Source organism: Microbacterium esteraromaticum (assembly GCF_014084045.1).
GTDB lineage: Bacteria > Actinomycetota > Actinomycetes > Actinomycetales > Microbacteriaceae > Microbacterium > Microbacterium esteraromaticum_D.
This window is the reverse complement of record NZ_CP043732.1, coordinates 675,592-733,262: the sequence shown is the minus strand read 5'-3', so window position 1 is coordinate 733,262 and position 57,671 is coordinate 675,592. Positions and strand designations below refer to the sequence as shown.

General features: G+C 69.8%; 47 protein-coding genes and 2 pseudogenes (2 of these 49 only partly in view). 29 read left to right on the top strand and 20 right to left on the bottom strand.

Annotated elements, in window-relative coordinates:
• The 7 genes from FVO59_RS03585 to rocD all read left to right on the top strand — a co-directional run.
• Nucleotides 1-1,920, top strand: partial view of a proline dehydrogenase family protein gene (locus tag FVO59_RS03585; protein ID WP_182254724.1) — the 3' portion only. Its footprint begins 1,743 nt before the window's first position; 1,920 of the gene's 3,663 nt are visible here — the last part of the coding sequence; its start codon lies off the left edge, out of view; the stop codon is at nucleotides 1,918-1,920.
• 88 nt (nucleotides 1,921-2,008) lie between these two features.
• On the top strand, nucleotides 2,009-2,440 hold the full coding sequence (locus tag FVO59_RS03580) for a hypothetical protein (protein WP_182254722.1): 432 nt from the start codon (nucleotides 2,009-2,011) through the stop codon (nucleotides 2,438-2,440).
• On the top strand, nucleotides 2,440-2,655 hold the full coding sequence (locus FVO59_RS03575; protein WP_182254720.1) for a helix-turn-helix transcriptional regulator: 216 nt from the start codon (nucleotides 2,440-2,442) through the stop codon (nucleotides 2,653-2,655). The genes FVO59_RS03580 and FVO59_RS03575 overlap by 1 nt, the downstream gene beginning before the upstream one ends.
• Before the next feature lies 1 nt (nucleotide 2,656).
• A complete protein-coding gene (locus FVO59_RS03570) occupies nucleotides 2,657-3,640 on the top strand; it encodes an NAD(P)-dependent alcohol dehydrogenase (protein ID WP_182254719.1) in 984 nt (327 codons plus the stop codon).
• Nucleotides 3,641-3,800: 160 nt separating this feature from the next.
• Nucleotides 3,801-4,871, top strand: a complete 1,071-nt coding sequence (locus FVO59_RS03565) for a M14 family zinc carboxypeptidase (protein ID WP_182254717.1) — start codon at nucleotides 3,801-3,803, stop codon at nucleotides 4,869-4,871.
• Between the two features lie 244 nt (nucleotides 4,872-5,115).
• The gene (ddaH, locus tag FVO59_RS03560) at nucleotides 5,116-5,994 is read left to right on the top strand and encodes a dimethylargininase (RefSeq protein ID WP_182254715.1); all 879 of its coding nucleotides are present in this window, start codon (nucleotides 5,116-5,118) and stop codon (nucleotides 5,992-5,994) included.
• Nucleotides 5,991-7,193 carry an ornithine--oxo-acid transaminase gene (rocD, locus tag FVO59_RS03555; RefSeq protein ID WP_182254713.1) on the top strand — a complete coding sequence of 401 codons (1,203 nt, stop codon included), beginning with the start codon at nucleotides 5,991-5,993 and terminating at the stop codon, nucleotides 7,191-7,193. The genes ddaH and rocD overlap by 4 nt, the downstream gene beginning before the upstream one ends.
• 123 nt (nucleotides 7,194-7,316) lie before the next feature.
• Here the strand turns inward: rocD and FVO59_RS03550 are convergent, their stop codons facing one another.
• The 6 genes from FVO59_RS03550 to FVO59_RS03525 form a co-directional block, all read right to left on the bottom strand.
• Complete coding sequence (locus FVO59_RS03550) at nucleotides 7,317-9,059, bottom strand: molybdopterin-dependent oxidoreductase (protein WP_182254711.1); 1,743 nt, start codon at nucleotides 9,057-9,059, stop codon at nucleotides 7,317-7,319.
• Nucleotides 9,060-9,176: 117 nt separating this feature from the next.
• A complete protein-coding gene (locus FVO59_RS03545) occupies nucleotides 9,177-11,060 on the bottom strand; it encodes a BCCT family transporter (RefSeq protein ID WP_182254709.1) in 1,884 nt (627 codons plus the stop codon).
• Between the two features lie 29 nt (nucleotides 11,061-11,089).
• Nucleotides 11,090-11,368 (bottom strand): hypothetical protein, encoded by a 279-nt coding sequence (locus tag FVO59_RS03540; RefSeq protein ID WP_182256930.1) that lies wholly within the window; start codon nucleotides 11,366-11,368, stop codon nucleotides 11,090-11,092.
• A gap of 31 nt (nucleotides 11,369-11,399) precedes the next feature.
• Nucleotides 11,400-12,581 (bottom strand): multidrug effflux MFS transporter, encoded by a 1,182-nt coding sequence (locus FVO59_RS03535; protein ID WP_182254707.1) that lies wholly within the window; start codon nucleotides 12,579-12,581, stop codon nucleotides 11,400-11,402.
• Nucleotides 12,582-12,583: 2 nt separating this feature from the next.
• Nucleotides 12,584-13,942 (bottom strand): MFS transporter, encoded by a 1,359-nt coding sequence (locus FVO59_RS03530; protein ID WP_259363416.1) that lies wholly within the window; start codon nucleotides 13,940-13,942, stop codon nucleotides 12,584-12,586.
• Complete coding sequence (locus FVO59_RS03525) at nucleotides 13,939-14,379, bottom strand: MarR family winged helix-turn-helix transcriptional regulator (RefSeq protein WP_182254705.1); 441 nt, start codon at nucleotides 14,377-14,379, stop codon at nucleotides 13,939-13,941. Before FVO59_RS03525 ends, FVO59_RS03530 begins: the two co-directional genes overlap by 4 nt.
• A gap of 98 nt (nucleotides 14,380-14,477) precedes the next feature.
• On the opposite strand from FVO59_RS03525, the gene FVO59_RS03520 reads away from it, so the two are divergent.
• The 5 genes and pseudogenes from FVO59_RS03520 (at nucleotide 14,478) to FVO59_RS03500 (ending at nucleotide 18,895) form a co-directional block, all read left to right on the top strand.
• Complete coding sequence (locus tag FVO59_RS03520) at nucleotides 14,478-15,221, top strand: copper homeostasis protein CutC (protein WP_182254703.1); 744 nt, start codon at nucleotides 14,478-14,480, stop codon at nucleotides 15,219-15,221.
• Between the two features lie 54 nt (nucleotides 15,222-15,275).
• Nucleotides 15,276-16,139 carry an alpha/beta fold hydrolase gene (locus FVO59_RS03515; RefSeq protein ID WP_182254701.1) on the top strand — a complete coding sequence of 288 codons (864 nt, stop codon included), beginning with the start codon at nucleotides 15,276-15,278 and terminating at the stop codon, nucleotides 16,137-16,139.
• 1 nt (nucleotide 16,140) lies between these two features.
• Complete coding sequence (gene pnuC, locus FVO59_RS03510) at nucleotides 16,141-16,848, top strand: nicotinamide riboside transporter PnuC (protein WP_259363415.1); 708 nt, start codon at nucleotides 16,141-16,143, stop codon at nucleotides 16,846-16,848.
• Nucleotides 16,849-16,857: 9 nt separating this feature from the next.
• The gene (gene lplAB / locus FVO59_RS03505; protein WP_182254699.1) at nucleotides 16,858-17,907 is read left to right on the top strand and encodes a lipoate-protein ligase LplAB; all 1,050 of its coding nucleotides are present in this window, start codon (nucleotides 16,858-16,860) and stop codon (nucleotides 17,905-17,907) included.
• A gap of 128 nt (nucleotides 17,908-18,035) precedes the next feature.
• Nucleotides 18,036-18,895, top strand: a pseudogene (locus FVO59_RS03500) (DNA-methyltransferase).
• Between the two features lie 27 nt (nucleotides 18,896-18,922).
• Here FVO59_RS03500 and FVO59_RS03495 read toward each other — a convergent pair.
• Nucleotides 18,923-19,567 (bottom strand): DUF6226 family protein, encoded by a 645-nt coding sequence (locus FVO59_RS03495; RefSeq protein WP_182254697.1) that lies wholly within the window; start codon nucleotides 19,565-19,567, stop codon nucleotides 18,923-18,925.
• A gap of 107 nt (nucleotides 19,568-19,674) precedes the next feature.
• Nucleotides 19,675-20,724, bottom strand: coding sequence for a LacI family DNA-binding transcriptional regulator (locus FVO59_RS03490; RefSeq protein ID WP_182254695.1), 1,050 nt, complete (start codon nucleotides 20,722-20,724; stop codon nucleotides 19,675-19,677).
• 221 nt (nucleotides 20,725-20,945) lie between these two features.
• Between FVO59_RS03490 and FVO59_RS16720 the strand changes: the two are divergent.
• From FVO59_RS16720 to FVO59_RS03445, 10 genes and pseudogenes are all read left to right on the top strand, one after another.
• Nucleotides 20,946-21,311 (top strand): annotated as a pseudogene (locus FVO59_RS16720) (ABC transporter substrate-binding protein); the annotation flags it as partial.
• A complete protein-coding gene (locus FVO59_RS03485; protein WP_430736343.1) occupies nucleotides 21,269-22,231 on the top strand; it encodes an extracellular solute-binding protein in 963 nt (320 codons plus the stop codon). The pseudogene FVO59_RS16720 and the gene FVO59_RS03485, both read left to right, overlap by 43 nt.
• An 84-nt stretch (nucleotides 22,232-22,315) precedes the next feature.
• Nucleotides 22,316-23,254 carry a carbohydrate ABC transporter permease gene (locus FVO59_RS03480; protein ID WP_182254685.1) on the top strand — a complete coding sequence of 313 codons (939 nt, stop codon included), beginning with the start codon at nucleotides 22,316-22,318 and terminating at the stop codon, nucleotides 23,252-23,254.
• A 5-nt stretch (nucleotides 23,255-23,259) separates the two neighbouring features.
• On the top strand, nucleotides 23,260-24,132 hold the full coding sequence (locus tag FVO59_RS03475; RefSeq protein ID WP_182254683.1) for a carbohydrate ABC transporter permease: 873 nt from the start codon (nucleotides 23,260-23,262) through the stop codon (nucleotides 24,130-24,132).
• Between the two features lie 32 nt (nucleotides 24,133-24,164).
• Nucleotides 24,165-24,923, top strand: coding sequence for an alpha/beta fold hydrolase (locus FVO59_RS03470; RefSeq protein ID WP_182254681.1), 759 nt, complete (start codon nucleotides 24,165-24,167; stop codon nucleotides 24,921-24,923).
• Nucleotides 24,920-25,735 carry a sugar phosphate isomerase/epimerase family protein gene (locus FVO59_RS03465; protein WP_182254680.1) on the top strand — a complete coding sequence of 272 codons (816 nt, stop codon included), beginning with the start codon at nucleotides 24,920-24,922 and terminating at the stop codon, nucleotides 25,733-25,735. Before FVO59_RS03470 ends, FVO59_RS03465 begins: the two co-directional genes overlap by 4 nt.
• Before the next feature lie 58 nt (nucleotides 25,736-25,793).
• Nucleotides 25,794-26,906: a Gfo/Idh/MocA family protein gene (locus FVO59_RS03460; RefSeq protein ID WP_182254678.1), complete on the top strand. Its 1,113-nt coding sequence runs from the start codon at nucleotides 25,794-25,796 to the stop codon at nucleotides 26,904-26,906.
• 74 nt (nucleotides 26,907-26,980) lie between these two features.
• Nucleotides 26,981-27,973, top strand: coding sequence for a 1-phosphofructokinase family hexose kinase (locus FVO59_RS03455; RefSeq protein ID WP_182254676.1), 993 nt, complete (start codon nucleotides 26,981-26,983; stop codon nucleotides 27,971-27,973).
• Complete coding sequence (locus FVO59_RS03450; protein ID WP_182254674.1) at nucleotides 27,970-29,370, top strand: FGGY-family carbohydrate kinase; 1,401 nt, start codon at nucleotides 27,970-27,972, stop codon at nucleotides 29,368-29,370. Before FVO59_RS03455 ends, FVO59_RS03450 begins: the two co-directional genes overlap by 4 nt.
• Nucleotides 29,367-30,200 carry a class II fructose-bisphosphate aldolase gene (locus tag FVO59_RS03445; protein WP_182254672.1) on the top strand — a complete coding sequence of 278 codons (834 nt, stop codon included), beginning with the start codon at nucleotides 29,367-29,369 and terminating at the stop codon, nucleotides 30,198-30,200. The genes FVO59_RS03450 and FVO59_RS03445 overlap by 4 nt, the downstream gene beginning before the upstream one ends.
• On the opposite strand, the gene FVO59_RS03440 is transcribed toward FVO59_RS03445, so the two are convergent.
• Entirely contained in the window at nucleotides 30,197-30,886 is a 690-nt protein-coding gene (locus FVO59_RS03440) for a GntR family transcriptional regulator (RefSeq protein ID WP_220465694.1), read from the bottom strand. The two genes, FVO59_RS03445 and FVO59_RS03440, sit on opposite strands and share 4 nt — an antisense overlap.
• Nucleotides 30,887-31,024: 138 nt before the next feature.
• On the opposite strand from FVO59_RS03440, the gene FVO59_RS03435 reads away from it, so the two are divergent.
• Nucleotides 31,025-32,422 (top strand): FAD-binding oxidoreductase, encoded by a 1,398-nt coding sequence (locus FVO59_RS03435; RefSeq protein ID WP_182254668.1) that lies wholly within the window; start codon nucleotides 31,025-31,027, stop codon nucleotides 32,420-32,422.
• A 45-nt stretch (nucleotides 32,423-32,467) separates the two neighbouring features.
• Here the strand turns inward: FVO59_RS03435 and FVO59_RS03430 are convergent, their stop codons facing one another.
• Nucleotides 32,468-33,361 carry a LysR family transcriptional regulator gene (locus FVO59_RS03430; RefSeq protein ID WP_182254666.1) on the bottom strand — a complete coding sequence of 298 codons (894 nt, stop codon included), beginning with the start codon at nucleotides 33,359-33,361 and terminating at the stop codon, nucleotides 32,468-32,470.
• 125 nt (nucleotides 33,362-33,486) lie between these two features.
• On the opposite strand from FVO59_RS03430, the gene FVO59_RS03425 reads away from it, so the two are divergent.
• Nucleotides 33,487-36,939 (top strand): bifunctional proline dehydrogenase/L-glutamate gamma-semialdehyde dehydrogenase, encoded by a 3,453-nt coding sequence (locus FVO59_RS03425; RefSeq protein ID WP_182254664.1) that lies wholly within the window; start codon nucleotides 33,487-33,489, stop codon nucleotides 36,937-36,939.
• Nucleotides 36,940-37,052: 113 nt separating this feature from the next.
• On the opposite strand, the gene FVO59_RS03420 is transcribed toward FVO59_RS03425, so the two are convergent.
• A complete protein-coding gene (locus FVO59_RS03420; RefSeq protein ID WP_182254662.1) occupies nucleotides 37,053-39,467 on the bottom strand; it encodes a polysaccharide lyase 8 family protein in 2,415 nt (804 codons plus the stop codon).
• A gap of 129 nt (nucleotides 39,468-39,596) precedes the next feature.
• Here FVO59_RS03420 and FVO59_RS03415 point away from each other — a divergent pair, with 129 nt between their 5' ends.
• On the top strand, nucleotides 39,597-41,006 hold the full coding sequence (locus tag FVO59_RS03415; RefSeq protein ID WP_182254660.1) for a sulfatase family protein: 1,410 nt from the start codon (nucleotides 39,597-39,599) through the stop codon (nucleotides 41,004-41,006).
• A gap of 15 nt (nucleotides 41,007-41,021) precedes the next feature.
• Here the strand turns inward: FVO59_RS03415 and FVO59_RS03410 are convergent, their stop codons facing one another.
• Genes FVO59_RS03410 through FVO59_RS03395 form a run of 4 tightly spaced genes read right to left on the bottom strand, consistent with a single transcriptional unit; the run spans nucleotide 41,022 to nucleotide 45,996 of the window.
• Nucleotides 41,022-42,422: a sulfatase family protein gene (locus FVO59_RS03410; protein WP_182254658.1), complete on the bottom strand. Its 1,401-nt coding sequence runs from the start codon at nucleotides 42,420-42,422 to the stop codon at nucleotides 41,022-41,024.
• Nucleotides 42,419-43,843, bottom strand: a complete 1,425-nt coding sequence (locus FVO59_RS03405) for a sulfatase family protein (RefSeq protein WP_182254656.1) — start codon at nucleotides 43,841-43,843, stop codon at nucleotides 42,419-42,421. Before FVO59_RS03405 ends, FVO59_RS03410 begins: the two co-directional genes overlap by 4 nt.
• Nucleotides 43,840-44,832, bottom strand: coding sequence for a Gfo/Idh/MocA family protein (locus tag FVO59_RS03400; protein WP_182254654.1), 993 nt, complete (start codon nucleotides 44,830-44,832; stop codon nucleotides 43,840-43,842). The genes FVO59_RS03405 and FVO59_RS03400 overlap by 4 nt, the downstream gene beginning before the upstream one ends.
• A 33-nt stretch (nucleotides 44,833-44,865) precedes the next feature.
• On the bottom strand, nucleotides 44,866-45,996 hold the full coding sequence (locus tag FVO59_RS03395; protein ID WP_182254652.1) for a GntR family transcriptional regulator: 1,131 nt from the start codon (nucleotides 45,994-45,996) through the stop codon (nucleotides 44,866-44,868).
• A gap of 229 nt (nucleotides 45,997-46,225) precedes the next feature.
• Between FVO59_RS03395 and FVO59_RS03390 the strand changes: the two genes are divergently transcribed.
• From FVO59_RS03390 to FVO59_RS03380, 3 genes are read left to right on the top strand one after another with little or no spacing between them, the layout of a single operon-like run.
• Nucleotides 46,226-47,524 (top strand): ABC transporter substrate-binding protein, encoded by a 1,299-nt coding sequence (locus tag FVO59_RS03390; protein WP_182254650.1) that lies wholly within the window; start codon nucleotides 46,226-46,228, stop codon nucleotides 47,522-47,524.
• Nucleotides 47,521-48,480, top strand: a complete 960-nt coding sequence (locus FVO59_RS03385; RefSeq protein WP_182254641.1) for a carbohydrate ABC transporter permease — start codon at nucleotides 47,521-47,523, stop codon at nucleotides 48,478-48,480. The genes FVO59_RS03390 and FVO59_RS03385 overlap by 4 nt, the downstream gene beginning before the upstream one ends.
• 9 nt (nucleotides 48,481-48,489) lie before the next feature.
• On the top strand, nucleotides 48,490-49,419 hold the full coding sequence (locus FVO59_RS03380) for a carbohydrate ABC transporter permease (RefSeq protein WP_259363413.1): 930 nt from the start codon (nucleotides 48,490-48,492) through the stop codon (nucleotides 49,417-49,419).
• Nucleotides 49,420-49,428: 9 nt separating this feature from the next.
• On the opposite strand, the gene FVO59_RS03375 is transcribed toward FVO59_RS03380, so the two are convergent.
• The 3 genes from FVO59_RS03375 to FVO59_RS03365 form a co-directional block, all read right to left on the bottom strand.
• On the bottom strand, nucleotides 49,429-50,865 hold the full coding sequence (locus FVO59_RS03375; protein ID WP_259363412.1) for a carboxylesterase/lipase family protein: 1,437 nt from the start codon (nucleotides 50,863-50,865) through the stop codon (nucleotides 49,429-49,431).
• Nucleotides 50,866-51,103: 238 nt separating this feature from the next.
• Nucleotides 51,104-52,489 (bottom strand): aspartate aminotransferase family protein, encoded by a 1,386-nt coding sequence (locus tag FVO59_RS03370; protein ID WP_182254635.1) that lies wholly within the window; start codon nucleotides 52,487-52,489, stop codon nucleotides 51,104-51,106.
• Between the two features lie 12 nt (nucleotides 52,490-52,501).
• On the bottom strand, nucleotides 52,502-53,986 hold the full coding sequence (locus FVO59_RS03365; RefSeq protein ID WP_182254633.1) for a CoA-acylating methylmalonate-semialdehyde dehydrogenase: 1,485 nt from the start codon (nucleotides 53,984-53,986) through the stop codon (nucleotides 52,502-52,504).
• 98 nt (nucleotides 53,987-54,084) lie between these two features.
• Between FVO59_RS03365 and FVO59_RS03360 the strand changes: the two genes are divergently transcribed.
• The gene (locus tag FVO59_RS03360; protein ID WP_182254631.1) at nucleotides 54,085-55,647 is read left to right on the top strand and encodes a PucR family transcriptional regulator; all 1,563 of its coding nucleotides are present in this window, start codon (nucleotides 54,085-54,087) and stop codon (nucleotides 55,645-55,647) included.
• 330 nt (nucleotides 55,648-55,977) lie between these two features.
• Here the strand turns inward: FVO59_RS03360 and FVO59_RS03355 are convergent, their stop codons facing one another.
• Together FVO59_RS03355 and FVO59_RS03350 are read right to left on the bottom strand one after the other, a co-directional pair.
• Nucleotides 55,978-56,331 carry a cupin domain-containing protein gene (locus FVO59_RS03355; protein ID WP_259363411.1) on the bottom strand — a complete coding sequence of 118 codons (354 nt, stop codon included), beginning with the start codon at nucleotides 56,329-56,331 and terminating at the stop codon, nucleotides 55,978-55,980.
• Nucleotides 56,328-57,671, bottom strand: the 3' portion of a protein-coding gene (locus FVO59_RS03350; protein WP_182254629.1) for an NAD(P)/FAD-dependent oxidoreductase. 54 nt of this gene lie beyond the right edge of the window; the window shows 1,344 of its 1,398 coding nt (coding positions 55-1,398); its start codon lies off the right edge, out of view; its stop codon occupies nucleotides 56,328-56,330. Before FVO59_RS03350 ends, FVO59_RS03355 begins: the two co-directional genes overlap by 4 nt.

The following is a 57,671-nucleotide window of genomic DNA, read 5'->3' as shown; positions in this document are numbered from 1 at the left end:
CGCGCCTCGGCATCCGCCTGGGGATCGCGACCCGCGGCAGAGCGGGCGCAGGTTCTGCAGCGCGCCGCAGCAGCCCTCGCCGCACGGCGCGGCGAGCTCATCGAGGTCGCCGCGGTCGAGACCGGCAAGGTGTTCGCCGAGGCTGACGTCGAGGTGAGCGAGGCGGTCGACATGGCGAAGTACTACGCCGCGACCTGCCGCGAGCTCGACGGGATCAGCGGCGCCGTCTTCGAGCCGGCGAAGGTGACGGTGGTGACTCCGCCGTGGAACTTCCCGCTCGCGATCCCGGCAGGGGGAGTGCTTGCCGCGCTCGCCGCCGGCTCCGGTGTCGTCTTCAAGCCGGCGCATCAGGCTCGCCGCTGCGCGGCCGTGATCGCAGAGGCGCTGTGGGAGGCCGGTGTCCCGCGCGACGTTCTCGCGCTCGTCGAGCTCGGTGAGCAGGAACTCGGCCGCCGTCTCATCACGCATCCCGCCGTCGACCGGGTCATCCTCACCGGATCGTGGGACACGGCGGCCCTGTTCCGCTCGTGGCGCCCCGACCTGTCGCTGCTCGCCGAGACCAGCGGCAAGAACGCGATCATCGTCACCCCCACCGCCGACATCGATCTCGCCGTCGCGGACCTCGTCAAGAGCGCGTTCGGACACGCAGGGCAGAAGTGCTCGGCGGCGTCGCTGGCGATCCTCGTCGGCCCGGTGGGGCATTCGAAGCGGTTCGTGCGTCAGCTGGTCGACGCCGTGCGGTCGCTGCGGGTCGCTTGGCCTTCGGATCCGACCGCGGAGATCGGACCGGTGATCGAGCGGCCGCAGGGCAAGCTGGCGTGGGCGCTCACGCAGCTCGAAGCAGACGAGAAGTGGCTGATCGAGCCTCGCTCGCTCGACGACAGCGGACGCCTGTGGACCCCTGGCGTGCGGGTGGGCGTGCAGCCCGGCTCTCGTGCGCACCTCGAGGAGTTCTTCGGTCCGATGCTGGGCATCATGCACGCACCGACCCTGAGCGCCGCGATCGACCTGCAGAACGCCGTCTCGTACGGACTCACCGCCGGTCTGCACACGCAGGACCCCGCCGATCTGGCGCCGTGGCTCGACGATGTGCAGGCGGGCAATCTCTATGTGAACCGGGGGATCACGGGCGCGATCGTGCAGCGCCAGCCTTTCGGCGGGTGGAAGCGCTCATCGGTGGGGCCGGGGGCCAAGGCGGGAGGTCCGAACTACCTCATCGGCCTCGGCACCTGGCGCTCGCGGCCACGGGGCAAGTCATCGAGCACGCTGCACCTGCGTGGGCTGGACGTGCGCATCGCGGCCCTCATCGAGGCGGCGCAGCCGTCGCTCGACTTCGATGGCTTCGAGTGGCTGCGCCAGTCGGCACTCGCCGACGCCGTCGCGTGGGATCGCGAGTTCGGTCAGGTGCGCGACGTGTCGCAGCTCGGCGTCGAGCGCAACCTGTTCCGCTACCGGCCCGTGCCCGTCGCGGTGCGAGCCACGGGAGACGCGCCTCTGCACGAGGTTCTGCGGGTCGTACTCGCCGGGATCCGCTCCGGCGCCGAGTTCATGCTCTCCGTGCCGGCAGGGCTGCCGGCCGGCATCCGAGGCGAGCTGGGTGACCTCGGCGTCGCGGTCGCCGTCGAGAGCGACACCGAGTGGATCGAGCGGATGCTGCACCGCGGCGACATCGTCGCGGATGGCGTCTCGGCGCCCGCCGTCGAGGAGAGGGTGCGTCTCGTCGGCGGCCGCGAGTCGGCGACCGCGCTGCACCGAACCCTCGCGGAGGCGCTGGACGGCGACCCCGACCTCGCGGTGTACGACGGCGAGGTCACCTCTGCCGGGCGGTTGGAGCTTCTGCCCTTCGTGCACGAGCAGGCCATCTCGATCACCGCGCACCGCTTCGGGAATCCCGACGACTGGAGCTCTGACGTCATCTGAGGCCCGATGTCATTGTAAAAAATTCTTGACATCATGATTCGGGCGGCCGTACTCTCCGTGTAAAGAATTTTTTACACGGAGGTGTGTGATGGTCTATCAGGAGCGTGTCGCGTGGGCGGGGCTCATCGGCACCGTCGTCTCGGTCTCCCTCTACCTCTTCCTGCTCTGGGGCTTCCGGGCGACACCCGTCGAGCAGACCGACTGGCTCTGGCCCATGCTGTGGGCGATCGGCGTCGGAATCGGGCTGAGCATCGTCATCAGCATCGTGTGGGGGATCATCGCCGGTCGCAAGGACCTCGCTGCGGCAACCGCGACTGACATCCGCGACCGCGACATCACCCGCATGGGCGGGCGCGTCGAGCACAGCTTCCTCGTCATCGCCGGTGTAGCCGTCATCTCGCTGTGCGCCTTCCGCAGCGATCCGTTCTGGATCGCTCAGACGATGTACGCGGGATTCGCCGTCTCGGCGTTCATCGGCGGCATCGCCCGCGTGATCGCCTACCGACGCGGGCTCGTGTGATGGTCAAGCCGACCCTTGTCACCAACACGATCCGGGCGCAGCGGGAGGAGGCCGGGATGACACAGGCTGACCTCGCCGCGCGCATCGGCGTCACCAGGCAGACCCTCATCGCCATCGAGCAGGGGCGCTACTCGCCGACTCTCGAGCTCGCGTTCCAGATCGCCCGCGCCTTCGGCGTCGGCATCGACGATCTCTTCCAGTACCCGGAGGCATGACATGACCGAATCGATGCGCGCGTGGGAGCAGACCGAATACGGCCCGGCGTCTGGCGTCCGTCTCGCCGAGCGCCCCATCCCCGGGCCCGGCAGCGGTGAGGTGCTGCTGCGCGTGCGGGCCACCGCGCTCAACGCCGGCGACGTGCGGATCATGCTCGGCGACCCTCTGCTGGTGCGGCCCGTGTTCGGCATCCGCCGTCCGCGCGATCCCGTTCGCGGCATGGACGTCGCAGGAACGGTCATCGCGAAGGGAGCGGACGTGGACGGCGTGGACATCGGCGACGAGGTCGTCGTCGAGCTGCCGGGCGGGGGAGGGCTCGCCGAGTACGCCGTCGCTCCCGCCGCGCGGCTCGCGCAGCGGCCTCAGAACGTGTCTCCGACGGATGCGGCGACCCTCCCCATCGCGGCGGGCACGGCCTGGCAGGCTCTCGAGGCGGCGGGGACCGACGACGGGCATCGCGTGCTGATCCTCGGTGCCTCGGGCGGTGTCGGCACCTTCGCGGTGCAGCTCGCCGCGCTGCGAGGAGCGCAGGTGGACGCCACGTGCAGCACGCGCAACCGCGCCGTGATCGAAGGCCTCGGCGCGACCGCGATCGACCGCGGCATCCCACCGGCGTGGCTGCCCGCCGACACCTACGACGCCGTGATCGAGATCGCGAGCGGGGCGCCGCTGCGCGACCTGCGGCGCCTGGTGCACGAGGGCGGATCGGTCGTGCTCGTCGGAGGCGACGGCGGTCGAGTGCTCGGACCCGTGCCCCGGATGCTGAGGGCTGCGCTGCTCTCGATCGGATCGCGCCGTCGCATCCGGTCTCTCGCCGCCAAGGCCGAGCCGGAGATCCTCGCGCGACTGCTCGAGCTCGTCGCTGACGGGCGGGTGAACCCGCTGATCGAGCGTGAGTACGCATTCGAGGACGCCGGCGACGCCATCGCCCACGTCGCAGGTGGGCACACGGTGGGCAAGGTCGTCGTGCGCGTCTCGGAGTGACGTGCCGCGCCTCTCCGTGGCGGATCGAGTGCGTGCCGTCATGTGGAAAACGATTGCCCGACCGCTGCGCCCCGTGATTGGATCGAAGCTCCGGGTGCAGACCGGAGCACTGACATATGCGGCTTCCGGCGCACCACATCGGTTCGAAGGAGAACTCCCCATGAAAAGCACTCCATTCCGATCGACCGCCCGTCTGAGCACGAAGGTCGGCTGCGCGCTGGCCGGCTCGGTTCTGGTTCTGGCGATGAGCGCATCCCCTGCGCTCGCCGTCGGCGAGGGCCCGAACTACAACGGGAATGAGACGATCAACACGTCTATCCTGCACACCTACGACTCGATGGTCAGCGAGCTCAAGGCCCAGGACGCCAAGCAGTCCGCCCTCGAGCTCGAGGTCATCGGCCAGTCGGTGAAGGGCCGCGACCTGTACCTGGCGAAGTACCTGTCCGACCCGGCCAACCCCACGATCCTGTTCCTCACCCAGCAGCACGGCAACGAGCAGCTCACCACGGAGGGCGCGCTCGAGGTCATCAAGCACCTGGGCACCGGGCGCATGAAGGGCGTACTCGAGAACATCAACATCCTCGTGCTGCCGATGCTCAATCCCGACGGGGCCATGGGCGACGTCGACTTCCCGCTCGACGACTACCTCGCAGCCGGCGACCGCCACCTGACCAGGTACAACGCGAACAACGTCGACATCAACCGCGACCACGTGGCCAAGACGCAGCCTGAGATCCAGGCGCTGCACGGCAGCGTGCTGACGAAGTACGACATCGACTACATGATCGACCTGCACCACCAGGGCACGCAGTCGCGCATCGACGGCAAGCTCGTGTCGGGCTCGATCCTGTATCCGACGACTCCAGACGTCGCCCCGGATGTGCTCGAAGGATCGAAGCGCCTCGGCGCCATCGTCTACCAGAACGTCGACGCGACGGGCTGGGGCCACCTCGGCAAGTACGTCGGCGGCACCGCCAACACGATCGCCCGCAACGGCATCGCGGCCGAGTACGGCATCTCCACCCTGCTGTTCGAGATGCGCGGCATGAGCGACCATGAGAACGCCGGCGCGGTGCTCGGGCAGAAGTCGAACGGGTACCTGCGCCAGCAGACCGTCCTCACCCTCGAGAGCACGATCCGAGCCGTCGCCGACGGCTCGATCGACACCGCGGACATCTCGTTCTGGGACACGCTGTCCGAGCAGCGCTCGGGTCCCGCCGAGGACGAGTGATCGGATGACGAGGCGGGCCCCGGCGCACACACCCCGTGCGCGCCGGGGCCCGTCGGCATCCGGATGCCCTCGGCGCCGTCCGCCCGGATCATCGGGGCGCTCGGGTGGCGATCCGGGCATCCGGATGCGAAAATGTCAGAGGCGTGCCTGTGTCGCATCTTCCCCGCGGTCCGCATCGGAGCGGCGGGTCGAACTTCCGTCAGGCCCCTGGACAGCGTCCGCCGCACCTTCTCGAGGAGCACCCATGTCCACGCCTGAGACCGCATCGGCAGTCGCCGACGCGACCCGCACCGCCCACCATCGCCGCTACCTGATGTGCCGACCAGAGCACTTCACGGTCAGCTACAAGATCAACCCGTGGATGGAGCCGGCCAAGCCGACCGACACGGCCAAGGCCGTCGCTCAGTGGCAGAAGCTGCACGACCTCTACCTCGAGCTCGGTCACGAGGTCGAGCTCATCGAACCGCTCGCGGGCTACCCCGACATGGTCTACACCGCCAACGGCGGGTTCGTCATCGGCGGCCGCGCCTACGTGCCCGAGTTCTACTTCGAGCAGCGCCGGGGCGAGTCCCCCGCATTCGCGGAGTGGTTCCGGGCCAACGGCTTCGACACCGTCATGCCGCAGGAGGTCAACGAGGGCGAAGGCGACTTCCTGCTCGTCGGCGATGTGATCCTGGCCGGCACCGGTTTCCGATCCGCCGGCGACAGCCACCGCGAGGTGGGCGATGTCTTCGGCCGTGAGGTCGTCACCCTCAACCTCGTCGACCCGCGCTTCTACCACCTCGACACCGCCCTCACGGTGCTCGACCCTGTGCAGGGCGTCGAGAACGGCGGACCTGAGCGAGCCAACATCGCCTACCTTCCCGGCGCGTTCGACGACGCCAGCCGTGCCATCCTCGAAGAGCGCTTCCCCGACGCGATCCTCGTCAGCGACGAGGACGGCGCCGTGTTCGGGCTGAACTCGGCGAGCGACGGCTACAACGTGATCATCTCGCCGCGCGCGAAGGGCTTCGAGAAGCAGCTGCGCGAGCGCGGCTACAACCCGATCACCGTCGACCTCTCCGAGCTGCTGCTCGGCGGCGGCGGGATCAAGTGCTGCACGCTCGAGCTCCGCGGAGCATGATGTCGACCGCGGCGCAGGGATCCTCCGCCGAGCCTCACGTCGCCGAGAACTACCACCCGCTGCCCGTGGTCCTCGCCGAGGGCGAGGGCGTGTGGGTGACGGATGCCGACGGCAAGCGCTACCTCGACCTTCTGGCCGCGTACTCGGCGGTGAACTTCGGCCACCGGCATCCGGCGATCGTCGACGCGCTCGTCACGCAGCTCGGCCGGATCACGCTCACCAGCCGCGCGTTCATGAACGACCAGCTGGAGCCCTTCGCCGCAGCGCTCGCGACGCTGTGCGGCAAAGAGCTCGTGCTGCCGATGAACACCGGCGCCGAGGCCGTCGAGACGGGCATCAAGGTCGCCCGCGCCTGGGGCTACCGGGTCAAGGGAATCGCCGAGGGCAGGGCTCGCATCATCGTCGCGGCCGGCAACTTCCACGGTCGCACGACGACGATCGTCAGCTTCAGCGACGATCCCGAGGCGCGCGACGACTTCGGTCCGTACACCCCCGGCTTCGACACCGTGCCGTACGGAGACGCGGATGCGATCGCCGCGGCTATCACCGACGACACCGCCGCGGTGCTGATCGAGCCGATCCAGGGCGAGGGCGGGGTCATCATCCCGCCCGAGGGGTACCTGCGCCGCGTGCGCGAGATCTGCGACGAGAAGAACGTGCTGTTCGTCGCCGACGAGATCCAGTCGGGCCTGGGCAGGGTCGGCGAGACCTTCGCGTGCGATCGCGAGGGTGTCGTGCCCGACCTGTACCTGCTCGGCAAGGCGCTCGGCGGGGGCATCCTGCCTGTCTCGGCCGTCGTCGGCGACCGTGACGTGCTCGGTGTGATCCGCCCGGGTGAGCACGGCTCGACGTTCGGCGGCAACCCTCTCGCCGCCGCCGTCGGCACGAAGGTCGTCGAGATGCTCTCGACCGGCGAGTTCCAGGAGCGCGCGCGTCAGCTGGGCGCGCACCTGTCGTCGGCGCTAGAACCGCTCATCGGCTATGGGGTCACCGCGGTGCGCATCGCCGGCCTGTGGGCGGGTGTCGACATCGATCCCTCGTACGGCACAGGACGCGAGACGGCCGAGCGGCTCCGCGAGCGCGGCGTGCTCGTCAAGGACACGCACGGTCAGACGATCCGCATCGCCCCGCCGCTGGTGATCCGCGCGACCGAGCTCGACTGGGCCGTAGAGCAGCTGCGCCTCGTGCTCGAGTCCTAACCCCGCCCCGCCGCCCGCCGCCCGCTTGCCCGCTTCCCGCGAGACGTACCTTCCCGCACGAGACAGAGCCTCCGACGGCCCGTCTCGTGCTCGAATGTACGTCTCGCGGTGGTGGCGCACCCGTCAGGTGACGGTGACCGAGATCGTGTGCCAGCCGGTCGCCCCCTCGGGGGCGGGAGGGGCGATGGCGTCGGTCTGCGCTGCGCCGTCGGCGCCGAGCGCACGGCAGCGGATGCGGTGATCGCCTGATTGCGCCCGCCAGGGCAGGCGCCACTGCACCCAGGTGTCGTCGGAGAGGGCGGATGCCAGCTCGGCGCGCTCCCACGGGCCGTCGTCGACCTGCACCTCGACCCCCGAGATGCCGGTTCCCGGCTGCCAGGCCACGCCCGCGATCACCGAGTCGCCCGCATCGAGGCCGCTTCGTGCGCGTGGCACGTCGATCCGGGACTGCAGCTTGATCGGGCCCTTCGCCGACCAGCCGCGGTCGGTCCAGTACGCGCGAGCACGATCGAAGCGGGTCACCTCGAGCTCGGTCACCCACTTCGTCGCCGACACGTAGCCGTACAGCCCGGGCACGACCATGCGCACGGGGAAGCCGTGTGCGAGCGGCAGCGGCTCGCCGTTCATGCCGATCGTGAGCAGGGCGTCGCGGTCGTCGGTCAGCGCCTCCAGCGGGGTGCCCGCGGTGAAGCCGTCGGCCGAGGTCGAGAGCACCATGTCGGCGTCGGCGTGGGGGACCGCGCGCGCGAGCAGCTCGCGGATCGGGTAGCCGAGCCACACGGCGTTGCCGACCAGATCGCCGCCCACGGGATTCGAGACGCACGACAGCGTCACGGCACGCTCGGTGAGCGGCAGCGAGAGCAGCTCGTCCCACGTGAGCGTGACCTCCTTCTCGACCATCCCGTGGATGCGCAGCCGCCACTCGGCGGGATCGACGGTCGGCATGATGAGCGCCGTGTCGATGCGGTAGAAGTCGCGGTTCGGCGTGATCAGCGGCGGCAGCCCCGCGACGTCGAACTGGGCGCCGGGCGGCATGGCGGGTGCAGGAGAGGCCGCGCCGGGCAGCCGCAGTGCGTCTCGGGCGACGGTCACTGCCGCAGAGCCTGCCTTGGTGAGCGCGCCCGCCGCAGCCAGGGCGATGCCGACGAGGGTCGTGCCGCCGGCCCAGGCGAGGAAGGTGCGACGTGAGGGGGAAGAGGCGGATACGGGGGCAGATGCGGATGCCGTGGCAGATCCGGATGCCGTGGTCGGCGCGTTCGCCCTGTCATGCCCGGATGCCGTGGCAGATCCGGACGCCGTGGTCGGCGCGTTCTCAGCGGTCGGCCTCTCGGTGTTCGCCGGTCGGGTGCGCGCCGGTGGGGTCTGCGGGTCGGGTGCCTGCGCCGTGGCTGCGGCCGCGCCGTTCGCAGGCGCGGATGCCGCGCGTGCGAACGGAGCGCTGCGCACCAGCATCCGGAGCGCCGTCGCGGCGGTCGCCCCGGCGACGGCCGATGGCAGCCACGCCGGCGATCCGGCATCCGCTCTGGTGAGCGCGAGCACGCCGACGGCCACGCCGACCACGGCCAGCGCGATCACACCGGCGCGGGGCCGTCGCACCTCGACGATGCCGGCCACGGCGGCCAGCGCGAGCAGCACGATCGAGATGCCGACGAGCAGCGCTGCCTTGTCTGCGGTGCCGAACCAGGCGATCGCGGTGTCCTTCGCCCATGTCGGCGCGGCGTCGATCAGCGCCCCGCCGACCACGGCGAAGGGACTGGCCGAGGGGGCGAACAGTGCGGCGAGCAGCTCGCCGGCACCCGCGCCGAGCACCGCCGCGGCGATGCCTGCCGCTGCCGCGACGCCGCGCCGCCGGAGTGAGCCCTCCATGCCTCAAGGCTACGCGCGCTGGGCGACCCGGCCCCCGCGAGACGTACATTCCAGCACGAGACAGCGCTGGGGGACACAAGTCTCGTGCCAGAGCGTACGTCTCGCGGGCGGAGAGCGTCAGTCCTTCAGGAACGGGCCGGTGTCCTGCGGGCGCACATCCGGATCGTCGAGTCCCGCCAGTTCGTCTTCGGCGATCAGCTCGTCGACGTCGAGGGTCGACGGGGTGGAGTCGACATGGCTCTCGGCCGACAGCGCCCCCGGCGTCACCCGCGCGGGGTCGGCTGGGGCGACCTGCAGGCCGAACGTGCGCTGCAGCCGGCGCATCCAGCGCGGCTGTGCGCCGAACACGCCCGTCGCGTCGTGCGCCTCGACCTCCAGCCCGTAGTAGTCGCCGATCTTGTCGATGAACTGCGCGCGCTCGGCCTTCGCATACGCCCGGCGCTCGCGGCTGAAGGCGACGACCGTCGACCAGCACATCAGCAGCATGACCACGCTGAACGGCAGCGCGATCGTGATGGCAGCGGTCTGCAGAGCGTTGAGACCGCCCGAGAGCAGCAGGGCGATGGCGAGCAATGCGGTGACCGCGACGAAGAACGTGCGGATCCAGCGCTTCGGCTCCGGCTTGCCGCCCGTGGCGATCATGCCCATCACCAGCGCGCCCGAGTCGGCAGAGGTGATGAAGAAGATCGCGAGCAGCAGGATCGCGCCGACGCTGACGATCGTCGAGCCCGGCACGTGCTGCAGCAGTGCGAAGAGCGCGCCCTGCAGGTCGACCTCGCCCTCGGGGCCGGTCAGCGTGCCGGGTTCTGCCAGCTCGAGCGCCAGCGCCGAGCCGCCGAGCACAGCGAACCACAGGATGCCCAGCAGCGTCGGCACGAGGATCACTCCGACGACGAACTCGCGCACCGTGCGGCCCTTCGACACGCGCGCGATGAAGATCCCGACGAAGGGCGCCCACGAGATCCACCAGCCCCAGTAGAACGAGGTCCACGACGCCTGCCACTGCTCGCCCTCCGCGCCCTGGAAGGCGCTGACGTTGAACGAGAGCCCGACGAAGTTCTGGATGTAGTAGCCGATCGACTGCACGAAATCGCGCAGCAGGAACTCCGTCGGCCCCACGGCGAGCAGATAGACGACCAGCAGGCCGGCGAGCACGAGGTTGGCGTTCGACAGCCACTTCATGCCCTTGGTGACGCCCGAGAGCACCGACATCAGAACGAACACCGAGATGATGAGGATCAGCACGACCTGGGTGATCTCGTCGGGGTCTGCGATACCCGCCGCGTGCAGCCCAGAGCTCATCTGCAGCACGCCGAGGCCCAGCGAGGTCGCCACGCCGAACAGGGTGCCGACGAGCGCGATCACATCGATCGCGTGGCCCCAGCCGCCCTCGACCTTCTTCCCGAGCAGGGGCTCGAGGGTCCATCGGATCGAGATCGGGCGCCTGCGCCGGTGGATGGCATACGCGAGGGCCAGGCCGATGATCACGTAGATCGACCAGGCGTGCACGCCCCAGTGCAGGTACGTCTGGCCGAGAGCCGCCTGTGCCAGCTGCGCCGGGGTGCCGTCGACCCCTGGGCGCGGGTCGGTGAAGTGCGAGAGCGGCTCGCTGACGCCGTAGAACACCAGGCCGATGCCCATGCCCGCCGCGAACAGCAGCGAGAACCAGCTCATCAGCGAGAACTCCGGCTCCTCATCGTCTCGTCCGAGCTTGATGTCGCCGAAGCGGCTGAACCCGAGGAACAGGCAGAACGCGACGAAGAACGCGGCGATCAGCACGTAGTACCAGTTGAAGGCGTTGACGATGCTGGTCTGCACGGCCTGGAACGCCGTCTCGGCGACGCCGGGCAGCAGCAGCGCGAACAGCGCGAACACCACGACGATCACGGCCGCGGGCCAGAAGACCCACGTGAGCACCTGCGGCTCGCGCCGGGATGACCCTGAATCCCCCTCCTGCACCGCGGTGGCGTTCGGATCGGATCCGTCTCTGTTTCCGCTCATGTCCCCCACGGTACCCAGGTGCGGCGGTGTCACGCGGGACTGTCGTCGGGATCGAGCGACTTCAGCGCGTCGCGCTCGACGGCGGTGTCGGCCGTCAGCTGGTCCTCGGTGTTCTCGTCGCCGCCCAGGGGTGCGTCGCCCTTCCCGGGCGGGGGAGACATCGGGCGGGCTTCGTCGTCGGGCGCAGGGGGCGCCTGCCTGGACTCCTGCTGGCGCGGCATGCCGCTTCCGAGCGGGTCGTGACCGGGAACGTGCGGATGCTGGCCGTCGGGTGAGCCGTACTTCGGAGTGCGCTCTTGCTCGTTCATCCCGCGACGGTAGGCGTCGGGGGCGACCGGCTCACACCCCCTTGACAGTGCGCGGATGGCAGAGGAGCAGCACCAGGGCGACGGTGAAGGATGCCAGCATCGTCGCCGACATGATCGTCGCCGACACCCCGAGCATCGACACGAGTGGAGGCACGAAGGCACCGAGCAGCATCATGAGCGTGCCCAGCACCGCCGAGGCCGACCCCGCGCTGTGCCGGATCCGGCCCAGCGCGATGGCGGTGAGCGAGGGGTTGTTCACCCCGTGCATCGACATGGCGACGAAGAGGGGCACGAGCACCCACGCCACGGGCGAACCGAGCATCCCGGCCAGCGTCATCGCGATCGACGCCGCGATGGCCGCGCTCAGCGTCCAGCTCACCAGGCGCAGGCCCGCGACCCGGCCGGCGAGGCGCCGGTTCAGCTGCGCCACCGCCATGATGCCGACGGAGTTCACCGCGAAGACGAGTGCGAACTCCTGTGCGCTGAGACCGAACTGCTCCTGCAGCACGAACGGCGACAGCTGCAGGTAGGTGAACAGGGCGATCGATGCGAAGCCGAGGGTGATCGCCGTGAGCATGAACCCGCGGTTCGCGACGGCCGAGCCGATGCCGCGCAGGTCGCTGACGATGCCGCCAGTCGTGCGGGAGGTGCCGTCGAGCGTCTCGGGAACGGACGATGCGGCCACGATCAGCAGCAGCAGGCCGATCACGGCCAGGGCGATGAAGACGCCGCGCCAGTCCGACACCGTGGCCACCGCGCCGCCGACCAGCGGCGCGAGCACGGGAGCCACCCCCATCACGGCGGCGAGGGTCGAATACGCGGCGATGGCCTCCGCACCCGAGAACACGTCGTGCACGACCGCTCTCGAGATGACCATCCCGGCGGCGCCGCACAGGCCCTGCAGGATGCGGATCGCGATGAGCGACTCGATGGTCGGCGCGAGCGCGCAGAGCACCGACGTGACCGCGAAGCCCGAGATGGCCAGGATCAGGGGCATCCGGCGGCCGAAGCGATCGCTGATCGGTCCCCAGAGCAGCTGCCCGAGCGCGAGGCCGATCATGCATGCGCTCATGGTGAACTGCGTGAGCGACTCGGAGGCGCCCAGGTCTGCGCCGAGCTGGGGCAGCGACGGCAGGTAGACGTCGAGCGAGATGGGTCCGAAGGCCGTGAGCGCGCCGAGCGCGAGCATCAGCCGGCGCTGGTGCCGCGCCACCCTCAGTCCTTGTCGTCTCGGGGCTCGACGAGCCTGATCGGGGTGGTCGCCGTCGTCCGGTCGTCGAACGAGGCGGGGTCCATGGCCCGGATGACCGACAGCGGGCGGGTCTCGTCGAGCGTGAGCTGGAAGCGCCGGCCGTCGCGGCGGTGCAGCCGGCCCGACCAGAGCATCCATCCGATGCCGATACCGAACGCGAGGATGCCCGCGATGCCGCCGACGGCGATGGAGGTGCGCGCCGAGAAGGCGTCGACGATCCATCCGGCGATCGGAGCGCCGATCGGGGTCGATCCCATGATGACCGCCATGTACAGCGCCAGGACGCGCCCTCGCACCGCGGCGTCGGTCGTCGTCTGCACGTACCCGTTGGCGGTGGTGAGCATCGACACGATCGTGAAGCCGACGAACATGAGCGTCGCGCCGTACGACCAGTAGGTCGGCATGACGGCGGAGATGAGGGATGCCACGCCGAACCCTCCTGCCGCGATCACCAGCACCCGCACCCGGGCGCGCTCGCGCCGCGCTGCGAGCAGGGCTCCCGTCAGCGAGCCGATCGCGAGCACCGAGCTGAGCACGCCGTAGCCGTCGGCATCGCGTCCGAACTCGAGCGCCATGGTGGAGGCGAAGATGGGGAAGTTCATGCCGAACGCGCCGATGAGGAACACCATCACGAACACGACCAGCAGATCGGGGCGGCCCCAGACGTACCGGAAGCCCTCGCCCAGTCCGCCGCCGCGCCTGTTCTTCACCCGGGGTGTGAGCTCGTTCACCCTGATCAGCATGAGGGCGACGATCATCGCGAGGAAGGTGACCGCGTTGGCCACGAACACCCACCCCGACCCGAGCAGCACGATGAGGATGCCGCCGATGGCCGGTCCGACGAGACGGGCCATGTTGAAGGCGGCGGAGTTGAGGGCCACGGCGTTGGAGGTGTCCTCGAGGCTGACCATGTCTGAGACGAACGCCTGCCTCGCCGGGGCGTCGAAGGCGTTGGCGACGCCGAACGCGGCCGCGAAGACGAACATGAGCGGCAGGGTCATCACACCGGTCAGCAGCAGAGCCGCCACGCCGATCGCGAGCAGCATGAGCGCGGCCTGGGTGCACAGCAGCACGCGACGGCGATCGAAGCGGTCGGCCACCCAGCCGGTCAGGCTCACGAGCACGAGGGGAGGGGCGAACTGCAGCGCCATGGTGATGCCCATCGCCGTGGCGTCGTTGTCGGTGAGCTCGGTGAGCACCACCCAGTCCTGGGCGGTGGCCTGCATCCAGCCGCCGACGTTCGAGATCACGCCCCCGAGGAACCAGGTGCGGTAGTTGAAGCTGCGGAACGAGCGGAACATGCCCGACGAGTTCGTGCTCATGCGTCGGCCATCCTCTTCAGCAGCGCCGATGCGGCGTGCAGCACGGCGAGCTCGTCGTCGTCGAAGTGCTGGGCGTCGATGAGATCGGCCAGCAGGCGGTTGCGCCGGCGGATCGTCTCGATCACGACGCTCTCGCCCTGCGGGGTGATCTCGACGTAGACGCGGCGCCGGTCGTCGTCATCGGGAACCCGCACGACGAGGCCGAGGTCGGCGAGTCCGTTGACCGTCGCGCTCATCGTCGGGGCGGTCACGTGCTCGTGCTCGGCGAGTGCGGACAGCGTGCGACGTCCGTGGACGCGCAGAGCGCCGAGGGCGGCCAGCTGCGCGTCGCTCATCGCGTCGAGGGCGCGCGCGGATCGCAGACGCCTGGTGAGGCGGAAGAGGGCGTAACGCAGCTCGGCGGCGGAGTCGTCGTGTTCGTCGGAGTCGGCAGTCATTACTTAGATAGTCTAACTAATGTTCTGCCTTCGAGGGTGCGTGAAAATACTGCCCGCACATCTGTCGCCGAGCCGGAACGAATGCGAAAATAATTCTCATGCCCATCGATCTCGAGGTCGCCGTCCAGAACTGCGCCGGCGTGCGCATCGCCCGGGAGATCGGCGCCGCTCGCGTCGAGCTGACGCAGGCACTCGCGCTCGGAGGTCTCACCCCGTCGCGCGCGACGATCGAGCTCGCGCTCGAGACCGCGGGACACGACGGGCCCGAGGTGCATGTGCTGGTGCGCCCGCGCGCGGGCGATTTCCACTACGACCGAGACGAGTACGAGGCGATGGAGCGCGACGTGCGCCACGCCCTCGCCGCGGGGGCCCACGGGGTGGTGATCGGATGCCAGGACGCGACCGGCACGCTCGACCGCGACGGTCTCGCCCGGCTGCGCGACGCGGCCGCGGGCGCTGCCGTCACCCTGCACCGCGTGATCGACACCACCCCCGACCCCCTCGCAGCCCTGCACCTCGCCCGCGAGCTCGGTCTGAGCCGCGTGCTCAGCTCGGGAGGCGCCTCCCGGGCTCTCGACGGTCTCGACGTGCTGCGCGCTCTCGTGCGCGAGGCGGCGGGGGAGATCGAGGTGATGGCCGGCAGCGGCATCAGCGGCGCCGATGTGGTGACCGTCGCGGCCACCGGCGTCGACGCCGTGCACTTCTCGGCCAAGCGCACCGTCACCGCCGACGGCGGCGTGCGGCTGGGGTCGGCCGATGAGGGAGTGGGCGGGCACGAGGTCACCGACCTCGCCGCCGCCCGTTCGATCGTCGACGCGCTCGCCGGTGCTCAGGCGGCGTGAGGTCGATGGCGGTGCCCGAGCGGCTCGGGCGGCATGCTCCGTAGACTCTGACGCATGGCCGCCCCCCGCACTGCTGAGTTCGTCGATGCCCACGGCATCGCCGTCGTCTACGACGTGCACGAGGCCGCAGGCCCCGCCAGGGGAGTCGTGCAGCTGCTGCACGGCGTCGGCGAGCACGCCGGACGCTATGTCCGCACCATCGAGGCATTGACCGGTGCCGGGTTCCACGTCTACGCCGACGATCATCGAGGACACGGCAGAACGGGCATCCGCCAGCACGGCGGACCGGCGAAGCTCGGGCGTCTCGGCCCCGGTGGACTGCGTGCCGCGGTCGACGCGTGCTGGCAGCTCACCGAGATCATCCGGTCGGAGCATCCCGACCTGCCGCTGGTGCTGCTCGGTCACTCGTGGGGCTCATTCCTGTCGCAGAAGCTGCTGAACATGCATCCGGAGGCGTACGACGCCGTCGTGCTCACGGGATCCGCGCTGCTCACCCCTGCCGACCTGAACCCGCGTCCGCTGAACGCGCACTGGCGCGGCCCCGACGCCACCGGGCTCGAGTGGCTCTCGCGCGACGAGACGGTCTGGGCGGCGTTCCGCGACGACCCGCTGACGACCGAGGTGCCGCTGCTCAGACTCTTCGGCCCGATCGAGGCCGCACGGCTGTACGGCCTGCCGAAGAAGGACCTCGGCCACGAGATCCCGATACTGCTGATGGTCGGCCGCGACGACCCGGTCGGCGGTCCGCGCAGCGTGCACAAGCTCGCCGCTGCCTACCGCAGCCGCTCCGGCCTCTCCGACGTGACCACCCTCGTCTACCCCGACGCGCGTCACGAGCTGTTCAACGAGCTGCAGCAGGACGACGTGCGCGCCGACCTGCTCGCCTGGCTCGACGCCCGCATCCCGGCGCAGCGCTGAGGTGGCGGATCTTCTGCATTGGCTGATCGACGCGTTCGACGCGCAGATCGTCATCGGCTCGTCCGCGCTGCTCGTGCGCGAAGTCGTCGGCAACGTGTTCGGGCTCGCCAGCGCACTCGGCGCGATGCGCAGACGGCTGTGGGCATGGCCGGTCGGCATCGTCGGCAACCTGCTTCTGCTCACGGTCTTCCTCGGCAGTCTGCTCGGCACCGAGCACACAGCGAACCTGCTCGGCCAGGCCGGACGGCAGGTGATGTTCATCGCCGTCTCGATCTACGGCTGGGCGCGCTGGCGTCGGGCACGCGACGGCGAGGGGCACGCGGTCACCCCGCGCTGGGCGTCGGGACGCACCCGGGTGCTGCTGATCGGTGCGCTGCTGGTGGGCACGGCGGCGCTCACGCCGCTGTTCCGGATGCTCGGCTCGTACGAGCCGGTGTGGAGTGACGCGTGGACCTTCGTCGGATCGCTGCTCGCCACCTGGGCGATGGCGAAGGGCTGGGTCGAGTTCTGGCTGATCTGGGTGGCGGTGGATGCGGTGGGCGTGCCGCTGCTGTTCTCTGCCGGCTACTACGCCACCGCCTTCATGTACCTCTTCTACGGGGTGTTCACCATCGTCGGCTTCTTCGTGTGGATGCGCGCCTCGCGCGGCGCCAAGCCGCGCATCGACACCGACCTGCCCGACCCGACCGTGCGCGGCGGGCGCGGTTAAGCTGTACGGGTGCATGGTGAGTACAAGGTTCCAGGGGGAAAGCTCGTCGTCGTCGACCTCGAGGTCGAAGACGGTCTGATCCGCGACTTCCGTCTCGCGGGCGACTTCTTCCTCGAGCCCGACACGGCCCTGGAGGCGATCAACGCCGCGGTGGAGGGGATGCCGATCGAGGCGGACGTCGCCACGATCGCCGCCGCCGTGCGCGCAGCTCTTCCCGACGGCGCTCAGCTGCTCGGCTTCTCACCCGAGGCGGTGGGGACCGTGGTGCGCCGCGCACTGGTGACCGCGCCGGGGTGGCGCGACTTCGACTGGGAGATCGTGCACGAGAAGGCCGTCTCGCCGCGCATGAACCTCGCGCTCGACGAGGTGCTCACCTCGCGGGTGGGCGAGGGCCGCCGTCGCCCGACTCTGCGCATCTGGGAGTGGGACGAGTCGGCCGTCGTGATCGGGTCGTTCCAGTCGTACCGCAACGAGGTCGACCCAGAGGGGGCCGCGCGGCACGGCTTCGACGTGGTGCGCCGGATCTCGGGCGGCGGGGCCATGATGATGGCAGCCGGGCAGATCATCACCTACTCGCTGTACGTGCCCGCATCGCTCGTGCAGGGCATGACCTTCGCCGACTCGTACGCCTTCCTCGACGACTGGGTGCTGCACGCGCTGCGCTCGGTCGGGATCGAGGCCACGTACCAGCCGCTGAACGACATCGCCTCGCCCACGGGCAAGATCGGCGGCGCCGCGCAGAAGCGTCTCGCGAACGGAGGTGTGCTGCACCACGCGACCATCTCGTACGACATCGACGGTCAGACGATGACCGAGGTGCTGCGCATCGGCCGTGAGAAGCTCAGCGACAAGGGCACCGTCTCCGCGGCCAAGCGGGTCGACCCGCTGCGCACGCAGACCGGCATGGAGAGAGCCGAGATCATCGAGCGCTTCAAGGCCACGTTCCGCGCGCTGACGGGCGCCGAGGACGGCGCGATCACGCCAGACGAGTACGCCGACGCCGAGGCACTCGTCGAGTCGAAGTTCGCGACCGACGCGTGGCTGCACCGCGTTCCGTGACCGTGACGGCTCCGGAGGGCGAGCGCTCCGAGCGGAGAAGTGCGCCTGCCGCGGATCGATCCGCGGATTCGGTCCGCGCGAAGCGCACATCCCCGCGTGAAACGCCCGCGCCGGCGGGTGCGGTCGAGATCATCGAGGGGGACAATCTTGCGGCGGCGGCGTCGCTGGCATCCGGATCCTTCACCCTGGTCTACCTCGACCCGCCCTTCAACACCGGCCGCACCCGGGACGAGAGGTCGTCACCGCCAGGCGCAGCGCTCTCTCCGATGCGCAGACGCCGGAGGCGGAGCCGCTCGAGGTCGCGAAGGAGATCAGGTACGGCTTCCACGGGCACTCGTATGAGCGGGTGCGGGGGATGCTGCGCACGTTCGACGACCGCTTCGACGACTACGGCGAGTTCCTCATGCCGCGCCTCGAGGAGGCGTGGCGGCTGCTGGCAGACGACGGCACCCTCTACCTGCACCTCGACTACCGCGAGGCGCACTACGCGAAGGTGATGATGGATGCCGTGTTCGGGCGGGACTGCTTCTTGAACGAGCTCATCTGGGCGTACGACTACGGCGCGAAGTCGCGCAGCCGGTGGCCCACCAAGCACGACACGATCCTCGTGTACGCGAAGAATCCCGGCCGGCACGTCTTCAACGCCGACGAGATCGACCGGGAGCCGTACATGGCCCCGGGGCTCGTCACGGCGGAGAAGGCCGCGCGGGGCAAGCTGCCCACCGACGTCTGGTGGCACACGATCGTTCCGACGACCGGGCGCGAGAAGACCGGCTATCCGACGCAGAAGCCCGAGGGCATCCTGCGCCGCATCGTGCAGGCCTCGTCGAGGCCGGGCGACCGGGTGCTCGATCTGTTCGCGGGGTCCGGCACGACCGGGGCGGTCGCATCGGCGCTCGGCCGGGATGCCGTGCTGGTCGACGACAATCCCGAGGCGATCCGCGTCATGCGCGAGCGGATGCCGCACGCCGAGAGCCGGGCCGTCTGAAGCGGCCTTCCTGCCACGTGGCGCGATTCAGCACCGCGCGGCCGGAGGCCACGGCGCCCAGGGGCTCGTGCGGCCGGTGAGGATCGGCGACGCGGCGGCCAGCCGCTCGGCCGGCAGATCTTCGCCGCGCGATCGGCCCGACCGCGATCCGTTCGGGAATGTCGTCTCGGCCTCCACCCATGGCCTTCGTCCGGCGTCGACGCTCTCGCGGTAACGGCCCTCGGCGACCGCCAGCACCTGCTGCTCGAGGTCGTCGGCCTCTGTGGTCCATTCGGAGTCGCACGCCTCGCATCCGCAGACCGGGTAGGGGAAGTCGTGCAGCAGGCCGGCGTGCAGGAGAACGCCGGGATAACCCGTGTACACGAACGTCAGCGCTGCGCACGCCGGGTCGTTCGGCGCGACTCGCACCGCACGGACGACATCGTCGTGGAGGCGGAGCAGGTCGGACGCGAGGTCGATGCCCTCGTGCACCTGCACGTCGTATGCGGTGCGCAGATGGGCGATGAGTGCATCGGCCACCGCGTGCAGGGGAGCGAAGCGCTCGGGGTGCCGATCGACCGAGTAGGCCTCTTCGGGTGGGGAGCCGGGCCATCGTCGGCCGTACTCGATCACCTGGTCGTCGTCGTCGATGAAGACGGGCGACGCGATCGCAGGGCGCACATAGGCGGTCATCCCCTCATCCTCGCCCAGGGCGGCGGGACGGTCCAGGACGCGATGCGGCGCCGCACGCCGAGGTCCGGGCGCGCTGACCGGTATCGTGCGCGACGTGCCCGCCGACGTCAGCGATCGCGGCGGGATGCGGGAGCGGTGGATTCGCGCACGATCAGGGTCGACTCGAGCAGTCCGTGATCCGGGGACGGTCGCCCTTCGAGCGCTGCGAGCAGATCTGTCAGCATGAGCTCGCCGAGTTCGGTGAAGTCCTGCCGGACCGTGGTCAGCGGCGGGCTGAAGTGACGTGATTCCGGCACGTCGTCGAATCCGACGACGCTGATGTCCTCCGGCACTCGCAGACCTCGTTCGTGCAGACCGTGCAGCACGCCGAGCGCCATCTGGTCGTTCGCGACGAAGACGGCGGTCGCGTCGCCGAGGTCGGCATCGCGGGCGTATGCGTACCCCGAGTCGCTGGACCAGTCGCCCTCCGCCGGTGCGACGACAGGCAGCCCGTGTCGAGCGAGCGTCGACTCCCAGGCGGCGGCTCGCGCCTGCGCCACATGCCAGTCCAGCGGGCCTGCCAGATGACGGATGCTGCGGTGACCGAGGCCGATGAGATGCTCCACCGCGCGCTCCGTGCCCTGCGTCTGGTCGTATGCGGCGTTGAGCAGGCCCTCTTGGGGCTCGTCCATCTCGACGATCACGGGGAGGCCGACGGTGTACTTTCGGACCCGGGCGAGAGAGGTCGGGCGCATCGCGATGATGCCGACGGCGTCGACTCCCTGGGTCACGAGCTCCATCACACCGATGTCGAGGGGCCGCTGATCGTCATCATCGATCGACACCGAGGTCACGGCGTATCCGTAGCGGCGCGCCGCCCGCTCGAACGCACGCAGAGTCGTGTTCGGACCGTGGTTGACCTGGCCGTGCAGGAGCACGCCGATCCGCATCGAGCGCTTCGTCACGAGCGCCCGCGCGATGGGGCTTCTCGTGAAGTTGAGCTTCTCGACGGCGTCGAGCACGCGGCGCCGGGTCTCGTCACGCATGTTCGGGTAGCCGTTCAGGGCGCGCGAAACGGTCATGTGAGAAACGCCGGCCAGCGCGGCGACATCGTGCATGCTCGCTCGTGCCGGCGAGGTCGCGGGCACGAGCGGCGCATCGGTCTCGCTTGAATCCATTTTCACTCCCTGATGCATCGTAGGCGCGCGATCCGTCATGCGGCCAGAATGCTTGACTTTCCCCATCGCAATCATGATAGCGTTAACGAAGTCGCAATGATAGCGTTAACGAAGCGAGAATCCGGCGGTTTCCTGGGCCCGGCGCGCGCCTGCGCGAATCGCGACGACATGGCGACAGAGCAGTGCAGGAACGTGATGTCCGTCACGCATTCACCCGATCAATGACGAAGAAGGGAATCAGAATGAGGATCGCAAAGTGGGGAGCCCTCGTCGGCGTCGCGGCAGTGTCGTCGCTGGCGCTGGCCGGATGCTCCAACGCAGATGCCGAGGGAGGGAGCGGTGGCGGCGATGTCACGCTCTCGTTCGCGCAGTGGTGGCAGCCGGAGGCCAACGGCCAGATGGAGAAGCTCGTCGACGAGTTCGAGGAGGCGAACCCCGGCATCAAGATCGAGCTGCAGACCGGTCCGTACGGCGACACCAAGGATCAGCTGGTCGCCGGCGCAGCCAGCGGGACGCTGCCGGATCTGATCGGCCTGGATGGCAACTGGGTCTACGACCTCACCAAGCAGGGCGTGCTCGCAGATCTCGGCGAGGTGTCGGGGGATCCGACCTCATCGACTCGATCGAGGGCGTGGAGGTCGACGGCGGCACGCGCATGCTCAACGTCGTCTACGCGACCTATGTCCTGTTCGCCAACACCGACATCCTCGACGCCGCCGGCGTCGAGGTGCCGACGACGTGGGACGAGTTCGCCGAGGCTGCACGCGCCGTCAAGGCGAGCAACCCCGACGTGTCGCCGCTCGCGCTGCCGCTCTCGCTGGAGTCGCCGGTCGGCATCAAGAACGACGTCCTGTCGTGGTACTGGGCGTCTGAGGGCTCGTTCCGCGACGGTGACGGAGCGGACCTCGAAGACGACGACCTCGCAGAGCTGCTCGACTACTTCGCCGGGCTGAACGAGGAGGGGCTCATCGCCCCGGGGCTGGCGAACATGCTCGAGCAGGACAAGGTCGAATCGTTCGCCAGCGGTCAGACGGCCATGATCGTGTCGGCCACCCCGCACGTCAACGTCATCGGCGAGCGCGACCAGGTCAACTTCACCGTCGGCGCTATCCCGACGAAGGACGGCTTCTCGGGGACGCCTGGGGCCACCTATGCCTCGTGGGGCATCGGCATCGCCGACAGCTCCGATCACAAGGAAGAGGCGTGGAAGTTCGTCGAGTTCCTTCTCGGCGCCGAGCAGAACGGCGCTCTCGCCACCGCCGCCAACATGTTCCCGGCGAATGGGGACGCGTCACCGGACGAGTCGGCCATGGCCGAGAACTCTGTGAAGGCGTTCGAGATCTGGAAGCAGGGCGCTCCCGTCGATGAGTTCCTCGGGCTGCCGGCTGCCGAGCAGCTGCAGCGCACTCTCATCGAGCAGGTGCAGCAGGTCCTCGCCGGTGACGAGGACGCGACCACAGGTCTGAGCAACGCTCAGGTCGAGTGGGACGACATCATCGGGGGCTGACACCGCCCCCGGGGAGGGGAGCGGCGCACGCGGCGCCGCTCCCCTCCCGACCCTGCAAACGTGAATGGAATGTGAGGGCCTCGCATGACCGCGACCGCTGCTCTGATAACGAACGACCCCCGGCGCGCACGGCGCAAGGTCGCCTTCGCAGGCGCCGGCACGCCGTATCTCTTCGTGGCGCCGGCTGTGCTCATCCTCATGTGTCTCATGGGGATCCCGATTCTGCTCGTGATCGTCTACTCGTTCATCGAGCGGGCGGTGACGAATCCCGATTTCACTTTCGTGGGGCTCGCCAACTACACCGAGGTCCTCACCGACCCGAAGTTCCACGACGCGCTTGCCCACACCGTGCTCTTCACCGCCGGATCCGTTCTGGCGCACCTCGTGCTCGGCCTGTTCTTCGCCCTCGTCCTGAACTCGAAGTTCATGCCGGTGGGGCTGCGAACCTCGCTGCGGGCGCTGTTCATCGTGCCGTGGCTCTTCACCATCGCGGCGACCGCCGTGCTGTGGCGCCTGGTGCTGCACCCGAACGGCGTCCTCAACTCGGTGCTGGCCGCGGTCGGGTTCGACGCGCAGGGCATCGAATGGCTCAGCTCGCATGCGCTCGCGCTCCCGACGGTCATCGCCGTGAACATCTGGGCCGGATATCCGCTGTTCATGATCAGCCTCCTCGCAGGGCTGCAGAGCATCAGCCCTGAGCTCTACGAGGCCGCGTCGATCGACAGGGCCGGCAGGGTTCAGCAGTTCTTCCACGTCACGCTTCCGCAGCTGAAGACGACGATCGTCTCGCTGGCGCTGCTCGACGCGATCTGGACCTCCCAGCAGTTCCCCCTCATCTGGCTGCTGACCGGAGGCGGACCGGTGAACGCGACAGAGGTCGCACCCACCTACATCTACAAGCTGGCGTTCTCGCAGTACGAGTTCGCCGAGGCGTCGGCCGCGGCGGTCGTCGTGCTGCTGATCTCGCTGCTGCTCGCGGTGCTGTACGTGCGCTCCAACGCGAAGGCGGTGAGGGAAGGATGACCACGATGATCGAGACCGCCCCGGCAGGCGCCCGCGCTCAGCGTGCAGAGCGGACACGCCGTCGCAAGACGTGGACGATCAGCATCGTCGGCATCGTCCTGGCGATCTTCCCGCTGGCGCCGGTGGTGTGGATGCTGAGCACCGCCTTCAAGCCCAACAACGAGATCTTCGCCAACCCGCCGCGGCTCATCGCCGAGAACCCGACCATCGAGGCCTTCGTCGCCATCCTCACGGATGGCGAGAAGCTTCGGATCTTCGGCAACAGCTATCTGGTGGCCGCGTGCGTCGTGCTCATCACGCTGCTCATCGCCGTGCACGCCGCCTACGCGTTCAGCCGGTTCGAGTTCCGCGGAAAGACGATCATCAACGTCTGCATCATCGCCACGCAGGCCGTCCCGCCGATTACCCTGCTCATCCCGTTCATGGGGCTGATCGTCCTGCTCGGACTCTTCAACAACCTGATCGGCCTCATCCTCGTGTACATCGTGTTCACGCTGCCGTACTGCACGATCATGCTCACGTCGTACTTCAACGGCATCCCGCGCGAGCTCGACGAGTCGGTCAAGGTCGACGGCGGCAACGCGATGACGGCGCTGTGGCGGGTGATTCTGCCGGTGTCCGCGCCTGGACTGGTCTCGGTCGGCGTCTACGCGTTCATCATCGCGTGGAACGAGTACCTGTTCGCGCTGTCGCTGACCAACACCATGGACATGCGCACGGTGCCGATCGGCATCGATCTGCTGATGGGACAGCACTCGTACCAGTGGAACGAGATCATGGCGATGAGCGTGCTCGGCTGCCTGCCCGTGATCGTCGTGTTCACCATCTTCCAGCGCCACTTCGTCGCTGGCCTCGCCGCCGGTGCGGTGAAGGCATGACCCGCGGCCGTGCCGCATCGGAAGGAGCCGCGATGGGCGTCCTGCCCGCGTACGCGGAAGAAGGCGAAGGCGAGCCGCTCGTGCTCGTGATGGGGCTCGGCGCCGACGGCGAGACCTGGAGGCCCCACGTCGACGAGTGGTCGAAGCACTACCGCTGCATCATGATCGACAACAGGGGGATCGGGCGGACGCCCGACGAGGACGGCCCGCACAGCATCGCCCTGCTGGCCGAGGACGTCGCCAGGCTCATGGATCATCTCGGCCTGAGCCGAGCCCGGGTGATCGGCGTGTCCATGGGATCGGCCGTCACGCAGCAGCTCATGCTCAGCCGTCCCGATCTGGTCGGGCGGAGCGTGCTGATCGCGACGTGGTCGCAGGTCACCGCGAGTGTGCGCACGATCTTCGAGGCCCTCGATCGTGCCGCCCGGCACCGCGACCCCGGTCTGCTGCGTCGGATCCTGCACACCGTGACCTGGACTTTCGACTGGACGGACTCGCACCCCGATGAGGCGCGCGCGAAGATCGAGGACCCGGCGCCGATCCCGTTCGAGACGGTGTCCAAGCAGGCGCGCGCGTGCGCATCCTTCGATGTCGCGGACCAGCTCGGCCGGATCGCGATCCCGACGCTGATCACGATCGGCGTCCAGGACCTCATCATCCATCCCGGCCTGTCGCGTCAGACCGCGCAGCTGATACCGGGTGCAGAGGTGATCGAGTACGGGACGGGGCACGTGCATCACTTCGAAGAAGTGCAGAAGTTCAATCACGACGTATTGGAGTGGATCAGATGACCGGTGTCAACATCTCATGCCAGACCTTCAGCTGGCAGATGAGTCTCGAGACCTATCGCGGTCGCATCGGGCACATCGCGTCGATCGCGAAGAAGGCGGGGTTCGCATTCCTCGAGCCGGAGATCGTGCTGCTCGGCGAACTGTCATCGGCAGAGCTCATCCGACGTGAGATTGAGCCTCAGGGCATCCGCATCCCGTCGCTGGTGATCGCGGAGGAATGGGCCGCCTCCGAGGAGTCGGCGGGCGAGCGCGAGCGCACCGACCAGGCCCTGGACCTCGCCGAGGCGCTCGGTGCGACCCAGGTCGTCGTCGTGCAGAAGAGCGACGGGCGTCACGACCTCGCGGAGCGTCAGCGCGGTCTGATGACCTGCTTCGACGCCATCGCCATGCGCGCTGCCGACCGCGGCATCGGCGTGAGCTTCCACCCGAACTCGCTCGACACCTCGCTGTTCATCGATGGGGCCGACTACGACGTGCTCGAGCAGATCCTGCCCGAGAGAGTCGGCTTCGCGCCCGACCTGGGCCATGTGGCGCGCGGAGGAATGGACGTGGTCGAGACCGTCACGCGCTTTCGGGAGCGGATCGTGCACCTGCACGTCAAGGACATGTTCGCGAACGGCGAGTGGGCGCCCACGGGCGAAGGCGTCGTCGACATCGTCGGCGTCTTCCGCCAGCTCTCCGAAACGGGGTTCGCCGGCTGGGCTGCGTTCGAGGACGAATCGGCTCTTGCGGAGACCGACCCGGATGAAGCGACGCTGCGTGCCGGGCGCTGGGTGCGGGAGCACCTCGCCGAATACCTGGCGGATGCCTGATCCGCGGGCATCCGGACACGATCTTTCCCCCTAACGAGAACGAGGAGAAATGTCTGCAATGGCAGATTCAAAAGAACTGAAGGTCGCGATCATCGGCGGCGCCGGCTTCATGGGAAGCGCGCACAGCAAGTCATGGGCGCTTGCGGCGCTGCAGACCCCGACCGACGTCAAGCCCGTGAAGGCCGTCGTCGTGGAACGCGATCTGGATCTCGCCCTGGCGACCGCCGAGAAGTTCGGCTGGGCGGAGGCGGCCGACGACTGGAAGGCGATCGTCGATCGTGACGACATCGACATCATCGACGTCGTCACCCCACCGCACATGCATGCGGACATCGTCTGCTACGCGCTCGAGCGCGGCAAGCATGTCTTCTGCGAGAAGCCGATCGCCAACGCACGAGAGGACGTGGAGCGCATCGTGACCGCGGCGCGTGCAGCCAGTGGCGTCACCGCGATCGGCTTCAACTACCGCCACAACGCCTCGATCCAGTACGCCGCGCACCTCGTCGCGTCCGGGGCCATCGGCGATGTGATCCAGGCGCGCTTCGAGTACCACCAGGATGACGCCTTCAGCGACATGGGCTGGCGCCGGTACAAGGCCAAAGGCGGCTCGGGCGCCTCGAGCGACATCGGATCGCACATCCTCGACCTGGCGCACTACCTCGTCGGCGGCATCGCCGAGGTGAACGCCAGCCTGACGACCGTCACGCTCTCGGACGACGACGACAGCGATGTCGACGACGGCGGAGCCTTCCTCGCCCATTTCGACACGGGCGCGCTCGGCATCTTCTCGTTCAGCCAGAAGTCGCACGGCAACTTCGCGCACATCCGCTTCGAGATCGACGGCACGGAAGGCGGAATCGGCTTCGACTGGAACCAGCGCGACGTCGTGCGCGTGTTCCGCAAGGCCGCCGACGGTCGCAGCCAGGGAGGCTTCGTCGCCACGCCCGTCGCGGCGGGGGCTCCGGGGGTGTGGTTCGGCAGCTCGTCGCTGGGCAGCGGGTACCTCGAGCCCAGCACCAACCTCATGGTCGACTTCCTCGGCGCGATCGAGGGCGGTGACCGGCCGCAGGGCGACCTCGAGCACGGCGCGCGCATCCAGAGCGTCGTCGATGCGGTGTGGAAGTCGGCTGAGACCCGCACCTGGGTCGCGCCTGAGCCGTTCGGAGCCTGACAGGTCCACCAGCCGCCGCAGAGGGCGCTCCGCCGACGGCGGAACGCCCTCTGCGTGGCAGAGAGGCGCGAATCATGATCGAGCACGCACCGGCACGCCCGTCCTTCCACATCGTGGGGGCCAACCCGTCGATGGATCGCACGGTGTTCGTTCGCGACCTCGCCGTCGGCGAGGTCAACCGGGCGGAGCGCGCCGAGCCCATGGCGGGCGGCAAAGGGATCATCGTCGCCCGCGCGCTGCAGCGACTGGGAACGCCGTCGGCGGTGTACGGGTTCGTCGGCGGCGCCACGGGCCGGTACATCCGCGACGAGTGCCGCCTTCTGCGCCTGACCGATCATCACACCGAGGTCGGGGGAGACACCCGCATCAACGCGATCATCGTGGATTCGCGCACAGGTGACGCCACCGTCGTCAACGAGCCGGGGCCGGAGATCACGCCGGCCGAGGCGGAGGACTTCTTCGAGGCCCTGATGCCGCGGGTCGCTCGCGACGACATCGTCGCCCTGAGCGGGAGCCTGCCGCGGGGACTCGACGCGGCGTTCGCCGCCCAGCTCGTTCGCGACGCGAGGGAACTCGGAGCGCGCGTCGTCGTCGACACCTCCGGGCGCGCGCTGCAGGAGGCCGCGGCAGCGACCCCCTGGGCGATCAAGTGCAATCTCGAGGAGTTCGGCGCGCTCGGCACCGACGCGCCGCTCGTCGTGCGCGACGACGCCGATCGACGGCGCCTCGTCTCGCAGATGCACGGGCTGCGGCGACAGGGTGTCGAGATCGTCGTCGTGACCCTGGGCGCAGGCGGTGCGCTCGCCGTGTCCGGTGCCGGCGCGGTCTGGGTGCGCCCGCCGCGGATCGAGGTGGTCAACGCGACCGGCTCCGGCGACACCTTTCTCGCCGGACTGCTGCACGCGCTCGGGCACGGGCGGCCGCTGCCGGAGGCGGTGACCCTGGCGGTGGCGGCCTCGGCGCGCAATGCGCAGCTGCCGCTGCCCGACCTCGGTCCCGCTCCGGAGCTCGGTTCGCTTCTGGCAGGCACCGCCACCGAGATGCTCGACGGAGGGCCTGCAGCGTGAGCGTCATCGGTCTCGACATCGGCACCACCAGGATCAAGGCGCTGCTGCACGACGCGCAGCGTCCGGACCTGCCGGTCGCGGCGGCGCCGACGCCCGTGATCGGGAGTCCGGATGGAGACCTGCGCGACGCCGAAGAGGTCGTGCGTGTGGCGCGGGAATGCATCGCCCGGCTGGTCGCATCCCTGTCGGCGGCCGAGCGCAGCCGTGTCGACGGCATCGGGATCGCCTCGCTCAGCGAAGAGGTGGTGCTCACAGACGGGTCCGGCCGCTCGGTCGCGCCCATGCCGACCTGGTACGCCACCGTCATGCGCGAGGAGTCGGAGCGCGCCGGCCTGAACCCCTCGTTCTCATGGTCGAAACTGCGGTGGGCGCGAGATCACCTCCCGCCTGGGGCGGCGGGTGCCGTGAGCGGCGTGACCTCGCTCGCGGGCTACGTCGCTGCTCGCCTCGCGGCGGATGCCACGCCGAGCGTGGAGTACTCGCACGCGTCGCGCACCGGATTCTTCCTCGCCGACGAACGACGGTGGGATGCGCAGGCCTTCGAGACCTCAGGATGGTCTGCCGCGCTCCTGCCGGAGCTCGGGCCCAGCGGGAGTGTGCTCGGGGCGGTGGCTGCCGAATGCCGTTCGGCATGGGGCATCCCCGCGACCGCAGTGGTAGCGGTGTGCGGGCACGATCATCTCTGCGCCGCATTCGCTGCCGGAGTGCGCAGGCCAGGCCAGATCTTCCTCTCGTCGGGCACCTCCGAGGCGCACCTGCTGCTCGTCGACGACATCGCGGGCGTCGAGATGCCAGAGCACGTGCAGCTCGGTCGATTCGTAGACGACCGCAGCTTCTACCTGCACGCGCACCTGCCGTCCGGTCACCTTCACGCTCATCTGGCCCAGCTCGCAGGCGGCGCGGAGCGGCTCGCTGAACTCGAGCAGCAGGCACTCGACGAGCCCATCGGAGCGAATGGTCTGGTCTGCACCCCGCTCGTGGGCGCTGACCCCGGTTACAGCGTGCGCGGGCTGTCGGCGCATGCCGGCGCCGCATCGTTCGTGCGGGCGGCTCAGGAGGGAATGGCGCTGGCGGCATGGGACCTCGACGACACCCTCGCGGCCCATGCCGGCGAGACCGCATCCCTCGTCATCGCGACGGGTGCCGCCACGGCCAATCCGCTGTGGAGGCGGATCCGGGCCTCCGCCGGGATCGCCCCGCTGGAGGTGGTGGAGGAGCCGGAGCTCACCGCGCTGGGCGCCGCACTCGTGTTCCGGGCCGTGGTGCTTGCGGAGGACCCGCAGCCTGTGCGGCGCGTCTCGATCGCGAGGGAGCCGGACGAGACCGAACCCTATCGCCGGCTGCGTTCCGGGCGGACCGACACGGTCCGCGGCGCGCCGCAGGAAGCAGACCGATGACACTCGCTTCACCCATCGACCTGATCGCCCGACGTGAAGACCGGGACGATCTTCCGGCGGTTCCGGCCTTCAACGTGATCGGCCTGGAGCATGTCGAAGCATTCGTCGACGCGGCCGACTCCCTGAAGGTGCCTCTGATACTGCAGGTGTCTCAGAACGCGACGCGCTTCCGCGGGGGGATCCGGCCGTTCGCCGCCGCCATCGTGCAGCTGGCCGCGGCGGCATCCGTGCCGATCGCCGTGCAACTCGACCACGCCGATGACGTGGACCTCGTTCGCGAAGCCGCAGACGCCGGTGTCACCTCGGTGATGTTCGACGCGTCGACGCTGGAGTTCGAAGCGAACGTCGAGCAGACCAGACTGGTCGCCGCAGAGATGCAGGCGCAGGGCATCTGGGTCGAGGGCGAGCTGGGCGAGATCGGCGGCAAGGACGGCGCTCACGCCTTCGGCGTCCGCACCGACCCTGGTCAGGCCGCCGCATTCGTCGAGCGGACGGGCGTCGACGGCCTGGCCGTCGCGGTGGGCAGTTCGCACGCGATGAAGACTCAGGAGGCGGTGCTCGACCTGGAGCTGATCGCCGAGCTGCGCGATGCCGTACCTGTGCCGCTCGTGCTGCACGGCGCATCCGGTGTCTCGGATCGACGCGTGGCAGAGGCCTGTCGCGCGGGAGTGCGCAAGGTCAACTTCGGCACCCGTTTCAACGGCGCATTCACCGCAGCCCTCCGCGATGCGCTGACCGAGTACGACGGCGTCGACCCGCGGGTGTATCTGCGCCGAGGACGAGACGCGCTCGCCGCGGATGCGAGACACGTCCTGTCGCTGTTCGCCTAGCCCGGCGAGCCCGGCAGAACGCCGCCGGCCGGAAAGCGGAACACGCGCTGCGCCGGCGTGCTGTGCGCGGCGATCATGTGCTCGAGGAGCCGAGCGGAGTACCCGTCCGGATCCCGATCGGCGATGATGCGGGTGAGCTCGGTGTGGTCGGCGACGATCCGCTCCATGCGCGATTGGTCGTGCCAGACCGAGCGCGTGGTCATACGGCGCAGTCGCTCGCGGAGGCCGCGGTACACGTCCGACAGGATGTCGTTCTGGGCGGCGAGCACGATGGTGAGGTGGAACTCGGTGTCGAGCGAGGAGAAGGCCTCGACGTCATCGTCGGCCAGAGCCCGGGTCATCTGCTCGATGACGTCTGCCAGCGCGCGCGACAGCGCCTCCGTCAGGGCTTCATCCTGAGCGACCACGCGGACGGCATGCGTCTCGATGAGCTGCCTGGCTTCGAAGACCTGCTCCATCTCATTCGGCTGGATCGGGACGACGAGCGCGCCGCGCTTCGGGAAGAGCTTGAGCCAGCCCTCGGCCTCCAGTCGCAGGAACGCCTCGCGGATCGGCGTGCGGCTCACAGAGAGCTCCTCGGAGACCTGACCTTCGGTGATCATGTCTCCGGCGGGCAGGTCGCCCTCGAGGATCATCTCCTTCACTCGGAGATAGGCCTGCTCTGAGGCGGAAGGCGCTGGCGACACGGGTGATCCTTCGGTTCGGCGGGAGCAGATCCCATTCTCCACGACTGCCACCGCATGAATGCATCCATCTTCCATCTATGATGCATCTATCGATAGAATCTCGCTCAGACGAACGCCTCTTCCGAACTGGAGACGACAGTGGCCCAGACTTCTCAGTCAGTCATCGACGACCTGACATCAGCCCTCCCGCACGGGGCCGTGATCACCGATCCGGCCTCCACCGAGGCCTACCGGTGGGATCGTGCTCTCGATCCGAACGCCGGAGTGCCGCTCGCCGTCGTCCGCGCGACGTCAACCGAGGACGTTCAGGCGGTCGTCCGCATCGCCGCGGCGGCCAAGGTTCCCGTCATCCCCCGAGGCGCGGGCTCGGGACTGTCTGGTGGCAGCTCCGCCGTCGAGGGGGCGATCGTCATCTCGCTCGACCGCATGCGCGAGATCCGCGTCGATCCGTCCACCCGCACCGCCGTGGTCCAGCCCGGAGCGTTCAACGCCGAGGTCAAGAAGGCGGCGGCAGAGAATGGGCTCTGGTATCCGCCGGACCCCTCGTCATACGAGTTCTGCTCGATCGGCGGCAACGTCGCGACGAATGCCGGCGGCCTGTGCTGCGTCAAGTACGGCGTCACCACGGACTACGTGCTGGGTCTCACCGTCGTCCTCGCCGATGGCCGTGCGGTGAGGCTCGGCGGCCCGCGCCTGAAGGACGTCGCGGGGCTGTCGTTGACGAAGCTGTTCATCGGCAGCGAGGGCACGCTCGGAGTCATCACCGAGATCACGCTGCGCCTCATCCCCGCGCAGCTGCCGCCGACCACGCTCGTGGCGACGTTTCCCACGCTCGCCGGTGCCACGCAGACCGTGCTCGACATCTCGCGCGAGATGCGCCCGTCGATGCTCGAGTTCATGGACAAGGTCACGATCAACGCGGTCGAGGACGATATCCGGATGGGGCTCGACCGCGACGCCGAGGCGATGCTCGTCATCCAGTCCGATGAGCCCGGTGAGCACGCGCGAGCGCAGATCGCGCGGATCGAGGCGATCTGCGAGGCGAACGGCGCCACCGAGGTCTACGCCACCGACGATCCCGACGAGGGAGAGGCGTTCGTGCATGCACGGCGCGTCGCGATCCCGGCGGTCGAGAAACGGGGCTCCCTGCTGCTGGAGGACGTCGGGGTGCCGCTGCCGCGTCTGGGCGATCTCGTCGACGGCATCGCGGAGATCGCCGAGCGTCGCGATCTCACGATCGCCGTGCTCGCGCACGCCGGCGACGGGAACACCCATCCGCTGATCGTGCTCGACCCGACCGATCCCGATCAGCAGGCGCGCGCGGAGATCGCCTACGGCGAGGTGATGGACCTCGCCATCGCGCTCGGGGGCACGATCACGGGAGAGCACGGCGTCGGGCGCTTGAAGAAGCGCTGGCTGCCCGACTACCTCGGGGAGGACGTGATGGAGCTCAACCACCGCATCAAGGCCGCGCTCGACCCCGACGGCCTCCTCAACCCCGGCGCCGTCTACGCAGACGACCTCCGGCTGCCGTGACCGAGCCTCGGTCCGCCCAGGCGCGGTGGGGCGGTCCGGGGCGGTCTAGGGTGCGACGCGGCGGTGCGCGGCGAACGCCTCGCGCAGCGCCGTGCGCACGACGTCGACCGCCTCGTGGGCGCGCGACGCGGCGCGCACGGCGGTGAAGACCTCGCGTACCGGCGAGCCGGGCAGGTCGGCGACGGTCAGCGGGCTCGGCTCGTCGCCCCAGATGAGGTCGGGCAGCATGCCCACGGCGTGACCGGATGCCACCAGCCGCACGTGCGCAGTCAGGTCGGCGGCCTCGAAGCGCACGTCGGGCTCGAACCCGGCGGCTCGGCACTGCTGCACCGTCCACTGCCGCACGGCCGTGCCCTCCGGCTCCATGACCCAGGCCCGGTCGCGCAGCTCATGCAGCGGTGCCGGATGCTCGGCCGGCGGCAGCACGATGCGGATCGGGTCCTCGCCGAGCAGCTCGTGCACGACCCCGTCGCGCCGTTCACGGGTCTGACCGGGGTACTGCTCGGCGATCACCAGGTCGAAGCGCCGTGCCCACAGCTCGAACAGGCTCTCCTCGGGCGGCAGCTCGGCGAGCTCGACACGCAGCTCGGGGGAGCGCTCGGCGAGCAGCGTGAGCGCCGCAGGGGCGATCGTCTGCGCAGCGGTGGGCATCGCCGCGATGCGCACGGGCTCCCATCCGGCGTGCGCGGCGAGGGATGCGCGCGCCTCCTCGTCGAGCTCGAGGGCCCTCGCGGCGTGCTCGGCCAGCATCCGGCCGTGCGGCGTCAGCCGAACCCGGCGCCCGTCGGGTTCGAGCAGGGCGACGCCCGCCTCCTTCTCGAGCAGAGCGAGCTGCTGCGACACGGTCGAGGGGGAGTAGGAGAGGGATGCCGCGACCTCGGCGATGGTGCCGCGCAGGGCGAGCTCGTGCAGCAGCCGCAGTCGTCTCAGCTCGAACATGTCAGCTCCTCGGATGCATGGGTCGCGTCGCGCTTCGCTCGCTCGACGACCGATGGGAAATATCGAACAATACTATTCAGAAACGATCGCTTTTCTTGCACGATCGACCCGGGCATCCTGTAGGAATGAGCACCCCCGCGCCCACCCCCGAAGCATCCCTCTCCGAACTCGCCGAACTCGGCGACGAGGCCGTCGCCCTGGTCCGCCGGTGGCTGGTCGACAGCCGCGAGGTGCCGGTGGACGCCGCCGGCCAGCGTCTGGCCGGAGTGCTGCGCGACCCGAACGGACTCGACTTCACCGTCGGCTTCGTCGACGGGGTCGTGCGCCCCGAAGACCTAAAGGTCGCCGCCGCCAAGCTCAAGGAGCTCGTGCCGCTGACCCCCGGCTTCCTGCCCGCGCCGATGCGCGGCGCGATCGGCCTCGGCGGCTTCGCCGCAGGCATCGTGCCCGGCGTCGTCGTTCCGTCGGCGCGCGCGGTGCTGCGCCAGATGGTGCGTCACCTCATCGTCGACGCGCGCGACGAGAAGCTGGGTGCCGCGATCAAGCACATCCGCGAGTCGCAGGGCGTCAAGCTCAACATCAACCTGCTCGGCGAGGCCATCCTCGGCCGCGAGGAGGCCACGCGCCGCCTCGACGGCACCCGCCGTCTGCTCGAGCGCGACGACGTCGACTACGTCTCGATCAAGGTGTCGTCCACCGTCGCCCCGCACAGCCCGTGGGCGTTCGACGAGGCCGTCGCCGACGCCGCCGAGGCGCTGCTGCCGCTGTACCGGATCGCCGCCAAGGGCGGCCCCGCGGGCGCGAAGTTCATCAACCTCGACATGGAGGAGTACAAGGACCTCGACCTCACCATCGCGGTCTTCACCAGCATCCTCGACCGCGCCGAGTTCAAGGACCTCGAGGCCGGCATCGTGCTGCAGGCCTACCTGCCCGACGCGCTCTCCGCGATGATGCGCCTGCAGGAATGGGCCGCCGCCCGCGTCGCCGACGGTGGAGCGCCGATCAAGGTGCGCGTCGTCAAGGGCGCCAACCTCCCGATGGAGACCGTCGACGCCGAGACCCACGGCTGGCCGCTCGCCACGTGGTCGAGCAAGCAGCAGTCCGACTCGTCGTACAAGGCCGTGATCGAGTACTCGCTGCGCCCCGAGCACGTCGGCAATGTGCGCATCGGCGTCGCCGGGCACAACCTCTTCGACATCGCCCTCGCCTGGCTGCTCGCCGAGAAGCGCGGAGTCACCCAGGGCGTCGAGTTCGAGATGCTGCTCGGCATGGCCACCGCTCAGGCTGAGGTCGTCAAGCGCACCGTCGGCTCGCTGCTGCTCTACACGCCCGTGGTGCACCCCGACGAGTTCGATGTCGCGATCGCCTACCTGATCCGACGCCTCGAAGAGGGCGCATCGCACGAGAACTTCATGTCGGCCGTCTTCGACCTCGACACCGACCCCGCGCTGTTCGCGCGCGAGAAGCAGCGCTTCCTGGCATCCATCCAGACCATCCCCACCGAGGTGCCGGCGGCGAACCGCGTGCAGAACCGTCAGCTGCCCGCCGAGCCCGCCCCGCGCGACGGCTTCGTGAACACTCCCGACACCGACCCGTCGCTCGCCGGCAACCGCGCCTGGGCCGACGCGATCCGCTCGCGCATGGTCGGCTCGACCCTCGGCGACGAGACGGTCGCCGCCAACACCCTCAGCACCTCCGAGCAGGTCTCCGAGCGGATCGCCACGGCTGTGGCGTCCGGTGAGGCATGGCGCGCCCTGGGCGCCGCAGGCCGCGCCGAGATCCTGCACCGCGCGGGCGACATGCTCGAGGCCCGCCGCGCCGAGCTGCTCGAGGTCATGGGCTCCGAGGCGGGCAAGATCATCGAGCAGGGCGACCCAGAGGTCTCCGAGGCGATCGACTTCGCGCACTACTACGCCGAGAGCGCCAAGAAGCTCGCCGATGTCGACGGCGCCGTCATGCAGCCGGTTGGCCTCACGGTCGTCACCCCGCCGTGGAACTTCCCCGTCGCGATCCCCGCCGGTTCGGTGCTCTCGGCCCTCGCCACCGGCTCGCCGGTGATCATCAAGCCCGCCCGCCAGGCCCGCCGCTCCGGCGCCGTCATGGTCGAGGCTCTGTGGGAGGCCGGTGTGCCGCGCGAGGTGCTGCAGTACGTGCAGCTCGACGGCCGCGAGCTGGGCACCCAGCTGGTCAGCGACCCGGCCGTCGGCCGCGTCATCCTGACCGGTGGCTTCGAGACCGCCGAGCTGTTCCGGGGCTTCCGCCCCGACCTGCCCCTGCTCGCCGAGACCAGCGGCAAGAACGCGATCATCGTCACGCCGTCGGCCGACCTCGACCTCGCCGCGAAGGACGTCGCCTACTCGGCGTTCGGCCACGCCGGCCAGAAGTGCTCGGCCGCGTCGCTCGTGGTGCTCGTCGGCTCGGTGGCGAAGTCGGAGCGCTTCCGCCGCCAGCTCGTCGACGCCGTGCGCGCATACGAGGTCGGCATGCCCGAAGACGGCACGAACCGTATCGGACCGCTGATCTCCCCTGCCGAGGGCAAGCTGCTCGGCGCCCTCACCGAGCTGCACCCCGGTCAGTCGTGGATGCTCGAGCCTGAGAAGCTCGACGAGGCCGGTCAGCTCTGGAGCCCCGGCATCCGCGACGGCGTGAAGCGCGGCAGCGAGTTCCACAAGGTCGAGTACTTCGGGCCTGTGCTCGGCGTGATGACCGCCGACTCGCTGACCGAGGCGATCGACATCGTCAACGACATCGACTACGGCCTCACCAGCGGCATCCACTCCCTCGACACAGACGAGGTGCAGCAGTGGCTGGCGAACATCCAGGCCGGAAACGTCTACGTGAACCGCGGCACCACCGGCGCCATCGTGCAGCGTCAGCCGTTCGGCGGCTGGAAGAAGGCGGCCGTCGGCGCCGGCTCCAAGGCAGGCGGTCCGAACTACCTGGTCGGACTGTCGGAGTGGACGGATGCCCCGGTGCAGACGAGCACGTCGCTCGACGCACTCGCCTCGTCGGCCGTCGAGCTCGTCTCGGGCGAGGACGCCGAGTGGCTGCGAGGCGCGCTGGCCACCGACATCGACGCCCTGGCCGCGGAGTTCGGCGTCGTGCGGGATGCCACGGGCCTGGTCACCGAGCAGAACGCCCTGCGCTACCAGGCGCTGCCCGTCGCGATCCGCTTCGAGGGTGGCCGCGTCGCCGAGCTGGTGCGCGTCGCCGCCGCCGGTGCACGCCTGCGCGCTCGGGTCACCGTCAGCACGGCCTCGGCGCTGCCCGCCGCGGTCGTCACCTGGCTGGGAGCGCACGACGTCGTCGTGGTCACCGAGGACGCCGCTGCGTGGGCGTCCCACGCCCGCCGTCTCGCCGCCGCGGGTGGCCGCGTGCGCCTGATCGGCGCCGACGTCATCGAGACGGCGACCGCGGTCGACGGCTCGCCGAGCCTGGCGATCTACGCCAACCCGGTCGTGTCGGCAGGTCGTGTGGAGATGCTGACCTTCCTGCGCGAGCAGGCCGTGTCGATCACCGCGCACCGCTTCGGCACCCCGCACCGCTACGAGATCCCGCTGCTCGAGCCCGTGCGCTGACGCCGCCTCGCGCGCTGTCGGCGCTCCAGATCAGAAACGCACCTTCGGATGCTTCCGGAGGTGCGTTTCTGATCTCGCGAGCGGGTGCCGAGAGGTCGCCCGGCGCTGAGCTGTCAGCGGTGCAGGGAGAACTGTAGGGTCGTGCCTGCCGTGCCTGAGGTGTCGATCGTCAGACGCACCCCGGCGCCGCGGCGAGCGAGCCCGACCCGGGCGGCGTGAGCGCCCTTCACCCTGCTGACGTCGGCATCGGCGACATCGACGACCAGGGTCGCGGCGGCCTGGGTCGGATCGCTCACCGACATCCTGACCATCCCGGGAGTGATGCGGGCGATGACGCAGGCGGCGCGGTCGGCGGTGAGAGCGCCCGCTGTGCCCGCCGCCCAGAACGCGGCGGCGGTCACGTGGCCCGAGTGGTGGATCGCCTGCGCCACCTCGTCGTTGCGCAGCACGCGCGCGCGGGGGGAGCGCGCGGCGGCGGCTGTCGCGTCGGCATCTGCGCCGGGATGCACGGCATAGGCATACCCTCCGCCCGCCGCAGCACCGGCGCCGTGCGAGAGGCTCAGCGTGCCGTACCAGCGGCGCTGGAGCACATCGGTGCCTGCTGCCGCATTGGTGCTGTTGAGCCGCCAGGTGCCCGCCCGCTCATCGACGCCGGCGATCAGATCGGCGGGGCCGTCGAGCAGCACGTAGCCGCCGACGCCGTCGAGGTGCGCCCATCGCGCGCCGCTCACTGTCTGCTGCGCTGCGACAGGGGCGCCGTCGACGAGCAGACGGCGAGCGGACGTGCCGAGGTTGCGGTGCTCGATCGTGGTGCGCACCTCGCCCTCACTGGCCGTCGAGATGCCCGCACCGAGCGCCACATAGGCATCCGGAAGGGTGAACCACGCCTTGCGCGCGACCAGGCCTGTCCCACCGGGCGCCACCAGGTGCATCGCCGACAGCGCAGTGTCTTCGAAGACGACTCCGCCGGTCCATTCGTTGCTCGGTGTGCGCTCACCCCACTCGCCCTCGGGGTTGCGGGGCAGCGGCGTCAGGTCGACCGTCGTGCCGGGAGGGGCGGTGAGGTCGGAGGTCGACCAGAACTCGTCGTCGAAGTGATCCTCGTCGCCGCGCAGGTACAGGTACGTCATGCCCTGGCTGGTCTTGACACCCTCGAAGTTCTCGGCCTCGGTGCCCTCGTGCCAGGCGATCCGGTTCGAGCACATCGCCACGGCGAGGGCCCAGGAGCCATCGGCGCTGCGGTGCACGAGCCGGTCCATGGCGGGGAAGAGCCGGGGACCGGTCGGGTCCGGCACGGCGGCCGTATCGGAGTCGAGCAGCTCGGTGACGAGGGACAGACGAACGATGCTGTTCGTCGAGGTGATGTTCGCGGCCGAGTTGCCCTCGATCCACTGCCGGCAGAGCCCGCGCCAGCGCGCAGCGGTGACCGCGTCGGCGGACTGCGCGAGTCGGAGGGTGTGCTCGATCAGGTCGTTGCCGTTGGTGATGCTGCGTTCGGCGTATCGGGCGACGGCTCGTCCGCGCACAGCGTCCATCATCTGCCCGCGGAACATCAGCGGTGCGAAGGATGCCTCGACCACTCCCGTCACGTTCGCCCTGCTCGGGTCTGCGACGTCGAAAGCCGTGCCGGCGAGCAGCGCGAACAGCTTGGCGAGCCCGCCCAGCAGCACCAGCCCATAGGTGCCGGTGTAGCCGATCGTGGAGTGCTGGACGAACGAGCCGTCGCGGAAGAACCCGTTGCCCTCGGTGATGTACTGCCATGTGTCGCTCAGCGCCGCGACCGACGCATGGAGCAGTTCGGCGTCGGGCTGCGCGATCGCGCGCACGATGATGGCCTGGCAGATGTCGACGCGGTTCGCGCCGTCGGACTCCTTGGGGCCGGTCGGGTGCAGCTGCATGCGCGGGTCGCGCTGGGGCAGGAAGTGGTCGATCGCTGCACAGTACGCGTCGATCTCGGCCTGGTCGAGCTCGACGTGAAGGAGCGCCATCGTGTTCGCCAGCGGCTGCGCGGCGCCGATGTTCCACGACCACCAGTTGCCCCACCATGAGGTGCCGGGGTTGTAGATCCGCTCGTGCATGTGGGCGAGTCCGCGCAGTGCGGCGTCGAGCACGGCAGGGGAGCCCTCGTGCTTCGATCCGGGCGTCGACCAGGAGACGGCCAGAGTCTGGATGCCGGAGTAGTTCATGCGCATCGCGTTCGACTTCGCGATGTCGGTGGCGCCGATGGACCAGTCCTGATCCGAGAAGTACCGGGTGGCCGTCGGGCTCACCTTCGCGAGCAGGGCGTCCGTGCCCCTGTCCTGCCGGGCGATCGCCGACGCGAAGGTCGCCGGCGATCCCGTGATGATGCTGCGCCCGGTCAGGGTCTCCACCCAGCGCGTGCGCAGCGCCTCGACCTCGGCGGATCCGACCGCGAGAGGGCGGAGCGAGGCGGCAGCGGTCAGAGGGCGGCCGGCGTCGATGAGCAGAGCCGACGCCACGGCGAAGCCGCCGAGCTGCAGGACGGTACGGCGAGTGGGGGTGAACATGCGAACTCCTTCGGTCGTTGGCAGAGACGCTAGGAGCCCTGAAGATGAGGAATCAATGTTGATTCCTCATCTTCACGGCGCCTTGAATGAGGACGTCTCGCACGGTGCGAGCGCGAGAGGAGCAGCCCGATGCGACCGAACATCCTCGTGGTGATGTCCGATCAGTTCCGGGCAGCCGCCCTCGGCGTCCTCGGTGAGGACCCGGTGCGCACCCCGAATCTGGATCGCCTCGCTGCGGCCGGATGTCTGGCGCGCGAGGCGGTCAGCTGCTACCCGGTGTGCAGCCCGCACCGGGCGATGTTCCTCACGGGGATGCGGCCCGAGGTGAACGGCGTCACTCTCAATGTGCACTCGGAGTCCGCGCTCGACGGCGTGGGGCTGCGAGACGGCCTGCCCACCTGGGCGAGCGTCCTGCGCGATCACGGGTACCGAACCGGCTACATCGGAAAATGGCACCTCGAACCGCCGGTGGCCGAGGACGAGGGCTTCGGAGAAGGGCGGCGCGACGACGGGAAGGTCTGGGACGCGTGGTCGCCGCCCTCCCGCCGGTTCGGCTTCGACTTCTGGTACTCCTACGGTGCGGCCGATCGACACCTCGCACCGCATTACTGGACGGCGGACGCCGGGCGCCATGAGCGCATCGACGTCGACCGCTGGTCGGCCGAGCACGAGACCGACGTCGCCGTGGAGTACATCGCCGGCCTCGATGACGGCGCGCCGTTCGCGCTGATGGTGTCGCTCAACCCACCGCACCAGCCGTTCGACCAGGTGCCCGACCGCTATCGCCTGCCGTACGCCGGCCTCGACGAGCGCGCGCTGCTCACACGCCCCAACGTGCAGACCGGCACAGAGGTCACCACGGAGGCGGCGGCGATCGCGCGGGACTACTTCGCCGCCGTCACCGGCGTCGACGAGCAGATCGGCCGGCTCGTCGCAGCCGTGGAGCGACGAGCCGGCCCCCGCCCGACCGTGATTCTCTTCACCTCCGACCATGGCATGCAGCTGGGAAGCCACGGACTCGTGTACAAGAACGTGGCGTACGAGGAGTCGATGCGCCTTCCGCTCATCGTGCATTCCCCCGGTCTCGTCCCCGCGGGAACGACGGACGTGCTGATCGACTCACTCGACTTCGCGCCGACCATCCTGGGACTCGCCGGGGTGCCGACCCGTGACCCTCGGATGGCGGGGCGCGACCGCTCTCGCGCGCTTCTCGCGGCCTCCGCATCCGATCGCGAGGGCGACGCCCGAGACGCGGCGCTGTACCTGCGCTACCCCTCGCGCTCGGATCCGACCAGCGCGAGGGGCCTGCGCACCAGCCGCGAGAAGATCATCGCCACGTGGCATCCGTCCGACGGGCTGGAGGTCGAGTACTTCGACCTTCTGCACGACCCCTTCGAGCTCACGAGCAGGCCGGATGACAGCGCCGCGGCGCTGCTCGCCGCCGCGCTGCTGCGCACCCTCGACGAGACGGGAGACGCGTGGGCGGGCCGCGACGCTCTCGCCACGGCCTGCCCCTCGTCCGCGGTCAGGACCGGGTAGACGGGAACGGACAGGTCACGACCCGGCAGGCGGCTCCGGCGGCAGGCCGACCTCTTCGCGCCACCGCCGATGGGCCTGCTGCAGCTCGGCGACGAGGCGCGGCCGGCGGCCGGCGAGGTTGTCGCGCTCGCCCGGGTCGCCTCTGAGATCGGTGAGGATCAGACCGTCGCCCGTCTCGGTGTGCTCGACAGCGCGCACATGCGCGGCGATGGGGTCGTCTCCCGCGACCGACAGCAGCTTCCATCCGCCTCGCCTGACGGCCCACTGCCAGCCGCAGTCCCAGTGCAGCTCGCGCTCGGGCAGGCCAGGTGCGTCGGCGGCGGTCGACAGCAGCGTCCGCAGGTCGCATCCGTCGTCGTCGGGCGAGGCCGGCAGGCTCGCGGCCGAGACGAAGGTGGATGCCAGATCGAGGGCGCTGACGGGATCGCCGACGATGCTTCCCGGCTCGGCGACACCGGGCCACCTGACCAGGAACGGGACGCGGATCCCGCCCTCCCACAGCGTGTACTTCGAGCCCCGCAGCGGTCCGTTGTCGCCGTAGTTGCACTGCGAGCCGCCGTTGTCTGTCAGGTACACCACGATCGTGTCGGAGGAGGCATCCTGCTCCTCGAGCGCATCGAGGAGCCGGCCGATCGCGCGGTCCATGAGCTCGAGCTGAGCCAGGTAGTAGGCCCGTCCGTCAGGCAGATTCGGGCTGATGGCGCCGTCGTACCAGTCGAGGTAGCGCGATGCGCCGGGGTTCCAGTCCTCGTAGCCCGCGAGCCCACGGGCCCGCAGCTCCTCCTCGGGCAGCTGCCAGCAGAAGTTGTGCACGGCGTTGAACGCCACCGTGGCGAAGAACGGGCCATCGTCTGCGCGTCGTCGGATGAAGTCGATCGCCCGATCGGCGATCTCATCGGTCGTGAAGCCGTCGAACTCCGCCGGCTCATCGCCCGACCAGAAGGGCTGCACCGCCATCGGCGCCGCCGCCTCGCCGTACGCCGCGCTCGCCGCATCCGAATGGTGCAGGTAGTGCAGGCGGCCCATCGACTGCCCGGCCAGTCCGTAGAAGGACTCATCGAAGCCGTGGTTCGGCGGAGCGCCGCGATCGGCCACGGTCTCGTCGCCGTAGTGCACCTTGCCGAAGTAGCCGGTGGTGTAGCCCCCGTCGCGCAGGCGCTCGGCGACGGTCGGCGCGGTGCCGAGGTCGGCCGAGTCGAACCACAGCCCGCCCCATCGCTGCTGGTAGCGGCCCGTGATGATCGCCGCTCTCGACGGCGAGCAGATCGGCGCCGTGACGTAGGCGTCGGTGAACGTGGCGCCTTCCGCGGCGATGCGATCGAGGACGGGCGTCTGCACCCCTGGCGTTCCGAGCGCCGAGCGGTCGGCGTGACCGTGATCGTCCGAGACGATCAGCAGGATGTTCGGCCGGGTCATCGCGCGTCGTCCCAGCCGGGCAGGGCGAAAGCGCCGAGCGGATCATCGCCGAGTGGCCGGGTCTGCCCGGCACCGAACACCGGGAGCCCCTGGCCGTCCGCGTCAGCCGTCGAGTGCACGGCGAACCAGTCGCGCAGCATCCTGCGCAGCCGGGAGACCTCGTCCGAGTGCGACGGCAGGTCGGCGAGATTCTCGCGCTCGCGAGGGTCGGCGGCCAGGTCGTACAGCTCGTGGGGCCCGTGCGGATGCCGGTGCACGTACTTGCGATCGTGGGTGCGGATCATCCGCACAGGGCCGTACTCGCTGTGCACCACGACGGGACGCTGCTCGGAGCGGGGCGAGGGGGACTCTCCGCGCAGCGCCCCGGCGAAGCTGCGCCCAGGGCCGGACTCGAAGGGCGATTCGTCCAGGCCCGCCAGCTCCATCAGGGTGGCGGGCAGGTCGTACGCGCTGTGCAGCCGATCGTCGACCACCCCGCAGGGCAGCATCCACGGCGCCGAGATGATGAAAGGGACCATCACCGACTCGTCGTACATGTTCATGGGGAACGTGCCGTTCCCCTTGCCCCAGAACCCGTGCTGTCCGCAGCTGAAGCCGTTGTCGCTGAGGAAGACGACGATCGTGTCGTCCTCGCGGTCGTTCCTGCGCAGCGCGTCGAGGATGCGGCCGATCGCGGCATCCATCGCGGTCACCGCGGCGAAGTACCCGATCAGGGCTTCGCGTGCGTCGGGCTCTCCGCCGATCGGCGCTCCGTCGAGCGTCTGCAGCCACGGGTGCGGCTCCTCCTGCGGGCAGGTGTCGAACGCGCAGTCCCGGTACAGCGCGGTGTACTCGTCGGGATGCTGGCCGGCGAACGGCTTGTGCGGTGCGGTGAAGTTCACGGCCAGGAAGAAGGGCGCATCGTGCGCCTGCTCCGCATCGATGAACGCGACGGCATCGTCGGCGATGACGTCGGTGAGGTAGCCGGTCACATGCTCCGGTTGGGCATCGCGGTACATCACGGCGTCGTGGTACGGGCTTCCGCCGCCCTCCAGTGCGTACCAGTGCACGAAACCGCGGCGGGGAGCATCGCTCGCACCCAGGTGCCACTTGCCGGACAGCCCGAGGCGGTACCCGGCATCGGCCAGGGCGTCGGTCAGGGTCGTGACGCCCTCCAGATGATCGCGGCCGGCGGGACCGGCGTGGGCCCCGTCGAGGTAGTCGTGGACGCCGTGCGCCGAGGGGATCCGTCCCGTGAGCAGAGACGCGCGCGCCGGCGAGCACACCGGCGACGCGGAGAAGAAGCGCTCGAGACGAACGCCGCGCTCGGCGAGTTCGTCGAGCACGGGCGTGCGGATCTCGTGGTTGCCTGCGGCGCCGAGGGCCCACGGGCCCTGATCGTCGCTGACGATCACCACGAGGTTGGGCCGGGCAGCCGTCATGCGACGACCCCCTCGCGTGCGATCGCCACGGTCGTCGCCTCCTGCGCGGAGCGGTAGGCGGCCAGGACGACCTCGATCACGTGGCGTGCATGACCGAGGGGCACGGCGGGGTCGGCCCCGCCGATCACCGCGGCGAAGTCGGCGAGCTGCGCGGTGAAAGCCTGCTGGATGTCGTGCTCTCCCGCGACGTGCACGATCCGGGATCGTCCATCGACGTGCACGGTCGCCCCCTGGCGCGGGTCGAGCTCGATCACGCCCTCGTCGCAGACGACCGACATGGCGTCGCCGCGCGTGGCGGGGTCGCTGATCACGGCGATCGTCACGCCCACGCCGTTGTCGAGGCGCACGAGCATGCCGCCGTCTGTCTCGACGGGCGAGCCGAAGCGGTTCACCGCACTCGCGAGCACCTCGACCGCACGTCCGTCGCCCAGCCACAGCGACCGATCGAGGCAGTGACCGCCGATGTTCATCAGCGCCCCGCCACCGGCGATCGTCGGCGAGAAGAACCACTCAGGGCGGGTTCCAGGACGGTAGTCGGTGCTGCGGTTGTCGCGGATCATCCGCACCGCCCCCAGCTCACCCGAGTCGATCACCCGTCGCGCTGCGAGCTTGTCGGGCATGAAGTGCTGGATGTGGCCCACCGTGAGAGCCACCCCCGCCTGCGTGCAGGCGGATATCAGTCGATCGCAGTCGTCGACGGTCGTGGCCATGGGCTTCTCCACCATGACGTGCACGCCGGCGGTGGCGGCATCCTGAGCCATCGGCAGGTGCAGAGCGTGCGGCGTGTTCACGATCACCGCATCGATGACGCCCGCCTCCAGCATCGTGCGGTGGTCGGTGAAGACCGCCGCCGCGCTCCCGGACGCCGCCCGACGAGCGGTGGTCTCGTCGATGTCGCACACCGCGGTCAGCTCGATGCCGTCCAGCGTCGCCGCCGCTGCGATGTGGAACGGCGCGACCGCCCCTGCTCCGATCAATCCGATGCGCACGTGTTCTCCTCGTCGGCCGTCGTACGTTGTCCGTCAGTTGTCGTCATGCTGCGCGTCCCCGCCGCAGGAGCGCCTGATCACGATCCGCGGGCGCAGCCGGATCTGGTGCAGCGGGCATTCGTCGCCCTCGACGAGCCGGCGCAGCATGATGTCTCCGGCCATCCGGCCGATGCGGTACTTGGGCGGTGCGACCGCGGTCAGCGGCACTCCGGCCAGATCCGCGACCTCGTCGTCGTAGGAGACGACCGCCAGGTCATCCGGAATCGAGATGCCGGCACGGTGCGCAGCCCCTTCGAGCATGGTGGCCTCGCGATCGCCGAACACCAGTGCGGCGGTGGCCTCGAAGTCCCGGAGGGCGCGCATCGCGGATGCCGCCGCGTCGCTCTCCCATTCGGTCTTGCTCTGCGAGAACTCCAGCCCATGGGGGAGGCCGAGGTCGCCGACCGCCCGTCGGTAGCCCTGGATCACGCCGTACTCGGTCACGGTGCGCGAGCGCGTGAGAAGCGCGATGCGGCTGTGACCGAGCCGGGCGAGGTGGCAGACGGCGTCGAACGCGCCACCCGCGTGATCCGAGCACACGTGCTCGGTGGTGTCTGCGGGCCCCAGATCCTGCAGGCTTCGTTCGACGAGCACCACCGGAACAGGCAGTGCCATGAGCTCCTGGGCGCGCTGGAACGGCGCCTCGATCCCGGTCAGGGTGGGCGCGAGCAGCAGTCCGTCGACGCCGGCGTCGAGCAGCGAGGCGATGGCCTCGTCCTCTCGTTCCGGACGATAGCGGTAGGTGGCGAGCTGAAGGGATGCTCCGGCAGCCGACAGGGACTCGTCTATCCCCTGGAGCACACGCGGGTAGTACAGCTGCGTGTCGGGAAGCAGCACGCCGATACGCCGGCGGGAGCTCTGCTCGCGAGGACGCGCATGCGCAACGAAGCTGCCCGCCCCCTGCCGGCGCACGACGATGCGCTCGGCGACCAGCTCGTCGAACGCGCGACGCACGGTGGTCAGAGACAGGCCCGTCTCCTTCGAGAGCTCCTGCTCCGTGGGCAGCTTCTGCCCTGCCGTCCAGGTGCCGGCGAGTATCCCCCGGCGCAGCTGATCGGCGAGCACCTCGAACTTCAGCGCACGCGACTCCGCGTCGCGCACCGCTGCTGCCCTCCTGCTGGCCATGACGATCCCTCCGTCGTACTTCCTACGATTCTGTGGTCGACGAAAGAAGGAATAAAGATGTAATCCCGGATTCCTCTCTTCCGTCTATCGTGCCCGCCAGAGCATTCCGCGGTGCACCCGCAGAGCTATTCGCGACCAGTTTGGAATTACTCCTTGAATGCTCCCCTTGTGGGGCGCGAGAGTCGACCGACGCAGGCGAAGAAGCCGCTCTCAGACGGAAGGAAATCCGATGGCGAAGTCCCGAAAGCTCTCAGCACTCGTCCTCATCGGCGCGGTCGCGCTGTCCGCAGCCGGATGCGCATCCAGCAGCAGCGGTGGTGCGGAGTCGAAGGAGCTGACCTACTGGTCGATGTGGAAGGAAGGCGAGGCCCAGCAGAAGGTCATCGCCGACGCGATCGCCGACTTCGAGAAGGAGACCGGCGTCGAGGTGAACGTCCAGTGGCAGGGACGCGACAACGTCAAGAAGGTCGTTCCGACCCTGAACACCAACAAGGTCCCCGACCTCGTCGACGGCTCCTTCGCGCGGCTCGCCCCGGTGCTCGCCGAGACCGTCCAGGCCAAAGCGCTCGATGAGGCCTACGGCAACGAGGTGGAGGGCCAGAAGGTGTCGGCGCTCGTGCCCGAGGCGTATCTGAAGGACGACGTGCTCACGGTCGAGGGCGAGGACGCACCCTGGATGCTGCCGTACTCGCTCACCAGCGACGCTTTCTGGTTCAACGCCTCGGCGCATCCGGAACTGGTCGAGAGCCCGCCCAGGACCTGGGACGACTTCCTCGCGGTGATGGACGGGCTCAAGGCGGATGGCGAGACGCCTCTCGCGATCGACGGCGACGTCGCCGGGTACAACGCCTACTGGTACACCTCCGCGATGGTGCGCATCGCAGGGCCCGGCTCGCTCAGGGAGATGGCCGCGGACGAGAGCGGCGAGGCCTGGGACTCGGAGGAGGCGCTCGAGGCCGCCCAGCTCGTCGAGCAGCTCGTCGACGGGGACTACTTCATCGACGGCTACAACGCGAGCAAGTGGCCGGCTCAGCAGCAGGCATGGGCCGACAACAAGGCCGCGCTCCTCTTCAACGGCACCTGGATTCCGACCGAGACGGGGCCGTATGCCGCGGACGGATTCGAGTACTCGTCGTTCCCGTTCCCTCTCGTCGACGGCGGCAGCGATGCCGAGCGGGCCGACTTCGTCGGGTTCGCCGTGCCCGCCAGGGCCCACAACGCCGGCAACGCGCAGAAGCTGGCCTCCTTCTTCCTCCGCAAGGAGTATCAGGACGCCCTCGGCACCGATGCCAAGATCCTCCCGATCCGCCAGGACGCCGCGGTCAGCGACGAGATGTCCTCGGTGAAGTCCGCCCTGGACGAGGCCGATTCGTACTTCCTCCAGAACGACGGCATCAGCTTCCCCGGATACACGGAGAAGCTGCTGTGGCCGGCGCTCAACGACCTCGTGCTCGGCAAGACCGACGCCGCGCAGTTCGTGAAGGCGATGAAGAGCGGACAGATCGACTACTGGAAGCAGAACTCATGACCGAGGCCGCTGTGGTGCCCGTGCCCGCCGGCCGTGTCGCCCCTCGCGGGCGGCACGGCGGCGGCAGCACGATCGACAGGGCGCGTCGTCGGCTCTTCGTGCCCTTCGTCGGGCCGGCGTTCGTCTTCTACACGATCCTGTTCGTCGTTCCCGCGATCTACGCCGTCTGGATCAGCTTCAACAAGTGGGCGGGCGCCGGACCCATGGAATTCGTGGGGATGGGCAACTACGTCCGCCTGTTCTCGGATCAGCTGTTCCTGCGGTCCTTCGGGAACACCCTCCTGCTGCTCTTCGTGGTCGGGATCGCGATCTTCGTCATCGCGTTCGGTCTCACGCTGGTGCTGCGTGACATGGTCGGGAAGAAGGTCGCCCGTTCGGTGATCTTCTTCCCGCACCTGGTCAACGCGATGATCTTCGGCGTGCTGGCCGGGTTCATCTTCAACCCGGGTGGCCTGGTCAACACGCTGCTCGGCGGGCTGGGGGTCTCAGAGCCGCCGGCCTGGCTGTCGCAGGACAACCTGTTCCCGCTCATCATGGTGATGCTCACCTGGATCACCACCGGGTACTTCACCACCATCCTCATGGCGGGCGTCGACCGCATCCCGCCCTACTACTACGAGGACTGCGCGCTGGCGGGAGCGAACGCGTTCCAGCGTCTGCGCTACGTCATCCTTCCGCTCACCTGGGACGTGTTCGGCACGTGCGCCGTGCTGTGGACGATCTCGTCGGTGAAGATCTTCGAGATCATCTGGGTGTTCGGCGGATCCAGCGGCCAGGGCATGCCGCCCACGCAGACCTGGACCACCGCCGTGTACACCTACGTCACGGCGTTCTCAGGCGAGTCCGTGCCCGCGTACGGTGCCGCGTCGGCATCCGCGGTGCTGTCCCTCGCCCTCGTGTCGGTGCTGGTGCTGCTGCTTCGCCGCGTGATGAAGCGCGAAGCGATCGAGTTCTAGGAGATGACCGTGACCCTCACCGCCCCCTCGCCCGCACCCGACCAGACCACGCATGCGCTGGTGGTGCCGAAGAACCCCCGCTCCCGTCCCCGCCGAGCAGCGATCGGCCGCGATCGCAGCGTTCTGCGGGGCATCGGCCTCGTGCTCCTGTGGATCTTCGTCGCGCTGAACATCGCGTGGATGGTCTGGATGGTGATCCAGGCCTTCCGCGACACCAGGTCGATCCTCAACGATCCCTGGGGGATGCCCACCTCTCTCGACCCCGCCAACTTCGTCACCGCATGGACGGTGGGCGACTTCGCGACCGCGACGATGAACAGCGTGGTCACCACGCTGGTGTCCTCGTTCCTCACCGTGGCCATCGCCGCACCCGCCGCGTACTACCTGAGCCGCGTCGAGAACCGCGTGACGAACTCGCTCACGCTGTACTTCGTGCTCGGCCTGGGCATCCCGGCGCAGGTGATCGTGATCCCGCTCTTCGTGATGCTCAACGAGGTGTACCTCACCGACAGCCTGATCGGCCTCAATCTGGTGTACATCGGCGTCTCGATGCCGTTCACGGTATTCCTGCTCACCGCGTTCTTCCGGTCGCTCCCGCTGGAGATGGAGGAGGCGGCGGCGCTGGACGGGGTCACGGCGTTCGGCACGTTCTGGCGCATCACGCTGCCGCTCGCCAAGGGAGGCATCCTGACCGCGTTCGTGCTGCAGGTGATCTCGCACTGGAACGAGACCCTGCTGGCGCTGACGCTGCTGCAGTCCACCGACAAGTACACACTGCCTGTCGCCCTGATCTCCTTCATCCAGCAGCAGACGTACTCAGGGGCGGACTGGGGCGGTCTGTTCGCGGGCCTGTGCATCGTCGTGCTCCCGATGCTCGCGATCTACCTCTGGGTCGGCAGGCGCCTCACCGAGGGCCTGACCCTCGGCATGGGCAAGTAGGCGGCGGGCTCACACCAGCGGAAGGGCGTCGTCGTAGGCCGAGCGCGACAGCGCGGGCTGATCGCCGAACACCCGCGTCGTGCCCGGCTCTGTGCGCCAAGCCGGCCAGCCGGGGTCGCCGTCTCGGACGAATGCGACCGCCGCAGCGTGCATCTCGTCGGCCAGGCGCTGGGGAGGGTTCTCGCCCGCGATGCGGGCCACATGCGGATCGTCGAGGCAGTCGAACCAGAACGGCACGTCGAGGCAGTGGTAGGACCAGCCGTTCGTCGGCGACGTCCACGCGAAGCGGTACGCCCAGGTGCGGGCATCGCGCCGGGTCTCGGCGACCCGTACGACCAGCGAGCGGAACACGCGATCGGTCACGAAGCGGCCGAGTGCCGCGCCCGACCCACGGCGGGCCCGGTTCGCCCGGCGCCAGCCGCGGCGCAGCGCGCGAGTCTTCTCCACGACCCGCAGGGCGAGCGGCACGGGCACCCAGCGCAGGATGCGCGGTGCCCCGTCGAACACCATCGTGAACTCGTCGTCGGTGGCGCCAAGCAGCAGCGGCTTGTCGGCGCCGACGCCCGCGGCGAACGAGTCCACCGTCGGGCGCATGATCAGCTCACCGTCGACCACGGGGCCCCACGGCAGGCCGTCGGTGAGGGTCGCCGTGGTCGCGGCGAGGCCCGTCCTGCCGAGCAGGGATGCCTCGTGCTGGCGCCGCGTGAGCTCGCGCTCCTTCACGCCGCGGAAGCCGTCGAGGGTCGGCTCGCAGCCGACCATCTCCGCCAGGCGCTCGCTGCGCCGACGGGCCCGATCGCGCGGGAGGTCGCCGAGCGCGCCGCTGAGAGAGATGCAGGCACGGAACAGATGCTGCGCCTCGGGCATCCCGAGCAGGGTGAGCACCGCGCCGCCGCCGGCCGACTGCCCGGCGATCGTGACGCGGGACGGGTCGCCGCCGAAGCCGGCGATGCTGCGCTGGACCCACTCGAGCGCGGCGATCCAGTCGCGCACGCCGCGGTTGTCGGGGGCGCCGTCGATCACGCCGAACCCGTCGAAGCCCAGACGGTACGAGATCGCCACGACGACGATCCCGTCGCGCACGAAGGCGCGCCCGTCGTACCACGGGCTGGCCGGAGACCCGGATGAGTACCCTCCGCCGTGGATCCAGACGAGCACCGGGCGGCTGCCGTCGAGGGCCGGTGTGAACACGTTGAGATTCAGCGTCTCCCGGCCGGGGATGCTCGGCTCGGGGATGATCGCGTTCGGCTCCTCGCGGCGCTGCGGCGTCGGTCCGTACTCGGTCGCGTCGAGCGGCTCCGCCCAGGGTGTGACCGGCTGCGGTGGGAGGAAGCGCCGCCCGCCGGTGGGCGCGGCGGCGTACGGGATGCCGAGGAACGCCAGCGATCCGTCCCGTCGAGGGATGCCCCGGACGGGCCCCTCCGCTGTCTGTGCGATCTGATCCACGGCTCCAGCGTAGCCAGGCCGGTCGAGGCGCCCCATCCCTCGCGGCCGCCGCTGATCGCACACCCTATCCGGAACCGGCGTTCCCCATCCGGACGCCGCCGCACCAGACGGAAAACACCGGTGCGGGGCATCCGGAACCGGCGTTTCCCATCCGGACCGCGCCGCACCAGACGGGAAACGCCGGTGAGCACGCGCGCTCACCGGCGTTTCCCATCCGGCCGGAACCGTCCTGGAGCCGTCAGGCCGTATGGGCGTCGGCCGCAGTGAGGGCCTCGTCGATCGCCGCGAGGCCGCGCACGAGCTCGTCTTCGGTGATCACGAGCGGCGGGGCGATGTGCGTGCGGTTGAAGTGCACGAACGGCCAGACGCCCGCCTTCTTCGCGGCCGCGGTGAACGCGCCCATGGGGGCGGCATCTGCACCGGAGGCGTTGAAGGGCACCAGCGGCTCGCGGGTCTCGCGGTCGCGCACGAGCTCGACCGCCCAGAACAGGCCGCGGCCGCGCACCTCGCCCACACTGGGGTGCGTCGAGGCCCACGAGCGCAGCGTGGGCTCGACGATGCGCTCGCCCAGGTCGCGCACTCGCTCGAGGATGCCGTCACGCGCGAAGACCTCGAATGTCGCCACACCCGCGGCGCACGCGAGCGGGTGCCCCGAGTAGGTCAGACCCCCCGCGAACGGGGTGGTGTCGAAGTGCGCGGCGATGCGGTCGGAGATCACCACGCCGCCCAGCGGCACATAACCCGAGTTCACGCCCTTGGCGAAGGTGATGAGGTCGGGCTGCCCGCCGTACGCCTGGAATGCGAACCACTCGCCCATGCGGCCGAAGCCGACCATGACCTCGTCTGCGATGTACACGATGCCGTGCCGGTCGCAGAGCTCGCGCACCCCCTGCAGATATCCGGGCGGCGGCACGAGCACGCCGTTGGTGCCGACGACCGACTCGATGATGATCGCCGCGATGGTCGACGGCCCCTCGAGCAGGATCGTCTGCTCGAGGTGCGCCAGCGCCCGCTCGGTCTCCTGCTCGGGGGTCTCGGAGTGGAACGGCGAGCGGTAGAGGTACGGCCCGAAGAACCGCACCGCGCCGCTGTCGTTCACGTCGTTGGCCCAGCGCCGCGGGTCGCCGGTCAGCGAGATCGCCGTCGAGGTCGAGCCGTGGTAGCTGCGGTACATCGAGAGCACCTTGCGGCGGCCGGTCGACTGGCGCGCGAGACGCACCGCGTACTCGTTCGCCTCGGCGCCTCCGTTGGTGAAGAACACCTTGTCGAGGCCCTCGGGCGCGACGCCGGCGATGAGGCGGGCGAGCTCGCCGCGCACGTCGTTCGCGACCGACGGCTGGATGGTCGCGAGACGTCCCGCCTGCTGCTGCACGGCGGCGACGAGATCAGGATGCTGGTGCCCGAGGTTCAGGTTGACCAGCTGGCTGGCGAAATCGAGATACTCGGCGCCCGCGTAATCCCAGAAGGTCGAGCCCTGGCCCGCCGCGATCGGCACCGGGTCGATGAGCGCCTGTGCGCTCCAGGAGTGGAAGACGTGCGCGCGGTCGTCGGCGCGCACCTGCGCCTCTGCCTCGGGCGCAGGCAGCGCGTGCGTCGCGCCGCGGCGATCGGTGTACTCGGTCATGATCGTGGATCCTCAGTGGTTGCTCGGGAAGCCCAGGTCGACCTGTGCCGGCGTGTGGTCGGGCCAGCGGGTGGTGACGACCTTGGAGCGCGTGTAGAAGCTGATCGACTCGGGGCCGTAGATGTGTGAGTCGCCGAACAGCGAGTTCTTCCACCCGCCGAACGAGAACGCGCCGACCGGCACGGGGATCGGCACGTTGACGCCCACCATGCCGACCTCGATGTCGAACTCGAACTGGCGGGCGGTGCCGCCGTCGCGGGTGAAGATCGCGGTGCCGTTGCCGAACGCGTTGGCGTTGATCAGCTCGACAGCCTCTGCGTAGGTCTCGACGCGCACGACCGACAGCACAGGTCCGAAGATCTCGTCCTCGTACACCTTCATGCCGGGGCGCACGTGGTCGAGCAGCGAGACCCCGGTGAAGAAGCCGTCGCCGTCGAAGCGCTTCTGCGTGCCGTCGACGACCACCGTCGCGCCCTCGGCGGCGGCGCCCGCCACGTAGGAGGCGACCTTGTCGCGGTGCTCGCGGGTGATCAGCGGCCCCATCTCGCTCGACGGGTCGGTGCCGTCGCCGATGCGCAGGTCGGCCATCCGGCTGCGGATGCCCTCGACCAGATCGTCGGCGATGTCGCCGACGGCGACGAGTACCGACACGGCCATGCAGCGCTCGCCGGCCGAGCCGTACGCGGCCGAGATGGCTGCCGCCGCTGCGCCGTCGAGGTCGGCGTCCGGCATGACGACCATGTGGTTCTTGGCTCCGCCGAGGGCCTGCACGCGCTTGCCGTTCGCCGAGGCGCGCTCGTAGATCGACTTCGCGATGGGGGTGGAGCCGACGAAGCTGACGGCGCCGATGTCGGTCGAGTCGAGCAGCGTGTCGACGGCGGCCTTGTCTCCGTTCACGACGTTGAGCACGCCGTCGGGGAGGCCCGCCTCCTGGAACGCCTTGGCGAGCCAGATCGCCGCCGACGGGTCCTTCTCGCTGGGCTTGAGCACGACGGAGTTGCCGCATGCGATGGCCGAGGCGACCATCCACAGCGGCACCATCACGGGGAAGTTGAACGGGGTGATGCAGGCGACGACGCCGACCGGCTGCTTGACCGAGTGCACGTCGACGCCGCGCGCGACCTGCTCGGCGCGCTCGCCCTTGAGGTGGTGCAGCAGGCCCGCCGCGAACTCGACGTTCTCGATGCCGCGCGAGACCTCGCCGGCGGCGTCGGAGAGCACCTTGCCGTGCTCGCTGGTGACGATCGCGGCGAGCTCGTCGGTGCGCTCGGCGAGGATCTGACGCAGGCGGAAGAACACATCGGCTCGCTTGATCAGGCTGGATGCCCGCCACGCGGTCTGCGCGGCCTTGGCCGACGCGATCGCCTGCTCGACCTCCTGCACGGAGGCGGCGGCGACCTGGCGGTGCGCCTCGCCGGTGGCCGGGTTGTAGACAGGCAGGGTGCGGTCGGCGGCGCCGGTCTCTGCGCCGTCGATGAAGTGACGGATCGTGGTCACGAAGATGCTCCTCGGTGAAGATGCGGGGTCGGTCGCACAGACTGACCGAGACGGCCCTCTGGCTGGATTCCCATGATCTCAGCGGGCAGGATGGATGCATGGGTGCAGAGCGTCCGGAAGATGACCGCGTTCGGACAGATCGTCCGGACGCCGTCGGACTGCCGCGTCTGCGTGACGTGCTCGACGCCGGGATGCTCGTGCGCGGCGATCCGCAGGTGCTGGTCGGAGGCCCCGCTCTCGACGCGCGCGTGCGCTGGGTGCACGTCTCCGACAGTGCCGAGGTCGCCGGTCTGCTCGACGGCGGAGAGCTGCTGCTGACGACGGCTGCCGGGTGGAGCGGCACGGATGCGGCGCTGCGCGCGGTGGCATCGAGCCTCGCCGAGGCGGGAGTCGCCGGCATCGTGCTCGAACTCGGCGCCCGCTTTCCGGTCGCCCCTCCCGCATTGGTCGCCGCCTGCCGTGCGCGCGGGCTGGCCCTGATCGCGCTGGAGCGCGTGGTCAAGTTCGTCACGGTCACAGAGGCCGTGCATCGGCGCATCATCTCGGGTCAGCTCGAAGCGCTGCAGGAGCGGCAGCGGCTGCACGAGCTGTTCACCGGACTCACGCTGCGCGGTGCCCCCGCGGACACCGTCGTGCAGGCCGCCGCCCAGGCTCTCGGGGCTCCGGTCGTGCTCGAGACCCTGGGCCGCGAGGTGGTCACGGCCGAGCTGTGGGGCGCCCAGGCCCACGACGTGCTCGCCGACTGGGCGGCGCGCTCGCGCGCTGGTGTCGGCATGCTCGCCGTTGCGGTCGAGGCCCGCGGCGCGCGGTGGGGCACTCTCGTCGCGCTGCCGGGGGAGGAGCATCCGGCCGGGCGCACGACTGTGCTGCAGCTCGCCGCGACCGCGCTCGCGCTCGCGCGGCTCGCCGACGGCCCCGGCGAGTGGGCGGCGCTGCCTGCCCGCGAGCTGGTCGACGCGGTGCTGAGCGGTCGTCACACGGGCGAGGACGATGTCGCCGCACGCCTGCAGGCCGCAGGGCTCCCGGTGCGCGGGCGGGTGCTCAGCGTGCTCCTGGCGACGGGCGTCGAGACGGCGGACGCGAAGACGATGGATGCCCTGATCGCCGCGATCAGTGCGGACGCCGGCGCCGACCGCGGTGCGGTGCGAGCACTCGGGGCCGTGCACGACGGGGCCGGCATGATGCTCGTGTCGGCGAAGACCTCCCTGCGCTCCGAGGCTCTGGCGCGAGCGGCGCAGGCGGCCGGCGTCGGGCTCGCCGTGGGGCCGGAGGTCACCACGGTCGCTCAGCTGCTGGCATCCGTCCGTCCGACCCGTCTGCTCGCCGCGCGACTGCGGGCGGGCGAGGTGCGGCGGGTCGACGACCGGCCGCTCACCCGACTCGTGACGGAGCTCGGCGGCGATCACCGCCTTCAAGAGCACAGCGAGCGGCTGCTCGCCCCGCTGATCCGGCATGACGAGCAGCACCAGGGCGACCTTGTGCGAGTGCTCGGCGCGGTGGTCGCGCACCCCGGCAGTCGCACGGCGGCGGCATCCGCCTCGCACCTCTCGCGCTCGGTGTTCTATCAGCGCCTCGCGGTGATCTCCGACCTCCTCGGCGCCGATCTCGACGACGGCGAGACCCTCGCGGCCCTGCACCTGGCCCTGCTGGCCCGCGGCTGACAGCGTGCACCACGCCCCGTGTGGCGCGGCCCCGTGCTCGCACGCCCCGGCGGTCGTACGGCCCCGGTGCCCGTACGTCCCGGGGTCGCACGCCCCGGGCTCGCACGCCGCGCGCTCGCACGCCCCGGGCTCGCACGCCCCGGGCTCGCACGCCCCGGGCTCGCTCGGCCACGGGGCGGTCGGACGGGAAACGCCGGTGAACGAGGCCTCCTGCCGGTGTTTTCCATCTCATCGCGTGGGTGACAGACGGGAAACGCCGGTGCCGGATGCCGCGCACCGGCGTTTCCCATCCGGCGGCGGCGTGCGGCGGCGCGCCCGGCGGCGCGCCGATCAGGCGATGTACACCTTGCGGAGGGTCTCGCGCACGGTCCAGAGGGTCTGCATGCCCTCGGCGAGCCGCACGACCGACCCGGCGCGCACCTCGATCGACGGCAGGGAGGGTTCGATGAAGTCGACCCGTGCGCTGCCGGCGAGCACGATGAACACCTCATCGGCCTCGGTGTCGACCGCGGCGCCCTCGGTCATCTCCCAGATGCCCAGGTCGAGGCCGCCGAAAGTGCCCAGCTCCCGGATGCCCGTGCCGGGCGACCCCGCGCGGACGACCTCCGCGGGCAGTGTGTCATGCGTCAACGCCGGCTGCAGGGCATCCGTCACCGCTCCTGCCGCATCCAGCGGCAGGCTCACGAGTCGAACCCCATCCCGACCGCATCGAGCGCCTTGAGCAGCAGGTTGCGCCGGCCCTCGTTGTGGTCGGCGCGGTCCATCGACCTGCGCACGAGGTTGACGCCGATCGCCGCGGCGGGCTCGGGCGGGAAGGGGATGGGCCTGGTGCGCACCATCTCGAGGCGGGTGCGCTCGGTGTCGAGACCCGCGAGCTGATCGAGCATGACGTCGGCGGCGAAGCGGCTCGCGCCGACGCCGAGACCCGTGAAGCCCGTGGCGTACGCCACGCGGCCTCCTCGGGCGGTGCCGAAGAACGCGCAGAAGCGGCTGCACGAGTCGATGGCGCCGGCCCACTGGTGCGTGAACCTCAGCCCCTCGAGCTGCGGGAACGTCGTGAAGAAATGCGATGCCAGTCTGCGGAAGCTCTCGGGCCGGTTCTCGTACTCGGCGCGCACCTTGCCGCCGAAGTGGTAGATCGCGTCGTAGCCGCCGAAGAGGATGCGGTTGTCGGCGCTGAGCCGGTAATAGTGGAACTGGTTGGCGCTGTCGGCGAGGCCCTGGCGCTGCTTCCACCCGATCGCGTCGTACTGCTCGGAGGTGAGCGGCTCGGTCATCAGCGCGTAGTCGTACACCGGCACGGTCATGAGGCGGTTGCGCTTGAGCAGCGAGGGGAACACGTTGGTGGCGAGCGCGACGTGGTCGGCGGTGACGCTCGCGCCGCCGGCGACGGCGACCGTCTGCCTCCCGCTGCCGCTGATGCCCGTGACGCGGCTCTGCTCGTAGATGACGACGCCCAGCTCGGTCGCCACGCGTGCGAGCTCGATCGCGAGCTTCGCGGGGTGGATCATCGCGCAGCCGTCCTGATCCCAGTTGCCCGCCAGGTAGGTGGGGGAGTGCACTTCGGCGCGCACGGCGTCCTGATCGAGGAAGCCCTCGCCATCCATCCACTCGATCTGATGCGGCTCGGTCGCGACGGCCAGCTGGCCGGTGCGCTCCCAGTCGACGTCCATGCCGTAGCGCTCGACCGACTCCTCGATGCCGTCGAGGTTCTGGAGCCCGAGTCGCTGCAGCCGGTCCATCTCGTCGGGCCAGCGGCTCAGGCCGTTCTCGTATCCGTGCGTGAGGCTGGCCTCGCAGAAGCCGCCGTTGCGCCCGGACGCCGCCCACCCGACCCGCGCGGCCTCGAGAACGACGACAGAGCGCTGCGGGTCGCGCTCCTTGGCGCGCACGGCCGTCCACAGCCCGGCGTACCCGGCTCCGACGATCACCAGGTCGGCATGGGTGCCGGCCGTCAGCGGCGGGTAGGAGGGGCGGTCGATGCCATCGAGCCAGAAGACGGAGTGCGCGGTGTGGCGCAGGGA

Coding starts and splice junctions, on each gene's coding strand:
- FVO59_RS03580 (WP_182254722.1), top strand. CDS start 2,009: ATGGTCTATCAGGAGCGTGTCGCGTGGGCGGGGCTCATCGGCACCGTC.
- FVO59_RS03575 (WP_182254720.1), top strand. CDS start 2,440: ATGGTCAAGCCGACCCTTGTCACCAACACGATCCGGGCGCAGCGGGAG.
- FVO59_RS03570 (WP_182254719.1), top strand. CDS start 2,657: ATGACCGAATCGATGCGCGCGTGGGAGCAGACCGAATACGGCCCGGCG.
- FVO59_RS03565 (WP_182254717.1), top strand. CDS start 3,801: ATGAAAAGCACTCCATTCCGATCGACCGCCCGTCTGAGCACGAAGGTC.
- ddaH (WP_182254715.1), top strand. CDS start 5,116: ATGTCCACGCCTGAGACCGCATCGGCAGTCGCCGACGCGACCCGCACC.
- rocD (WP_182254713.1), top strand. CDS start 5,991: ATGATGTCGACCGCGGCGCAGGGATCCTCCGCCGAGCCTCACGTCGCC.
- FVO59_RS03550 (WP_182254711.1), bottom strand. CDS start 9,059: ATGGAGGGCTCACTCCGGCGGCGCGGCGTCGCGGCAGCGGCAGGCATC.
- FVO59_RS03545 (WP_182254709.1), bottom strand. CDS start 11,060: ATGAGCGGAAACAGAGACGGATCCGATCCGAACGCCACCGCGGTGCAG.
- FVO59_RS03540 (WP_182256930.1), bottom strand. CDS start 11,368: ATGAACGAGCAAGAGCGCACTCCGAAGTACGGCTCACCCGACGGCCAG.
- FVO59_RS03530 (WP_259363416.1), bottom strand. CDS start 13,942: ATGAGCACGAACTCGTCGGGCATGTTCCGCTCGTTCCGCAGCTTCAAC.
- FVO59_RS03525 (WP_182254705.1), bottom strand. CDS start 14,379: ATGACTGCCGACTCCGACGAACACGACGACTCCGCCGCCGAGCTGCGT.
- FVO59_RS03520 (WP_182254703.1), top strand. CDS start 14,478: ATGCCCATCGATCTCGAGGTCGCCGTCCAGAACTGCGCCGGCGTGCGC.
- FVO59_RS03515 (WP_182254701.1), top strand. CDS start 15,276: ATGGCCGCCCCCCGCACTGCTGAGTTCGTCGATGCCCACGGCATCGCC.
- FVO59_RS03495 (WP_182254697.1), bottom strand. CDS start 19,567: ATGACCGCCTATGTGCGCCCTGCGATCGCGTCGCCCGTCTTCATCGAC.
- FVO59_RS03490 (WP_182254695.1), bottom strand. CDS start 20,724: ATGGATTCAAGCGAGACCGATGCGCCGCTCGTGCCCGCGACCTCGCCG.
- FVO59_RS03480 (WP_182254685.1), top strand. CDS start 22,316: ATGACCGCGACCGCTGCTCTGATAACGAACGACCCCCGGCGCGCACGG.
- FVO59_RS03475 (WP_182254683.1), top strand. CDS start 23,260: ATGATCGAGACCGCCCCGGCAGGCGCCCGCGCTCAGCGTGCAGAGCGG.
- FVO59_RS03470 (WP_182254681.1), top strand. CDS start 24,165: ATGGGCGTCCTGCCCGCGTACGCGGAAGAAGGCGAAGGCGAGCCGCTC.
- FVO59_RS03465 (WP_182254680.1), top strand. CDS start 24,920: ATGACCGGTGTCAACATCTCATGCCAGACCTTCAGCTGGCAGATGAGT.
- FVO59_RS03460 (WP_182254678.1), top strand. CDS start 25,794: ATGGCAGATTCAAAAGAACTGAAGGTCGCGATCATCGGCGGCGCCGGC.
- FVO59_RS03455 (WP_182254676.1), top strand. CDS start 26,981: ATGATCGAGCACGCACCGGCACGCCCGTCCTTCCACATCGTGGGGGCC.
- FVO59_RS03445 (WP_182254672.1), top strand. CDS start 29,367: ATGACACTCGCTTCACCCATCGACCTGATCGCCCGACGTGAAGACCGG.
- FVO59_RS03430 (WP_182254666.1), bottom strand. CDS start 33,361: ATGTTCGAGCTGAGACGACTGCGGCTGCTGCACGAGCTCGCCCTGCGC.
- FVO59_RS03425 (WP_182254664.1), top strand. CDS start 33,487: ATGAGCACCCCCGCGCCCACCCCCGAAGCATCCCTCTCCGAACTCGCC.
- FVO59_RS03420 (WP_182254662.1), bottom strand. CDS start 39,467: ATGTTCACCCCCACTCGCCGTACCGTCCTGCAGCTCGGCGGCTTCGCC.
- FVO59_RS03415 (WP_182254660.1), top strand. CDS start 39,597: ATGCGACCGAACATCCTCGTGGTGATGTCCGATCAGTTCCGGGCAGCC.
- FVO59_RS03410 (WP_182254658.1), bottom strand. CDS start 42,422: ATGACCCGGCCGAACATCCTGCTGATCGTCTCGGACGATCACGGTCAC.
- FVO59_RS03405 (WP_182254656.1), bottom strand. CDS start 43,843: ATGACGGCTGCCCGGCCCAACCTCGTGGTGATCGTCAGCGACGATCAG.
- FVO59_RS03395 (WP_182254652.1), bottom strand. CDS start 45,996: ATGGCCAGCAGGAGGGCAGCAGCGGTGCGCGACGCGGAGTCGCGTGCG.
- FVO59_RS03390 (WP_182254650.1), top strand. CDS start 46,226: ATGGCGAAGTCCCGAAAGCTCTCAGCACTCGTCCTCATCGGCGCGGTC.
- FVO59_RS03385 (WP_182254641.1), top strand. CDS start 47,521: ATGACCGAGGCCGCTGTGGTGCCCGTGCCCGCCGGCCGTGTCGCCCCT.
- FVO59_RS03370 (WP_182254635.1), bottom strand. CDS start 52,489: ATGACCGAGTACACCGATCGCCGCGGCGCGACGCACGCGCTGCCTGCG.
- FVO59_RS03360 (WP_182254631.1), top strand. CDS start 54,085: ATGGGTGCAGAGCGTCCGGAAGATGACCGCGTTCGGACAGATCGTCCG.